At 73.2% G+C, this 56,562-nt stretch carries 52 protein-coding genes and 2 pseudogenes (2 of these 54 cut by a window edge); 22 read left to right on the top strand and 32 right to left on the bottom strand.

The window, feature by feature from the left end; translation table 11 throughout:
- From BN2279_RS06005 to BN2279_RS29775, 8 genes and pseudogenes are all read left to right on the top strand, one after another.
- Positions 1-389, top strand: partial view of an SMI1/KNR4 family protein gene (locus BN2279_RS06005; RefSeq protein WP_059007165.1) — the final stretch only. Its footprint begins 586 nt before the window's first position; only the last 389 of its 975 coding nucleotides appear in the window; its start codon lies off the left edge, out of view; the stop codon is at positions 387-389.
- A 511-nt stretch (positions 390-900) separates the two neighbouring features.
- Positions 901-2,331: pseudogene (locus BN2279_RS06000) on the top strand (SUKH-4 family immunity protein); the annotation flags it as partial.
- 123 nt (positions 2,332-2,454) lie between these two features.
- A complete protein-coding gene (locus BN2279_RS05995) occupies positions 2,455-3,348 on the top strand; it encodes a cellulose-binding protein (protein WP_159037083.1) in 894 nt (297 codons plus the stop codon).
- A gap of 73 nt (positions 3,349-3,421) precedes the next feature.
- Positions 3,422-4,885 carry a bifunctional UDP-N-acetylglucosamine diphosphorylase/glucosamine-1-phosphate N-acetyltransferase GlmU gene (glmU, locus tag BN2279_RS05990; RefSeq protein ID WP_079031884.1) on the top strand — a complete coding sequence of 488 codons (1,464 nt, stop codon included), beginning with the start codon at positions 3,422-3,424 and terminating at the stop codon, positions 4,883-4,885.
- Positions 4,886-4,954: 69 nt separating this feature from the next.
- Entirely contained in the window at positions 4,955-5,932 is a 978-nt protein-coding gene (locus BN2279_RS05985) for a ribose-phosphate diphosphokinase (protein ID WP_059007160.1), read from the top strand.
- Between the two features lie 215 nt (positions 5,933-6,147).
- Entirely contained in the window at positions 6,148-6,765 is a 618-nt protein-coding gene (locus BN2279_RS05980; protein ID WP_059007157.1) for a 50S ribosomal protein L25/general stress protein Ctc, read from the top strand.
- Positions 6,766-6,787: 22 nt separating this feature from the next.
- Positions 6,788-7,375: an aminoacyl-tRNA hydrolase gene (gene pth, locus BN2279_RS05975; RefSeq protein ID WP_199827640.1), complete on the top strand. Its 588-nt coding sequence runs from the start codon at positions 6,788-6,790 to the stop codon at positions 7,373-7,375.
- Positions 7,376-7,569: 194 nt separating this feature from the next.
- Positions 7,570-8,322 (top strand): LPXTG cell wall anchor domain-containing protein, encoded by a 753-nt coding sequence (locus BN2279_RS29775; RefSeq protein WP_059007155.1) that lies wholly within the window; start codon positions 7,570-7,572, stop codon positions 8,320-8,322.
- A 59-nt stretch (positions 8,323-8,381) separates the two neighbouring features.
- On the opposite strand, the gene BN2279_RS05965 is transcribed toward BN2279_RS29775, so the two are convergent.
- Positions 8,382-9,704, bottom strand: a complete 1,323-nt coding sequence (locus BN2279_RS05965; RefSeq protein ID WP_059007152.1) for an MFS transporter — start codon at positions 9,702-9,704, stop codon at positions 8,382-8,384.
- A gap of 43 nt (positions 9,705-9,747) precedes the next feature.
- On the opposite strand from BN2279_RS05965, the gene BN2279_RS05960 reads away from it, so the two are divergent.
- Both BN2279_RS05960 and BN2279_RS05955 read left to right on the top strand, forming a co-directional pair.
- A complete protein-coding gene (locus BN2279_RS05960; protein WP_079031904.1) occupies positions 9,748-10,764 on the top strand; it encodes a GlxA family transcriptional regulator in 1,017 nt (338 codons plus the stop codon).
- Positions 10,765-10,830: 66 nt separating this feature from the next.
- Positions 10,831-11,637: an MBL fold metallo-hydrolase gene (locus BN2279_RS05955; RefSeq protein ID WP_059007150.1), complete on the top strand. Its 807-nt coding sequence runs from the start codon at positions 10,831-10,833 to the stop codon at positions 11,635-11,637.
- A 22-nt stretch (positions 11,638-11,659) separates the two neighbouring features.
- Here BN2279_RS05955 and ppc read toward each other — a convergent pair whose 3' ends face one another.
- Positions 11,660-14,404, bottom strand: coding sequence for a phosphoenolpyruvate carboxylase (gene ppc / locus BN2279_RS05950; RefSeq protein ID WP_079031902.1), 2,745 nt, complete (start codon positions 14,402-14,404; stop codon positions 11,660-11,662).
- Between the two features lie 265 nt (positions 14,405-14,669).
- On the opposite strand from ppc, the gene BN2279_RS05945 reads away from it, so the two are divergent.
- Positions 14,670-15,734: an acyl-CoA desaturase gene (locus BN2279_RS05945; protein WP_059007147.1), complete on the top strand. Its 1,065-nt coding sequence runs from the start codon at positions 14,670-14,672 to the stop codon at positions 15,732-15,734.
- Positions 15,712-16,416 (top strand): TetR/AcrR family transcriptional regulator, encoded by a 705-nt coding sequence (locus BN2279_RS05940; RefSeq protein ID WP_059007145.1) that lies wholly within the window; start codon positions 15,712-15,714, stop codon positions 16,414-16,416. The genes BN2279_RS05945 and BN2279_RS05940 overlap by 23 nt, the downstream gene beginning before the upstream one ends.
- Positions 16,417-16,538: 122 nt before the next feature.
- Here BN2279_RS05940 and BN2279_RS05935 read toward each other — a convergent pair whose 3' ends face one another.
- Both BN2279_RS05935 and BN2279_RS05930 read right to left on the bottom strand, forming a co-directional pair.
- Positions 16,539-16,943 (bottom strand): rodlin, encoded by a 405-nt coding sequence (locus BN2279_RS05935; protein WP_059007143.1) that lies wholly within the window; start codon positions 16,941-16,943, stop codon positions 16,539-16,541.
- Between the two features lie 112 nt (positions 16,944-17,055).
- Complete coding sequence (locus tag BN2279_RS05930; RefSeq protein WP_059007141.1) at positions 17,056-17,910, bottom strand: trans-aconitate 2-methyltransferase; 855 nt, start codon at positions 17,908-17,910, stop codon at positions 17,056-17,058.
- Between the two features lie 103 nt (positions 17,911-18,013).
- Between BN2279_RS05930 and BN2279_RS05925 the strand changes: the two genes are divergently transcribed.
- A complete protein-coding gene (locus tag BN2279_RS05925; RefSeq protein WP_059007140.1) occupies positions 18,014-18,511 on the top strand; it encodes a MarR family winged helix-turn-helix transcriptional regulator in 498 nt (165 codons plus the stop codon).
- A 35-nt stretch (positions 18,512-18,546) separates the two neighbouring features.
- Here the strand turns inward: BN2279_RS05925 and BN2279_RS05920 are convergent, their stop codons facing one another.
- From BN2279_RS05920 to rsmI, 17 genes are all read right to left on the bottom strand, one after another.
- Positions 18,547-18,858 (bottom strand): SAV_915 family protein, encoded by a 312-nt coding sequence (locus tag BN2279_RS05920; RefSeq protein ID WP_059007138.1) that lies wholly within the window; start codon positions 18,856-18,858, stop codon positions 18,547-18,549.
- A 160-nt stretch (positions 18,859-19,018) separates the two neighbouring features.
- Positions 19,019-20,152: a methyltransferase domain-containing protein gene (locus BN2279_RS05915; protein WP_159037082.1), complete on the bottom strand. Its 1,134-nt coding sequence runs from the start codon at positions 20,150-20,152 to the stop codon at positions 19,019-19,021.
- 99 nt (positions 20,153-20,251) lie between these two features.
- A complete protein-coding gene (locus BN2279_RS05910) occupies positions 20,252-21,103 on the bottom strand; it encodes a helix-turn-helix domain-containing protein (protein ID WP_059007134.1) in 852 nt (283 codons plus the stop codon).
- A 25-nt stretch (positions 21,104-21,128) separates the two neighbouring features.
- Positions 21,129-21,653, bottom strand: coding sequence for a DUF6879 family protein (locus BN2279_RS05905; RefSeq protein ID WP_059007132.1), 525 nt, complete (start codon positions 21,651-21,653; stop codon positions 21,129-21,131).
- Complete coding sequence (locus BN2279_RS05900) at positions 21,625-21,867, bottom strand: hypothetical protein (protein WP_059007130.1); 243 nt, start codon at positions 21,865-21,867, stop codon at positions 21,625-21,627. The genes BN2279_RS05905 and BN2279_RS05900 overlap by 29 nt, the downstream gene beginning before the upstream one ends.
- Positions 21,868-21,967: 100 nt before the next feature.
- Positions 21,968-22,795: an SAM-dependent methyltransferase gene (locus BN2279_RS05895; RefSeq protein WP_059007128.1), complete on the bottom strand. Its 828-nt coding sequence runs from the start codon at positions 22,793-22,795 to the stop codon at positions 21,968-21,970.
- A gap of 123 nt (positions 22,796-22,918) precedes the next feature.
- Positions 22,919-23,581 (bottom strand): LuxR C-terminal-related transcriptional regulator, encoded by a 663-nt coding sequence (locus BN2279_RS05890; RefSeq protein WP_059007126.1) that lies wholly within the window; start codon positions 23,579-23,581, stop codon positions 22,919-22,921.
- 241 nt (positions 23,582-23,822) lie between these two features.
- Positions 23,823-24,971 carry a galactokinase gene (gene galK, locus BN2279_RS05885; protein WP_059007125.1) on the bottom strand — a complete coding sequence of 383 codons (1,149 nt, stop codon included), beginning with the start codon at positions 24,969-24,971 and terminating at the stop codon, positions 23,823-23,825.
- Positions 24,968-25,939 (bottom strand): UDP-glucose 4-epimerase GalE, encoded by a 972-nt coding sequence (gene galE, locus BN2279_RS05880; RefSeq protein WP_059007123.1) that lies wholly within the window; start codon positions 25,937-25,939, stop codon positions 24,968-24,970. Before galE ends, galK begins: the two co-directional genes overlap by 4 nt.
- Before the next feature lie 240 nt (positions 25,940-26,179).
- Positions 26,180-26,857: a response regulator transcription factor gene (locus tag BN2279_RS05875; protein WP_059007121.1), complete on the bottom strand. Its 678-nt coding sequence runs from the start codon at positions 26,855-26,857 to the stop codon at positions 26,180-26,182.
- 60 nt (positions 26,858-26,917) lie between these two features.
- Entirely contained in the window at positions 26,918-28,237 is a 1,320-nt protein-coding gene (locus BN2279_RS05870) for an outer membrane protein assembly factor BamB family protein (RefSeq protein ID WP_059007119.1), read from the bottom strand.
- 380 nt (positions 28,238-28,617) lie between these two features.
- Entirely contained in the window at positions 28,618-30,450 is a 1,833-nt protein-coding gene (locus BN2279_RS05865) for an ABC-F family ATP-binding cassette domain-containing protein (RefSeq protein ID WP_059007117.1), read from the bottom strand.
- Positions 30,443-31,384 carry a 4-(cytidine 5'-diphospho)-2-C-methyl-D-erythritol kinase gene (locus tag BN2279_RS05860; RefSeq protein ID WP_059007115.1) on the bottom strand — a complete coding sequence of 314 codons (942 nt, stop codon included), beginning with the start codon at positions 31,382-31,384 and terminating at the stop codon, positions 30,443-30,445. Before BN2279_RS05860 ends, BN2279_RS05865 begins: the two co-directional genes overlap by 8 nt.
- Before the next feature lie 30 nt (positions 31,385-31,414).
- The gene (gene rsmA, locus BN2279_RS05855) at positions 31,415-32,311 is read right to left on the bottom strand and encodes a 16S rRNA (adenine(1518)-N(6)/adenine(1519)-N(6))-dimethyltransferase RsmA (protein WP_059007112.1); all 897 of its coding nucleotides are present in this window, start codon (positions 32,309-32,311) and stop codon (positions 31,415-31,417) included.
- On the bottom strand, positions 32,308-33,156 hold the full coding sequence (locus BN2279_RS05850) for a TatD family hydrolase (protein ID WP_059007111.1): 849 nt from the start codon (positions 33,154-33,156) through the stop codon (positions 32,308-32,310). Before BN2279_RS05850 ends, rsmA begins: the two co-directional genes overlap by 4 nt.
- 117 nt (positions 33,157-33,273) lie before the next feature.
- Positions 33,274-33,561, bottom strand: coding sequence for a hypothetical protein (locus tag BN2279_RS05845; RefSeq protein WP_059007109.1), 288 nt, complete (start codon positions 33,559-33,561; stop codon positions 33,274-33,276).
- A gap of 24 nt (positions 33,562-33,585) precedes the next feature.
- Entirely contained in the window at positions 33,586-34,524 is a 939-nt protein-coding gene (gene rsmI, locus BN2279_RS05840) for a 16S rRNA (cytidine(1402)-2'-O)-methyltransferase (protein WP_159037081.1), read from the bottom strand.
- Positions 34,525-34,592: 68 nt separating this feature from the next.
- Between rsmI and BN2279_RS05835 the strand changes: the two genes are divergently transcribed.
- Positions 34,593-36,362, top strand: a complete 1,770-nt coding sequence (locus tag BN2279_RS05835) for a dolichyl-phosphate-mannose--protein mannosyltransferase (RefSeq protein WP_234347493.1) — start codon at positions 34,593-34,595, stop codon at positions 36,360-36,362.
- Here BN2279_RS05835 and BN2279_RS05830 read toward each other — a convergent pair whose 3' ends face one another.
- The 3 genes from BN2279_RS05830 to BN2279_RS30290 are packed head-to-tail and all read right to left on the bottom strand — an operon-like array spanning position 36,363 to position 37,976.
- Entirely contained in the window at positions 36,363-37,226 is an 864-nt protein-coding gene (locus BN2279_RS05830) for a helix-turn-helix domain-containing protein (protein ID WP_059007105.1), read from the bottom strand.
- A 5-nt stretch (positions 37,227-37,231) separates the two neighbouring features.
- Positions 37,232-37,750 (bottom strand): DUF6879 family protein, encoded by a 519-nt coding sequence (locus tag BN2279_RS05825; protein WP_059007103.1) that lies wholly within the window; start codon positions 37,748-37,750, stop codon positions 37,232-37,234.
- Positions 37,710-37,976 (bottom strand): hypothetical protein, encoded by a 267-nt coding sequence (locus BN2279_RS30290; protein ID WP_079031883.1) that lies wholly within the window; start codon positions 37,974-37,976, stop codon positions 37,710-37,712. Before BN2279_RS30290 ends, BN2279_RS05825 begins: the two co-directional genes overlap by 41 nt.
- Positions 37,977-38,369: 393 nt before the next feature.
- Here BN2279_RS30290 and BN2279_RS05820 point away from each other — a divergent pair, with 393 nt between their 5' ends.
- The 4 genes from BN2279_RS05820 to BN2279_RS05810 all read left to right on the top strand — a co-directional run bounded on the left by BN2279_RS05820 (position 38,370) and on the right by BN2279_RS05810 (position 41,670).
- Entirely contained in the window at positions 38,370-38,789 is a 420-nt protein-coding gene (locus tag BN2279_RS05820) for a hypothetical protein (protein ID WP_059007101.1), read from the top strand.
- A complete protein-coding gene (locus BN2279_RS29120; protein ID WP_159037080.1) occupies positions 38,786-38,950 on the top strand; it encodes a DUF6879 family protein in 165 nt (54 codons plus the stop codon). Before BN2279_RS05820 ends, BN2279_RS29120 begins: the two co-directional genes overlap by 4 nt.
- 160 nt (positions 38,951-39,110) lie before the next feature.
- The gene (locus BN2279_RS05815) at positions 39,111-40,682 is read left to right on the top strand and encodes a penicillin-binding transpeptidase domain-containing protein (RefSeq protein WP_234347491.1); all 1,572 of its coding nucleotides are present in this window, start codon (positions 39,111-39,113) and stop codon (positions 40,680-40,682) included.
- Between the two features lie 46 nt (positions 40,683-40,728).
- Positions 40,729-41,670 carry a ribose-phosphate diphosphokinase gene (locus BN2279_RS05810; RefSeq protein WP_059007097.1) on the top strand — a complete coding sequence of 314 codons (942 nt, stop codon included), beginning with the start codon at positions 40,729-40,731 and terminating at the stop codon, positions 41,668-41,670.
- Positions 41,671-41,690: 20 nt separating this feature from the next.
- Here BN2279_RS05810 and BN2279_RS05805 read toward each other — a convergent pair whose 3' ends face one another.
- From BN2279_RS05805 to BN2279_RS05785, 5 genes are all read right to left on the bottom strand, one after another.
- Entirely contained in the window at positions 41,691-42,413 is a 723-nt protein-coding gene (locus BN2279_RS05805; RefSeq protein ID WP_159037079.1) for a hypothetical protein, read from the bottom strand.
- A 74-nt stretch (positions 42,414-42,487) separates the two neighbouring features.
- Positions 42,488-43,255 (bottom strand): energy-coupling factor ABC transporter ATP-binding protein, encoded by a 768-nt coding sequence (locus tag BN2279_RS05800; RefSeq protein ID WP_059007093.1) that lies wholly within the window; start codon positions 43,253-43,255, stop codon positions 42,488-42,490.
- A complete protein-coding gene (cbiQ, locus tag BN2279_RS05795; protein ID WP_059007320.1) occupies positions 43,243-44,064 on the bottom strand; it encodes a cobalt ECF transporter T component CbiQ in 822 nt (273 codons plus the stop codon). The genes BN2279_RS05800 and cbiQ overlap by 13 nt, the downstream gene beginning before the upstream one ends.
- A 55-nt stretch (positions 44,065-44,119) precedes the next feature.
- The gene (locus tag BN2279_RS05790; protein ID WP_059007319.1) at positions 44,120-45,223 is read right to left on the bottom strand and encodes an energy-coupling factor ABC transporter permease; all 1,104 of its coding nucleotides are present in this window, start codon (positions 45,221-45,223) and stop codon (positions 44,120-44,122) included.
- Positions 45,224-45,468: 245 nt separating this feature from the next.
- The gene (locus BN2279_RS05785) at positions 45,469-47,727 is read right to left on the bottom strand and encodes an MMPL family transporter (protein ID WP_059007091.1); all 2,259 of its coding nucleotides are present in this window, start codon (positions 47,725-47,727) and stop codon (positions 45,469-45,471) included.
- Positions 47,728-47,916: 189 nt separating this feature from the next.
- On the opposite strand from BN2279_RS05785, the pseudogene BN2279_RS31695 reads away from it, so the two are divergent.
- The 4 genes and pseudogenes from BN2279_RS31695 (at position 47,917) to BN2279_RS05765 (ending at position 53,840) form a co-directional block, all read left to right on the top strand.
- A pseudogene (locus tag BN2279_RS31695) lies at positions 47,917-51,497 on the top strand (S41 family peptidase).
- Positions 51,498-51,608: 111 nt separating this feature from the next.
- Positions 51,609-51,785, top strand: a complete 177-nt coding sequence (locus BN2279_RS05775; protein WP_234347488.1) for a hypothetical protein — start codon at positions 51,609-51,611, stop codon at positions 51,783-51,785.
- Between the two features lie 141 nt (positions 51,786-51,926).
- The gene (locus BN2279_RS05770) at positions 51,927-52,436 is read left to right on the top strand and encodes a pyridoxamine 5'-phosphate oxidase family protein (protein ID WP_059007087.1); all 510 of its coding nucleotides are present in this window, start codon (positions 51,927-51,929) and stop codon (positions 52,434-52,436) included.
- A 36-nt stretch (positions 52,437-52,472) separates the two neighbouring features.
- A complete protein-coding gene (locus BN2279_RS05765; protein WP_059007085.1) occupies positions 52,473-53,840 on the top strand; it encodes a HEAT repeat domain-containing protein in 1,368 nt (455 codons plus the stop codon).
- Positions 53,841-53,876: 36 nt separating this feature from the next.
- Here the strand turns inward: BN2279_RS05765 and BN2279_RS05760 are convergent, their stop codons facing one another.
- The 3 genes in view from BN2279_RS05760 to BN2279_RS05750 are tightly spaced (each overlapping or abutting the next) and all read right to left on the bottom strand, a layout consistent with a single transcriptional unit that may run on beyond the window.
- Positions 53,877-54,764: an SDR family oxidoreductase gene (locus BN2279_RS05760; protein ID WP_059007083.1), complete on the bottom strand. Its 888-nt coding sequence runs from the start codon at positions 54,762-54,764 to the stop codon at positions 53,877-53,879.
- Positions 54,761-55,627 carry an alpha/beta fold hydrolase gene (locus BN2279_RS05755; RefSeq protein WP_059007080.1) on the bottom strand — a complete coding sequence of 289 codons (867 nt, stop codon included), beginning with the start codon at positions 55,625-55,627 and terminating at the stop codon, positions 54,761-54,763. Before BN2279_RS05755 ends, BN2279_RS05760 begins: the two co-directional genes overlap by 4 nt.
- Positions 55,620-56,562, bottom strand: the 3' portion of a protein-coding gene (locus tag BN2279_RS05750; RefSeq protein ID WP_059007077.1) for a flavin-containing monooxygenase. Its footprint extends 524 nt past the window's final position; the window shows 943 of its 1,467 coding nt (coding positions 525-1,467); its start codon lies off the right edge, out of view; the stop codon is at positions 55,620-55,622. Before BN2279_RS05750 ends, BN2279_RS05755 begins: the two co-directional genes overlap by 8 nt.

The following is a 56,562-nucleotide window of genomic DNA, read 5'->3' as shown; positions in this document are numbered from 1 at the left end:
CGCTCGACGCGGAGCTGGGGCTGCTGATCGACCAGCCGTTCTTCACGCTGCGCGAGGAGGCCGCGGTCGACGACGTGGTCTACATCAACAAGTGCCTGCGCGACCACCTGACCAAGGAGTACCTGGGGGTGGCGTTCACGCACGGCGGGATCCTCGCGGTGAAGGTCAAGGGCGACGACCTGGGCTCGGTCTGGCTGTGCCCGTACGACGACGCGCGGGACCGTGACGGTCTGGCGTTGCAGTACCGGGTCGATGAGCTGCTGCTGCCGTGCGGCGCGGACTTCGACGACTTCCTGCTGCGGCTGGCGGGGAACCCCCCGGAGCTGGAGACGGTGGCGAATCTGATGGTGGACGGCGGATTCGCGCGCGCCGTCCCGGTGGAGGGGTGAGCGCGATGGTGACGTTCGCACAGGCGCAGGAGCGCGCGGAGCGCTGGGTGAACGGCCCGGGGGCCGCGGGCGCGCGCCGGGAGGTCCGGGTGCGGGAGTTCGGCCTCGGCTTCGTGGCGTGGGCCGAGGACCCGGAGGACGGCCCGGTCGGCGGCGGCAAGCTGGTGATCGCCCGGGACAGCGGTGACACGACGCTGTGGCCGGCGCTGCCGGTCGGCGAGGTCATCCGCGCGTACGAGGAGGAGTACGGCTCCTCCCCCGCCGCGCCGCCCGCCGGGACCGGGGACCAGCGGGCGGCGCGGCGGGGGCGGGGCGGCGGGGGGGCGGGCGGGGGCGGCGGGCCTCGGCACGTCCTTGCCCGACCACGGGCTGTCCGCCGCCGTCGCCGGTGGCGGACAGCCCGTGGTCGGGCAAGGACGTGCCGCGGCCCGCGCCCGCCGCGAGCGGCGGCGGTTCGCCGTGGGCCGGCACCGACACCTCCGGCAGCGGCGCCGAGGCGGAGTCCGTGGCGCCCCCGGCGACGGTCTTCTCACCGCCCGTGGTGACGGACCGCGACGGGCCGTCGTCGGGTGCCTCGCCCGTCGGTGCCTCCGAGGCGCGGACCGCGATCATGCCGCAGGGCAGCGCCCTGCCGCCGACCGCCGTGCACGGCGCGGGACCGCCCGCCGCGCCCGCCGCTCCGGCCGCGCCCGCCGGAACGCCCGTGGGGCCGCCGCCGGTTCCGGGCGGTGCGGCCGATGTCGCCGCCGCCGACACGGCGAAGGCCGCCCCTCCGGTGCCGCCGCCCGGCGACGCCGCGGCGGGGAGTTACATCCCGACCCAGACCGTCGATCCCGAGTTCGTGAAGTCCCTGCGGGACCCGGGCCGTCCGGCCCCGCCGCCCGCGCCCGCCCCGGCGCCCGCGCCGCAGCCCGTGCCGGGCCCGCCGCCCGGCGGCCAGGGCTACGGGTACCCGCCGCCCGGGCAGCCGATGGTCGGCTCCGGCTACATGGCGGTGCTGCGCTACCGCGCCCCGGACGGCTCCGAGCAGCAGCTCATCCGCCGCTCCGCGCCCGGCATGCCGCATCCCGAGTGGCAGTTGCTGCACGAGCTGCACGGGATGAACGTGCCGCCGCAGCAGGTGCTGGAGCTGCACACCGAGCTCCAGTCGTGCGAACTGCCCGGCGGGTACTGCGCCCGCATGATCCGCGAGACGTGGCCGCAGGTGCGGATCACCCACACCGCCGCGTACGGGCGGGAGTTCGCGACCCGGCAGGCCGGGGTCAGGCACCTGGTGGAACACCAGGACGAGCTCCAGCAGTTCGCGGACGGCCCGGCCCGTTCCGCCCCGGTGCGCGTGCCGTTGCCGCAGGCGCAGCCCGCGCCCGCCGTGGGGCTCGACGTGATCGGCCAGGAGCTGGTGCACGCCTTCGGCCCGCAGGGCGTCTTCCGGTACACCCCGCAGGCCGTGTCGCGGCAGGGCGTGCCGGAGATCGTGGCGCAGACCCTGGTGTGGTCCGGAGTGCCGCTGGAGATCAACCCGTTCTTCTGGGCCCAGGCCCAACCGGGCCGCCCAGTGCCCACATTGGCCGAGCTGGCGCTGGAACGCGGCGTCCAGCCGGCGCCCGACGCGGGCTCCTATCTGGTGATGGGCACCGACTTCGGCCGCCACCTGTGCGTGCAGTACGGCACGGCGCACATCGTCGCCGTGCCGATGGAGGCCGCGCCGGGCGGGCAGCCGGTGCCGCCGCAGTTCGTCAACGCGTCCCTGCCGCAGTTCGCGCGCTGCATGGCGCTGCTGGGCCGGATGTGGCGGCTGCGGCTGGGTCTGAACCCGGAGCAGGCGGGCCGCTGGACGACGGACTTCCAGGCCCAGTTGGCGTCCCTGGACCCGGTCGCGGTGGCCGACCCGGAGAGCTGGTGGTCGGTGCTGCTCGAACAGATGTGGGACGGCCTGCTGTAGGGGCGGCGGGGCGGCAAATGCCGTCTTCCGTCGGTGAGTCGTGTCGGACTCCTCGCTTACGCCCGGTCCGCGTGGCCTGAGTCCGCCCGGAGCGGGGATCATTGGCGTATGACGGGCTTCGGCATGGCACGTGGTCGGGGCTACCGGCCCTCGCAGGTGGATCAGCGGCTCGCCGCGCTGGCCGCGGAGCGTGATCACGCGTGGCGGCGGTTGGCCCGGTTGAGCCTGCGGGTCGAGGAAATGACGCGGGAGGCCGACCGGTTGGCCGCCGCGCTGGCGGCGCTGCCGTCGCCGTCGTTCGACGTGCTCGGCGAGCGGGCGGGCGAGTTGCTCGCCGAGGTCGAGGCGGAGGCGGCCGGGCTGCGCGCCGCCGCCGAGAAGCACGCGGGCGAGCTGCTGGAGGCGGCCGAGCGGGCCGCCCGCGGGCCGCGGGACGACGCCCGGCAGGCGGCGGCCCGGCGGCGCGGCGAGGCCGACGCGGCGGCCGAGGCGGTGCTCACCGCGGCGGAGGCGTTCGCCGGTCAGGGGCTGGCCGACGCCCGGCGCCGTGCCGCGGACGTGCGCCGGGAGGCCGACGCGACGCTCGCGGAGGCGACGCGGCGCTGTGAGGCGCTGGTCGCCGACCAGACCAGGAAGCAGGCCGAGGCCGCCCGTGTCCTGCACGAGGAGCTGACGGCCCGGCAGGCGGAGACCGAGGCGCGGATGGCGGAGCTGACCGCCCGTGGCGATGCCGTGCTGGGGCGGGCCCAGCGGGGGCTGGCGGACGCTGAGGCGGAGGCGAAGGCCCGTGAGGAGGCGGCCGACGCGCGCCGCGCCGAGCTGCTCGCCGACGCGCGGGGGCGGCGGCAGCGGATCGAGCGGGAGACCGAGCGGATGCTCCAGGAGGTGGCGGAGGAGGCCGACCGGGTACGGGCCCACCTGGCGCACATCCGCTCCACGCTGGCCGCGCTGACCGGCCGCGCCCCGCGCCGGGCGTCCGGGGCCGAACCGCCCGCCGACGCGGCGGGACGCGGGTAGGGAGCGTCGGTATCCTCGGGAATCCCGTCTCCCAGGACCGATCAGGACCGACCGACCGAAGGACACGATCTTCGTGAGTTCCACGCGCCCGGCAGCCGTCATCGTTCTCGCAGCGGGTGAGGGGACCCGCATGAAGTCCGCGACCCCCAAGGTGCTCCACGAGATCTGCGGCCGTTCGCTGGTCGGCCATGTGGTGGCCGCCTGCCGCGCGCTGGAGCCGGACGAGCTGGTGGTCGTCGTGGGCCACGGCCGGGAGCGGGTCGCCGCGCATCTGGCCGACGCCGACCCCGGGGCGCGGATCGCCGTGCAGCACGAGCGGCGGGGCACCGCGCACGCCGTCAGGGCGGGGCTGGCGGAGCTGGCCGCGCACGGCGCCGACACCTCCGGCACGGTCCTGGTGACCTGCGGCGACATCCCGATGCAGCGGCCGGCGACGCTCCGGGCGCTGGCCGCCGCCCACGCCGGGCAGGGCAACGCGGTGACCGTGCTGACGATGGAGCTGCCCGACGCCACCGGGTACGGCCGGGTGCTGCGCGGCGCCGACGGCGCGGTGACCGCGATCGTGGAGCACCGGGACGCCTCGCCCGCGCAGCTCGCCGTGCGGGAGGTCAGCTCGGGCGTGTTCGCGTTCGACGGGCGGCTGCTGGCCGAGGCGCTGGAGCGCGTCGGCACCGACAACAGCCAGGGCGAGGAGTACCTGCCGGACGTGCTGGGCATCCTGCGCGACGCCGGGCACCGGGTCGGCGCCGAACGGGCCGCCGACCACGGCGAGCTGGCCGGGGTGAACAACCGCGTGCAGCTCGCCGTGGCCCGCCGGACCCTCAACGACCGCCTGCTGGAAGAGGCGATGCTCGCCGGGGTGACGATCGTGGACCCGGCCACCACGTGGCTGGACGTGACCGTGACGTACGAGCCGGACGCCGTCGTCCACCCGGGCACCCAGTTGCTGGGCACCACGCACCTGGCCGCCGGCGCCGAGGTCGGCCCGGGGTCCCGGCTGCGCGACACGTCCGTGGGCGAACGGGCCGTGGTGGTCCACACGGTCGCGGACAACGCCCGCATCGGCGCCGGGGCCAACGTCGGCCCGTACACCTATCTGCGCGGCGGAACGGTCCTGGGCACGGGCGCGAAGGCCGGGACTTTCGTGGAGATGAAGAACTCGGTGATCGGCGAGGGAACGAAGGTGCCGCACCTGTCGTATGTCGGTGACGCGACGATCGGTGACCACACGAACATCGGCGCCGCCAGCGTCTTCGTGAACTACGACGGCCAGGAGAAGCACCACACGACGATCGGCTCCCACTGCCGCACTGGATCGGACAATATGTTTGTGGCGCCGGTCACGGTCGGGGACGGGGTCTATACCGCCGCGGGTTCGGTCATCACGCAGGACGTACCGCCGGGATCACTCGCCGTAGCGCGTTCCCGCCAGCGGAACATCGAGGGGTGGGTCGCCCGCGAGCGCCCCGGATCGGCGGCGGCGCGGGCCGCCGACGCCGCCCTAGCTGCGGCGGAGCACAAGTCGGACGAGGACTGAGGGGGGCGTACCGTAGAGGTGCCCCATAGGGGTGAACGAGCGCTGTCGCGGAAGCCAAGGAGACGTACTGTGACCGGGATCAAGACGACCGGCGAGAAGAAGCTGATGCTCTTCTCCGGCCGCGCCCACCCCGAGTTGGCGAAGGAGGTCGCCGCGCAATTGGGCGTGGGGCTGGTCCCGACAAAGGCCCTCGACTTCGCCAACGGCGAGATCTATGTGCGCTTCCAGGAGTCGGTGCGCGGCGCCGACTGTTTTCTGATGCAGAGCCACACGGCGCCCATCAATAAATGGATCATGGAGCAGCTCATCATGCTGGACGCCCTGAAGCGGGCTTCGGCGCGGAGCATCTCCGTGATCATTCCCTTCTACGGTTATGCCCGGCAGGACAAGAAGCACCGCGGCCGGGAGCCGATTTCGGCCCGGCTGATGGCGGATCTGCTGAAGACCGCGGGCGCGGACCGGATCATCACGATGGATCTCCACGCGGACCAGGTGCAGGGGTATTTCGACGGCCCGGTGGACCACCTGTTCGCGCTGCCGGTGCTGACGAACTACATCGCCGGCCGGGTGGACCGGCAGAAGCTGACCGTGGTCTCGCCGGACGCGGGCCGGGTGCGGGTCGCGGACCGCTGGGCGGACCGGCTGGCGGCGCCGCTGGCGATCGTGCACAAGCGGCGCGACCCGGACGTCGCGAACCAGGTGACGGTGCACGAGGTCGTCGGCGATGTGCGCGGCCGGGTCTGCGTGCTGGTGGACGACATGATCGACACGGGCGGCACGATCTGCGCGGCGGCGGACGCGCTGTTCGCCAACGGCGCGGAGGACGTGATCGTGGCGGCGACCCACGGCGTGCTGTCCGGCCCGGCGGCGGACCGCCTGAAGAACTCGCAGGTGAGCGAGTTCATCTTCACCAACTCCCTGCCGACCCCGAGCGAGGTCGCGCTGGACAAGATCACGGTCCTGTCGATGGCCCCGACGATCGCCAGGGCGGTCCGTGAGGTCTTCGAGGACGGCTCGGTGACCAGCCTCTTCGAGGGCGACGCGTAGCCGTCCACCCCCCGCGCGGTCGCGGCCCCGGCCCCTGGCGGCCGGGGCCGCACGCGTGATTCGTCCCCTCCGCCCGTGACGGGTAGACTCGCCGCGTTGCTCGGCGAGGGAGGCCCGCAAGGGTCATCCGTTATCGACGCGCTCTTCGTGGAGGGCCCGCCCTGGGCCGGGTGACCGTTGTTCCGTTCCCACGGTTGACCTACGAGGAGTGCACCATGGCCGATGTGAAGCTGACCGCGGAGACCCGCACCGAGTTCGGCAAGGGCGCCGCCCGCCGGATCCGCGCGGCGGGCCGCGTCCCCGCCGTCATCTACGGGCACGGCACCGAGCCCGTGCACATCACGCTGCCGGGCCACGAGCTGATGCTCGCCCTGAAGGCGGCGAACGTCCTGATCACCCTCGACATCGAGGGCCGCCAGGAGCTGGTGATCCCCAAGGCCGTGCAGCGCGAGGCGATCCGCAACTTCCTGGTCCACATCGACCTGCTGATCGTCAAGCGCGGCGAGAAGGTCACCGTCGAGATCCCGATCCAGACCGAGGGCGAGCTGGCCCCGGGCGGCGGTGGTCTGCTGGAGCACGTGCTCAACGCGCTGCCGGTCGAGACCGAGGCCACCCACATCCCCGAGTCGGTCACCATCTCCGTCGAGGGCCTCCAGCCCGGCGACTCGGTGCTCGCCAAGGACGTGAAGCTGCCCAAGGGCACCTCGCTCGCCATCGACGGCGAGGACGTCGTCCTCCAGGTGCTCCAGCCGCAGGCCGAGGAGCCCGCCGCCGAGACCGTCGGCGCCGAGGGCGGGGAGCAGGGCGGCGAGGAGCAGTCCGCCGCCGAGTGACCCCGGGTACCGGTGGGAGAATGTGATCGTGGACGAACCCTGGCTGATCGTGGGGCTCGGCAACCCCGGGCCGCAGTACGCCGCCAACCGGCACAACGTGGGCTTCATGGTGGCCGATCTGCTCGCCGAGCGGATGGGCGGCGCCTTCAAGGCGCACAAGTCCCGTGCCGCCGTGCTGGAGGGCCGCCTCGGCGCGCCCGGCGCGGGCGGGCCGCGCGTGGTGGTGGCCAAGCCGCTGTCGTTCATGAACCTGTCGGGCGGTCCGGTCACGGCACTGAGCACCTTCTACCGGGTCCCCGTCTCCCGTCTGGTCGTCGTCCACGACGAGCTGGACATCGGCTACGGGGTGCTGAGGCTGAAGCGGGGCGGCGGTGACAACGGGCACAACGGCCTGAAGTCCCTGACCGCCTCGCTCGGCCGCGAGTACTACCGCGTCCGCTTCGGGGTCGGCCGTCCGCCGGGGCGGATGGACGTGGCGGCGTTCGTGCTGCGGGACTTCTCGGCGGCCGAGCGCAAGGAGCTGGACTTCTTCGTCGACCGCGCGGCGGACGCCGTCGAGGCGCTGGTGACGACGGGCCTGGAGAAGGCGCAGAGCACGTACAACGGCTGAACGGCGAAGGGCCGGGCGGACACGTCACGGGGACGTGAAACGGTCCACGACCGGATCGTTACCGGTGATCTTTGGGACATTCGGCGGCCAAGGGCGCCGAGGGGGGACAAGTCGTCCTTGTCATGCCCAGCTCTCCACAGAATGCTGGCCCGGCCCCCCGATGTTCATCACTTTTCCCCGGAGTTGAAAGCCCTATGCGCAAGCTGTCCATCCTGGGCGCGGTCGCCGCCGGCGCGGTGACGCTGATCGCGGGAGCCACGCCGGCTCTCGCCACGGAGCACGAGGTCGGGCTCCACCAGGACGAGCAACTGCCCATCGTCGCGGACGAAGCCGAGTTCTCGCAGGGCGAGGACTGCCCGCCGGTGGCGGCCGACCAGGACGGCTGGCACTTCGTACTGCCCGGCAACAGCACCGACTTCGTCGAGCTGCGTGTCACCTTCGAGCCCGGCGGCGAGGTGGTCGTCACCGACTTCGGCCCGCCGTCCGACAAGCACGCCTACGTGGCGTCCGCGCCGGGCGCCGCACTGGTCGCGGCCGAGGCCACCGTGCACGGCGACACGGTCGACTTCCGGCTGTCCCACACCTGCCCGGCGACCGAGACCGGCACCGCCACGACCGGCGGCGGCGAAGCGGCGGTGACCGGCGGCGGCGAGGCAGCGGTGACCGGCGGTGGCGAAGCGGCGGTGACCGGCGGCGGCGAAGCGGCGGTGACCGGCGGCGGCGAGGAAGCGGCCACGGGCGGCGACAGCGGCGGCGAGGAGAGCGGCGCGACCGCCGAAGGCACCTCGGGCGCCGAGCCGCAGGGCGAGACCGGTGAGGAGCCCGGTGGCGACCTGGCCGAGACCGGCTCGGGCATGCCGGTGATCGCGCTGTCCGCCGGGGCGGCGGCGCTGGTCCTGGCCGGCGGCTACCTGGCGCTGCGGCGCCGGAACGCGGCCCAGGGCTGACCCCGGGCCGTACGAACGCACACCCGGCCCCGGCGCGCACCCCGCGCCGGGGCCGGTCGTCACACGCGGGCCGGGACCCCGGGGGCCGTGGTGCGGCCGATCACCATCACCAGCACGGTCGCCACCGCGCACAGCGCGCCCGCCGACGTCCAGGCCAGGTCGTAGGAGCCGGTGGTGTCCCGGATCAGCCCGGCGCCGAACGCGACGAGCGCCGCGCCCAGTTGGTGCGAGGCCAGCACCCAGCCGAAGACCACCCCGGCGTCCTCCCCGAAGTGTTCGCGGCACAGCGCGATGGTCGGCGGCACGGTGGCGACCCAGTCGAGCCCGTAGAAGACGATGAACAGCACCATCGGCGGGTGCACGGCGTCCGCCCGCAGCACCGGCAGGCACAGCAGGGACGCGCCGCGCAGCGCGTAGTACACGGCCAGCAGCCGGCGCGCGTCGTACCGGTCGGTCAGCCAGCCCGAGCAGATGGTGCCGACCACGTCGAAGATCCCGATGACCGCGAGCAGGGAGGCGGCGACCGGGACCGGCATGCCGTGGTCGTGGGCGCCGGGCACGAAGTGGGTGGCGATCAGGCCGTTGGTGGAGGCGCCGCAGATCGCGAACGAGGCGGCCAGCAGCCAGAACACCCGCGTCCTGGCCGCGGCGGCCAGCGCGGCGAGCGTCCGCCGGGCCGCGCCGGGCGGCGCGGGCGGCGGGGAGACGTACTCCTCGCCCGCGCCGTACGGGCGCAGGCCCAGGGCCTCGGGCCGGTCGCGCAGCAGCCAGATCACCAGCGGCACCACGGCCAGCGCGGCGAACGCGACGGCCAGCGCGGCGACGCGCCAGCCCGGCCCCGCCGCGAGGAGACCGACCAGCGGCAGGAAGGCCAGGTTCCCGGCCGCGCCGCCCGCCGTGAGGATGCCGGTGACCAGGCCCCGGCGGGCCACGAACCAGCGCCCCGCGATCGTCGCCGCGAAGGCCAGCGCCATGGAGCCGGCGCCCAGACCGACGAGGACGCCCCAGCAGAGCACGAGTTGCCACTGCTCGGTCATGAAGACCGTCAGCCCGCTGCCCGCCGATATCAGCAGCAGCGCGCCCAGCACGACGCGGCGGATGCCGTACCGCTCCATCAGCGCGGTGGAGAACGGCGCGGTGAAGCCGTACAGCAGCAGGTTCACCGAGACGGCGAACGAGATGCCGCCGCGCGACCAGCCGAACTCCTCGTGCAGCGGGTCGATGAGCACCCCGGGCGTGGCCCGGAAACCGGCCGCGCCGATGAGGACGAGGAACGTGACCGCCGCCACCCACCAGGCGGGGTGCACACGCGGCGCGCGCCCGGGCGCGGCGGCGTCCGGGGACGAGGACGACGGGGTCCGGGAACGGATGGTCTGCGTCACCCGACGATCCTGCGATCCGGGCCCCGCGACGGCGAGTGGCCCGATGGCCATGATGTGCAAGGATCGGGCCATGAGCGCATCGCGTGTCTTCACCCGGCCGGGCCGTCACCGGGTCGCCGTGCTGGTCCGGCACGGCCTGCTCCCGATCGAACTGGGCATAGCGCACCGCATCATGGGCCGCGCCAAGGACGCGGACGGCCGCCCGCTGTACGAGGTGGTGACCTGCTCCCCGACCCCCGGCGTGGTCCGCACGGACGCGGACGTCACGATCAACGTGGCGCACGGCCCGGAGGCGCTGGCCGAGGCGGACACCGTGATCGTCCCGGCCGCCCACGAGACGGACGAGACGTACAGCGAGGGCCGGCTGCCGCCCGCGCTGGCCCGGGCCCTGGCCCGCATCCGGCCCGGCACGCGGATCGCGTCGATCGGCACGGGCGCCTTCGTGCTGGCCGCGGCCGGGATGCTGGACGGCCGCCGGGCCACCACGCACTGGGCCTCCTGCGACCACTTCAGGAGCCTGTACCCGCAGGTCCTGCTGGACGCGGACATCCTCTACACCGAGGACGGGAACGTGCTCACCTCCGCCGGTGTCGCCTCCGGCATCGACCTGTGCCTGCACATGGTCCGCTCCGACTTCGGCGCCGCCGTGGCCAATTCGGTGGCCCGCCGCACGGTCGTCCCGCCGCACCGGGACGGCGGGCAGGCGCAGTACGTCGAACGGCCCGTCCCCGCGCCGCGCGTGCGCTCCACGGGCCGGGCCCGTTCGTACGCGCTGGACCACCTCGACCGGCCGCTGACGCTGCGGGAGCTGGCGGCGCGGGAGGCGATGAGCGTGCGGACGTTCACCCGCCGGTTCCGGGAGGAGACCGGGCTGTCGCCGCAGCGCTGGATCGTGCTGCAACGGGTCGAGCGGGCGCGGCAGTTGCTGGAGGACAGCGACCTGCCCGTCGACCGGATCGCCCGCGAGGCGGGGTTCGGCACGGCCGCGTCGATGCGGCAGCACCTCCAGGCGGCGCTGGGCGTCTCCCCCACCGGGTACCGGCGGACGTTCCGCGCGTGACCGGATCGGTGGTGTCCCGGTGCCGTCCGGCATGCGGACGGCACCGGGCCGTGGTGTCCTGATGCCGTGCCCGCTCTGAGCTACTGCCTCCACACCGCGCCCGCCTCCGGCCTGCACAAGACGTCGGTGCTGGTCACCGGCGAACGCGAGGCGCTGCTGATCGACGGTCAGCTCACCCTGGCCGAGCAGCACCGCGTGCTGGCGGCGGTGCTGGACAGCGGGAAACGGCTGACCACGGTCTTCGTCAGCGCCGCCGACCCCGACTGCTGGTTCGGCCTCCAGGCCGTCCGCCAGGCGTTCCCCGGCGTGACGGTGGTGGCCACCGCCGCGACCGTCGAACGGATCAAGGACACGGGCGAGGCGCGCCTGGCGACCTGGCGGAACCTGGGCCGCAACCTGCCCACGGAACTCGTCATCCCCGACGTGCTGACCTCCGGCGTCCTGGAGTTCGAGGGCCGGGTGTTCGAGGTGCGCGGCGGCGACCCGGAGCTGGTGTGGCGCACGCAGTACCTGTGGCAGCCCGAGGACCGCGCCCTGCTGGGCGGCGCGCTGCTGTACGCGGGCGTCCACCCGTGGACGGCCGACACCGCCACCCCGGCCGAACGGGCCGCCTGGGACCGGGCGCTGGCCGGGGCGCGGCGGCTGGCGCCCCGGCTGGTGGTGCCGGGCCACCGCACCCCGGACACGCCGACCGACGCCTCGGCGATCACGTTCACCCGGGACTACCTGGCCGCGTTCGAGACGGCGGCGGCGCGCGCCGCGAACGGGGAGGCGCTCCGGGACGCCGTGCTCGCCTTCCGCCCGGGGCTGGCCGGAACACTGGCCCTGGAGCTGGGCGCCCGAGCGGCGACCGGCGAGATCGCCTGGTCCTGAACCGGCCCCGGCCGGGCCCGGCTCAGCCGGTGTTGCGCAGGCCCGCCGCCACGCCGTTGACGGTGAGCAGCAGGGCCCGGGTCAGGAGCTGGTCGGGCTCCTCGCCGCGGGCCGCGGCCTCCCGCTGGCGGTGCAGCAGCGTCACCTGGAGGTAGGAGATCGGGTCGAGGTAGGCGTCGCGGATGCGCAGCGTGCGCCGCAGCCCGGGGTGGGCCTCCAGCAGCTCGCTCTCGCCGGTGATGCGCAGCACCTCGGCGACGGTCAGCCGGTGTTCGGCCTCGATGGTGGCGAAGACGTGCCGCAGCTCCTGCGGGACGAGCGTCTCCACGTAGTGCCGGGCGACGCGCAGGTCGGTCTTGGCGAGCGTCATCTCGACGTTGGACAGGAAGTTGCGGAAGAAGTGCCACTGCCCGAACGCCTCGGCCAGCACGTCCTCCAGCCCCGCCTCGCGGGCCGCCTTCAGGCCGGAGCCGACGCCGAACCAGCCCGGCACGATCTGCCGGGACTGCGTCCAGCCGAAGACCCACGGGATGGCGCGCAGCCCGTCGAGTCCGGCGCCGCTGTCGGGGCGGCGCGAGGGGCGGGAGCCGAGGTGCAGCTCGGCGAGCTGGTCGACGGGCGTGGAGGCGAAGAAGTACGCCGGGAGGTCCGGGTCCTCGACGAGCCGCCGGTAGGCGGTGTGGGCGACCTGCGAGACGGTGTCCATCGCCGCGTCCCAGCGGGCCAGCGCCTCCTGCGACTGGCGGGGCGCGGTGTGCAGCGCGGACGCCTGGAGGGTGGCGGCGACCGTCAGCTCCAGGTTCTCCCTGGCCAGCGACGGCACCAGGTACTTGTCGGAGATGACCTCGCCCTGCTCGGTCACCTTGATCTCGCCCTCCAGCGTGCCCCACGGCTGGGCGAGGATCGCGTCGTGGGTGGGGCCGCCGCCCCGGCCGACGGTGCCGCCGCGGCCGTGGAACAGCCGCAGCCGCACGCCGTGCCGGTGCGCGACGTCGCGCAGCCGCCGTTGCGCGCGGTGGATCTCCCACTGGGAGGTGGTGATGCCGCCGAACTTGGAGGAGTCCGAGTAGCCGAGCATGACTTCCTGCACGTCGTCCCGGAGCGACACCAGCCGGCGGTAGGACGGGTCGGACAGCATGGCGTCCAGCAGCTCGTCCGCGATCCGCAGCTCGTCCGTCGTCTCCAGCAGCGGCACGATGCCGATCCTCGCCCAGCCCGCGTACAGGTCGATCAGTCCGGCCTCGCGGGCCAGCACGGCGGCGGCGAACACGTCGTCGGCGCCCTGGCACATGGAGATGATGTACGACTCGATGACCTCCGGCCCGAACGTGTCCAGCGCGCGGCGGACCGTCGTGAAGACGCCGAGCGTCCTGGCCCCTGCGGCGTCCAGCGGCGCCGGGGTCGGGGCCAGCGGGCGGCGCGACCGCAGCTCCTTGGCCAGCAGCTTGGTGCGGTACTCGCGCGGCATGTCCGCGTACCGCCAGGACTCCTCGCCGAGCCGGTCGAAGAGCTGACCCAGCGCGTGGTGGTGGGCGTCGGCGTGCTCGCGGACGTCCATGGTGGCGAGCTGGATGCCGAACGCGCTCAGCGTCCGCATCACGCGCTCGACCCCGCCGTCCGCGATCAGCTCGCCGCGGTTCTCCCGGAGGGAGGTCTGCACCATCAGCAGCTCCGCGAGCAGCTCGCCGGTGCCGAGGTAGTCGCGGCCGGGGACGTGCGGGGTGTCGTCCTTGAGCCGCGCCTTGGTGTTGAGGAGCTTCTGCCGGATGCAGGTGACCTTCATCCGGTACGGCTCCTCGGCGTTGAGCCGCTTGTACCGGGGGGTGATCTCGGGGAGCCGCTCCAGGTCCTGCCGGAGGGAGTCCAGCAGCTCCTGGCTGGCGCCGCAGTTGCGGATCGAGCCGGACAGCGCGCCGCGCAGCTCCTCGATGTGGCGGAGCGCGCCGTTGATGCCGTGCTCGTGCTGGAGGACCAGCACGTCCCAGGTGACGTCCGGGGTGACGTTGGGGTTGCCGTCGCGGTCGCCGCCGATCCAGGTGCCGAACGTGAGGGGCCGGCCGAGGGAGGGCAGCGGCGCCCCGGCACGTTCCAGCTCGGCGGCGAGGTCCTCCAGCACGTCCCCGACGGCGCCCGCGTGCAGCTCGTCCAGGTAGTACACCGCGTTCCTGGCCTCGTCGGCGGGCTCGGGGCGGGCCACGCGCAGTTCGTCGGTCTGCCAGATGAGGTCGATGTTCTCCGCCAGGCGCACGTCGGTGCGGCGCCGGTCGCCGCCGTGCTCCGCCTCGGGGTGGTCGAGCAGCTCGGCGATCTTGCGGAGCTTGGTGAGCACGGACCGGCGGGCCGCCTCCGTCGGGTGGGCGGTGAACACCGGCCGCACCCCGAGGTTGGCGACGGTTCGCCGTAGGTGGTCCGGGTCGGCGTCCTTCAGCATGTCCGCGGTGCGGGACAGTTCGCCGCCCTCGGCGGCGCGGCGCTCACGCAGCTCGCGTCCCCGGTGCACCTGCTCGGTGACGTTGGCGAGGTGGAAGTAGGTGGAGAAGGCGCGGACCAGCTTCGCCGCGGTCGCCAGGTCGGTGCGGCGCAGGAGGTCCGCCGCGGCCTCGCCGTCGGTGCGCGTCAGCGCCCTGACCCGCTCGACCAGCGCCAGCAGCTCGGGCCCGTCCTGACGGACCAGTGTCTCGCCGAGCAGGTCGCCGAGCCGGCGGATGTCGGCCCGCAGGGCGCTGCCGCTCTCGGACGCGCCGGGCGCGTCGGGCGCGTCGGGCATGTCGGGACTGGTCACGGCGTCGGAACTGGTCACGGTTGCGGCTCCTCGTGGCGGCTTACGGAGGAAGGTCGGGCGAGAGCGGACCGCGCTGTCCGGCAGGGCCATCGTAATGACGATTCCCCCACACTCCAGCTACAAAGCGGTCGCCCGGGGTAGACGGCATTGTGCCGACGGGGCGAACTGGGATACTTACGAAACCGTAGGTTACGGTCCCGTAGGTGGCCGAAACCCACACAGAACGCCCCCCTCACCCGAGGAACCACCCATGTCGTCCACTGACCACGATCTCGCGCCGTCGCCCAGACCCGGCGGAGGGTCCTCCGGCCGGCCGCTTCCTCCCGGCACGCTGGGCGGCGAGCACCGCCGCTCCCTGGAGCAGATCGCCCTTCTGCTGTTCATCGTCGTCCCCTTCCTCGCCCTGGTCGCCGCCGTGCCGCTGGCCTGGGGCTGGGGCGTGAGCTGGCTGGACCTCGGTCTGCTGGCGGCGTTCTACTTCATCGGCTGCCACGGCATCACCGTCGGTTTCCACCGGTACTTCACGCACGGCTCGTTCAAGGCCAAGCGCCCCTTGCGGATCGCCCTCGCCATCGCCGGTTCCCTGGCGGTGGAGGGGCCCGTCATCCGCTGGGTCGCCGACCACCGCAAGCACCACAAGCACTCGGACGCCGAGGGCGACCCGCATTCGCCGTGGCGCTACGGGGAGTCCGTGCCGGCCCTGCTGAAGGGCCTGTGGTGGGCCCACATGGCGTGGATGTTCGACACCGAGCGGACCCCGCAGTACCAGTACGTGCCCGACCTGCTGAAGGACCGCGACATCGTGCGGATCTCGCGGCAGTTCGCGCTGTGGACGGTGATCTCGCTCGCCGCCCCGGCGGTGATCGGCGGTCTGGTGACCTGGTCCTGGCAGGGCGCGGTCACCGCGTTCTTCTGGGGTTCCCTGGTCCGGGTGGCGCTGCTGCACCACGTCACCTGGTCGATCAACTCGATCTGCCACGCCACCGGCAAGCAGCCGTTCAGGTCGCGGGACCGGTCGGGCAACGTGTGGTGGCTGGCGGTCCTGTCGTGCGGCGAGTCCTGGCACAACCTGCACCACGCCGACCCGACGTGCGCCCGGCACGGGGTGGACCGGGGGCAGGTGGATTCCAGTGCCCGGCTGATCCGCTGGTTCGAGAAGGCGGGCTGGGCGTGGGACGTCCGCTGGCCCAAGCGGTCGCGTCTCGACGCCCGGCGCACGGCGCCCCCGGCGGGCGGGGCGGGGAGCCGGAGGGCCGGCCGGCGGGATAACCGGGGAGAAAACCGGAAAGAAAATGCCGTTGCCGACGCGGCATGATGTGGGCGTGGCGACCCAGAGCAGCGATGACAGGGAGAAGGAGAGGCCCGCCCGCCCGGCGCGGCGGGCCCGCCGGCGGATGACCGGCACGGAACGCCGGGAGCAGTTGCTGGACATCGGGCGCACGCTCTTCGCCGAGCGCGGCTTCGAGGGCACGTCGGTGGAGGAGATCGCCGCGAAGGCGGGGGTCTCCAAACCGGTGGTGTACGAGCATTTCGGCGGCAAGGAAGGGCTGTACGCGGTCGTCGTGGACCGGGAGATGAGCCGTCTGCTGTCCATGGTGACCGGCGCGCTGACGGCGGGGCACCCGCGGGAGTTGCTGGAGCAGGCGGCGTTCGCGCTGCTCGACTACATCGAGCAGTACACGGACGGTTTCCACATCCTGGTGCGGGACTCGCCGGTGGCGCAGGCCACGGGCACGTTCGCGTCGCTCATCGGGGACATCGCCACGCAGGTCGAGGACATCCTGGGGCACGAGTTCAAAAGCCGCGGGTACGACCCCAAACTGGCGCCGATATACGCGCAGGCGCTCGTCGGGATGGTGGCCCTGACGGGCCAGTGGTGGCTGAACGTGCGGCGCCCGAAGAAGGCGGAGGTCGCGTCGCATCTGGTGAATCTGGCGTGGCACGGCCTCCAGGGCCTGGAGCACCACCCGCGGCTGATCGGCCGCCGCAGGACCTGAGCACACGACACGGCTCCCCTTCCTGGACGGAAGGTCCGGGAAGGGGAGCCGTGCGTTGCGGAGCACCGGTCAGAAGGCCGAAGAACCCGGAGTCCGCGGGCCGGTCGCCGTCGTCGGGCGCCTCAGTGCTTGCTGACGCCGTTCTCCGAGAGCAGCGAGATGTCCGACAGGAGACGCGACAGCGGGTCGTCGCCGTCGACCTGGGTGGAGGCGTCGGAGCAGATCTGGTCCGGCTCGCTGTTGAGGACGTCGGCGATCGGGATGGCGATCACGTTGACGACGTTCTGGATCTCCTGGATGGGCAGGCAGAAGTCGTTGAACGACCCGTTGACCAGGGAGATGTTCGGGCTCATGTAGCCACCGGTGGTGGTGTTGCCGTACACCTGCTTCATGCCGTTGCCGTTCACCGTGGCGGCGCTGCCCGACTCGTCGTCGCCGCCGATCGCCATGGCAGGGGCCGCGGCGATGCCCGTCGCGCCGACGACCGAGGCCGCGACCGCGACCGTGGCAAGCGTCTTCTTGATCACTAGCTTGTCCTTCCGGGTTCTGGGATGCCCTGTGTCTGGAGCGCCCTGCACAACGCGCCTGGGGGGATTCGGTTGCCGCTGTTCACCCGAATCGCCCAATGCTGTTGCTCAATCAGCCGGTAGCACCGGGTTGCCCGGTTTGGGCGCCCCCCTCGCGCCGGGTCACGGCGAAGACGCGGCGGAACGGGAAGAGGGTGCCGTGCGGGCCGGGCGGGTAGGCCGTGGCCAGGGCGGCGCGGTAGTCGGCGAGGAACGCGTCGCGGGCCTCGGGGTCGGGCTCAAGGGCGGCGAGGACGGGCCGCAGGCCGGTGCCCTTGACCCAGTCCAGGACGGCGTCCTCGCCGCGCAGGACGTGCAGGTAGGTGGTCTCCCACACGTCGGGGGCGCCGCCGAGGGCGGCCAGGGCCTCGGCGTACGCCCGGGGCGTGAGCACCATGTCCGGGTGGCGCGGGACGCCACCGAGCCGGGCGCGCCAGCGCGGGCTCTCGCACAGGTCGCGCATCAGCGCGTGGCTGGGCGCCGCGAAGTTGCCCGGGACCTGGAAGGCGAACACCCCGCCGGGCGCGAGGCCGGCGATCCACTCGGGGAAACGGTCCGCGTGGCCGGGCACCCACTGGAGGGCGGCGTTGGACACGATCAGGTCGAACGGCTCGGCCGGCCGCCAGGTGGCGAGGTCGGCGGGGAGGAAGTCCAGGCGGCCACCGCCGGGGGTGGGTCCGGCGTGGGCGGCGGCCTCGGCGAGCATCTCCGGGGAGTTGTCGTATCCGGTGACGCGGGCGTCGGGCCAGCGCGCGGTGAGGGCGAGGCTGGGGCGTCCGGGACCGCAGCCGAGGTCGGCGACGCGGGGCGCGGCGGGCGCGGGCAGGGGCGGGACGCGGGCGAGGAGGTCGAGGAGCGGGCGGGCCCGGTGGCCGGCGTGCCGCTGGTACTGCGCGGGGTCCCACCGGGGCCGCGGTGCGTGTGCCATGCGGACGAGCCTGCCGATCCATATCTCTTGATGTCAAGAGACTTGAAGCCATGATGCTTTATGTCGTGAGACTTCATATCGACAGAACAATTAGACTGGTCCCATGGAGGACGAGGTGGACCGGCTGGTGGCGGCCTGGCGGCGCGAGCGCCCCGATCTCGACGTGGAACCGCTCGAAGTGCTCAGCCGCGTCAGCAGACTGGCCCGCCACCTGGACCGGGCGAGGCGCCTGGTCTTCTCCGAACACCACCTGGAGCCGTGGGAGTTCGACGTGCTCACCGCGCTGCGCCGCGCGGGCGACCCGTATCAGCTCTCCCCCGGCCAGCTCCTGACCCAGACCCTCGTCACCTCCGGCACCATGACCAACCGGATCGACCGGCTGGCCAAGCGCGGCCTGGTCGAGCGGCTGCCCGACCCCAGCGACCGGCGCGGTGTGCTGGTGCGGCTGACCGTCTCCGGCCAGCGTCACGCGGACGAGGCCCTGGCCGACCTGCTCGTCCAGGAACGCGCCCTGCTCGGCGACCTGTCCACGGAGCAGCGCCGCGATCTGGCGGCCCTGCTCCGCGCGTTGACCGCGCCGTTCGACAACACCCCGGTGTGACGCCCGGCCCTCGCGGGCCGGGCTCCGGGGCCCGGTCAGGGCACGGCCACCGGCGGGCGGGGGACGGGCCGTTCGGGGACGGCGGGTGCGGACGGCGCGGACCAGCGCGGGTCCACCATGACCCCGGCGGCGCCCAGCGGGGCGGTCAGGGCGCGCAGGGCGGGCTCCGAGAGGATGATCCACGCCTGGGCCGGGCCGAGAGCGGCGACGAGGCGGCGTCCGCTGGTGAAGCCGACGGCCGTGCGCACGCCCAGCGGGGTGCGGCAGAGGCGGGCGACGCTGCCCGCCGGGCCGGTCCGGACGGGGACGAGGAGGAGTCCGGTGGGGAGGGGGTCGCTGGGGTACATGACACACCTGCCTGGCGCCGTGCGAGAGGCCGGACGTCCGCCGGCCCGCTGGGCACGCTAGTGCGGGGAGCCGCGCGGTGCGGGCGGCGCTGACGGCTTCCTGACGGCGAAGCGGCGTTCGTTGACGCGGTCCGTACGGCGGGGCGCGAACGGCCGCCGGTCAGCCGCCGCCCGGTCCCGTGACGACCCGGTCGGGCGTGCGCAGCCAGATGTCCTGCTGGTCCTTGGTGACGGTGATCCCGAAGTCGAACAGGCGGGGTCGCCCGCGCGCCCGCCACCAGTCCAGGGCCCAGTCGACGTCGGCCAGCAGATCGCGTGGGCCGTGCCGGTAGGAGGCGCCGGGCGTCACCCGCGCCCAGGAGACCGTGTCGCCCTCGCCGTCCAGGAAGAACCAGTCGTCGTCGCCGCCCTGCCGGCAGTGCGCGACGCCGGGCAGCAGCACGCTCAGCGCGAACTCGCCGTGCGGGTCCACGTCGGACAGATCGACGGCCCGGCCGGCGAACCGTTCGGCCGCGCGGAAGGTCGCCGACCACACCCGGCGCGGGTCGATCCGGTTCACGCGCCCGCCGCGCACCGGAAGGAACGACTCCCCGCCGTGGAACCAGCCGCGCGCGGTGCCGTCCGCGCCGACCCGCATCCATATCAGCCCGCGGCCGTGGTAGTTGGGATACCAGGGGGTGACGATCTCGCCGCCGGGCCGGACCTGTTCCAGCCACGCGGGCGGGACGCGGCGGACGGCGGCGGTGGAGACCAGCCGGTCGTAGGGGGCGCCGTCCGGCCAGCCCAACTCCCCGTCGCCCCACACCACATGGGGTCGGTATCCGGAGTCCGCCAGCACCCGGACGGCCCGGCGCACCAGTGAGGCGTCGATCTCCACGCTGGTGACCTGGCCGGTCCCGACCCGCTCGCACAGCAGCGCCGCGTGGTAGCCGCTGCCGGTGCCCACCTCCAGGACCCGTTCGCCGGGCCGGGGTTCGAGCGAGGCCAGCATGTTCAGCAGGGCGGCGGGCGGGCTGATGACGCTGGTGGGCTCCTGGCCGGACGGGTCGAGCTGGGTGACGACCCCTTCCTCGGAGTACACCAGATCGGTCCACAGATCCGGGTTCTCCGTCCACCGGACCGGTGCCCAGCCGGGTCCGGCGGGGTTGCGGCGCCACACGGTCTCGGGCGCGAACAGGTGGCGGGGGACGCGTTCGAAGACGGCCTCCATCCACCCGGACTGGAAGTGCCCCCCGCGCGCCAGTGCCTCGGTCAGCCGCCGGCGCGGCGCTTCCATGTCGACGTCAACGCACACGTGCAACTCCGCGGGGGCCTCGCAACCTTGGTTCCACAGGAGGAAGGTAAGAACGGTCCGCGAGAACCGGCCACGATCTTGCACCGGTTTTCGCGCGAGTCAACCGAGTGAGGCCGCCGCCGCTCCGATGAGCGCCCTGGCCTCGGGCCCGTAGACCGCCAGCCGCGACATCTGGCTGAACGCCCGCTCGTACATGGCCATTTCGCTGGGCGCGGTGATGGTGACCTGAGCGGTGAGCAGCTCCACGAACGCCTGGCCCGAGTCGTAGAGGCTGAACGTCTCCAGCGTCCACAGCCGGCGGGGGCCCGCGCCGAAGGGGATCACGCCGAGCGAGACCGACGGCAGCGTCATCAGGCTGAGCAGGTGGCCGAGTTGGCCGGCCATCGTCTCGGCGTCACCGATCTGGTAGCGCAGCACGGCCTCCTCGACCAGCAGCGCGAAGTGCCGCCCGCCCTCGTGCACTATCCGCGACCGGGCGAGCCGGGCGTCGACGGCCTGCTCCACGTCGTCGGGGGCACCGTGGAACTGCGTTATCGAGCCGAGGAGCGCGGAGGCGTACTCCCGGGTCTGGAGCACGCCGGGCATCACCGTGGAGCAGTAGACGCGGAACTTGCGGGTCCGCTCGTACAGCGGCACGTACGACTCCTGGAGGCGGCGCAGTCCGGTGCGCTGGAGCCGCCGCCATTCCACGTACAGCGACTCGGCGTTGCGGGAGGCGGCGATGAGGTCGGGGATCTGCTCCGGGACGTCGCATGCCTCGCACCAGGCGCGAAGGTCCGCGTCGGAGGGGGGCGTTCGCGCGTTCTCGATGCGCGAGGTCTTGGCCTCGCTCCAGCCGCAGCGGACGGCCAGCCCGCGTCCGGTCAGCCCGGCGTCCAGGCGGAGGTCCCGCAGACGCGCGGCGACGGCCTCGCGCGCTGCCTGGGCGCTGGAGGACGGCGATACGGACATGCACTTTGCTCTCGGTGGTACGGCGTCAGACCTGATACTCCTGATGCGGGACAGCTCGCTCCCACACAGCGGCGAACGCTGCTGAGCACAGCTTCGCGACGGACGAGGTCTGATTCAACTCAGCGCCCGCTGAACCCCCCTTACCAGTGAAATAATTGAACATGACCGTGGTGTCGTCGAACAACCAGAAGTCGTTCCCCGGCAGGGCGAGATCCGACGCCTCGCGCCGCGGGAGCCACCGGACCTCTTCTCCCGCGGCGATGTTCTGGAACGTGCAGGCGTGTTCGTACCGGATGTAGTCCGTGACGGGTTCGGAGACGATGCGGGCCCGGCGGAATCTCACTCCCCGGGCCGCCGCATCCCTCACCCACGTGTGGAAGTCCGTCCACCACGACGCCGGATCCGCCGGATCGGGCCGGTGGCCGGCCTTCCACGCGGCGAAGGCCGCGTCCTCCTCCTCGATGCCGTAGACGTCTCTCATCTCCAGGTGGACGGCGGAACGACGGCAGTTCGCCAGAAGGTCAACGAACAGCCGATCGCTCTGCGACATCACACGCCTCCCTGATGGCCGGGACCATGCGGGCGGGAATACGGATCACCGCCTCGGTCTCGGGAAGCGGACCGAACTTGCCGCACTCCTCCTCGGTGCCCGGGTCGGCCTTCCAACCCTGGAGAACGAGATCGGCGTTGTGCTCGTCCACCAGCACGGTGGGGCACTGGGTTCCGTTGGTGGCCGGGTCCTTCGCGATGAACCGTAGTGCCATGACTGCCTCCCACGCTCCGCGGTTTGTGCCGGATCGCACGACCATACGCCCCCTTGTTTGTGCAGCGTCAAGAGGGCGACACGGTGCGTGACAAGGGCGGTCACGGCAGGGGTTTGCGCCCCACACCGCCGAACGCGTCGACGTGGGCAGGACCGTTGAAGGCCTCGAACTCCGGCCGCCAGTCGGGGAGTCGCACCACTCCCGGCTCGACGAGCTCCAGCCCCTCGAAAGCCGCCTCGATCTGCTCGGGGCTGCGCACGTAGTACGGCACGGCGCCGCTGGCGGTGTACTCCTCCTCGGCGGCGACCATCTGCTCGGTGGTGTTCGTCCCGTCGTAGTGGACGAGGAAGCTGCCGGGCGCCAGCGGCGCCAGCAGGCGCCGGATGAGCGACTTGGCGACCTCGAAGTCCTCGATGTGGCCCATGATGCCCATCAGGACGAGGGCGACCGGCTTGTCGAAGTCGAGGGTCGCGGCGGCGGCGTCGAGGATGGCGTCCGGGTCGCGCACGTCGGCGTCGATGTACGCGGTCGCGCCCTCGGGGGTGCTGGTCAGCAGGGCGCGGGCGTGGGCCAGCACCAGCGGGTCGTTGTCGACGTAGACGATCCGGCAGTCGGCGGCGGCGCGCTGGGCGACCTGGTGCGTGTTGTCGGCGGTGGGCAGGCCGGTGCCGATGTCGAGGAACTGCCGGATGCCTTCCTCCAGCACCAGATGGCGGATGGCGCGGGCGAGGAAGTGCCGGGAGGTCCGGGCGACGTCCACCAGCCCCGGCATGTGTTCCTTGATGTACTCGCCCACCTGGCGGTCGGGTTCGTAGTTGTCCTTGCCGCCCAGCAGATAGTTCCAGAACCGGGCGGAATGCGGGACGGACGTGTCGATCCTGTCGGGCACACGCGAAGTGCCGCTGTCTGCTGGCTGGTTGTCCGCCACTGTCTCGACTCCTGCCGACGTGCCTGCGATGCCTGCTCGTTGACAACTTATCCGGCGCACGGGCGTACGGCATATGCCCACCGGGGGTACGGGCGGGCCACGCGCGGGTGTCCGCGCGGGGTGTCACTCCGCCGGGGGGACCCCGGCGCGGCGGGCGAGGGCGACGGCGGCCAGGGTGGAGTGGACGCCGAGCTTCCCCAGGACGTTCTGCATGTGGGTGCGGACCGTGTGCGGGGACAGGTAGAGCCGCTCGGCGACCGCCTTGCGGCCGAGACCGGCCAGCATGCAGCGCAGGACCTCCAGCTCGCGGGGGGTCAACGACTCGACGAGACGCTCGTGTTCGCTGCGGTGGCGGCGGTCGCGGTGCAGTTCGCGGAGGACTCCGGTGAGCAGCGCGGGCGGGACGTGCGTCTCCTCGCGCAGCACGCCGCGGACGACCTGGAGGAGCCGGGCCAGGGAACTGTCCTTGGCGACCCAGCCGCTGGCGCCCGCGGTCAGCGCGAGAGCGGCCCGCACCGGATCGTCGCATGCCGCGAGCATGACAGCACGGAGGGCGGGCCGGCGCTCCCGGGCCGCGGTGAGCAGCGAACCGTCGCCCGGCGCGTCGCCGTCGAGACCGGCATCGAGCAACAGGACGTCGAACGGCGCCCGTTCGAGCTGGTGCAGAGCGGCGGGCGCGCTTCCGACAGCCATCGCGTCCACGTCCTGCTCCGCGGTGAGCGCGGTGGCCAGCGACTCGGCGAAGATCCGGTGCCCGTCCACCACGAGCACCCGAATTCGATCCACAGCGGCCCCTCGGTCGCCTCGGCAGCGGAAAGGCGGGCTCGGCGGGCACGACGCCGTCGCCCCGGCCCCGGGGTGCGTCCGCACGGCCGCCGCCGCACGGCACCGGTGCCGGTCCGTGGGCGCCGCACCCACCTGTCTCGCCCCCTGAAAGCGGCACCGGCCCCCACCGGTGCTTCTCCTCAGATTACGGGTGCCGGCGGGCGGCGGTAGCCCTTTCGCCGAAGTGCGCGTATCGAAGACGTCACACCGGGACGCGTTGCGCGCCGGACGAGGGGATCGCCTCGAAGATGCGCGGCGGGTGATGACCGGCCCGGTCGAAGGCCGCGCGGACGGCCCGCGCGGTGAACTCGGCCGCGCCCGCGTCCACCAGGGCGAGGGCCGAACCGCCGAAGCCGCCGCCCGTCATGCGGGCCCCGAGGGCACCGGCCCCGACCGACACCTCGACGGCCAGGTCGAGTTCGGGGCACGACACCCCGAAGTCGTCGCGGAGCGAGGCGTGTCCGGCGGACAGCAGCGGCCCGATGTCGCGGGCGCGCCCGGCGTCGAGCAGCGAAACGGCCCGCGCCACCCGGTCGTTCTCGGTGACCACGGGGCGGACGCGGCGGCGCAGGACGTCGTCGGGCAGGCGGGCCAGCGCGTCGTCCAGGTCCTCGGCGGCAACGTCGCGCAGCGCGGGCGCGCCCGGGGCCGCCGCGCCCGCCTCGCACTCGACGCGGCGCCGCGCGTAGGCGCCGTCGGCGTGGGCGTGCCGGACCCGGGTGTCGATCACCAGCAGCCGCAGCCCCTCCAGGGCCATGGCGAACGGGATCTGGCGCCGGCCGAGGTCGCGGGTGTCCAGGCGCATGACGTGGCCCGAGGTGCAGCAGGCGGACGCCATCTGGTCGAGGATGCCGCAGGGGACGCCGGTGAAGTCGTTCTCCGCCCGCGCGGCGGTGCGGGCCACGGCGACCGGGGTCAGGTCCAGGCCGAAGATGTCGTTCAGGGCGGTGGCGGTGACGACTTCGAGGGCGGCGGAGGACGACAGGCCCGCGCCGACGGGGACGTCGGACTCGTAGGAGATGTTCAGGCCGCCCAGTTCGTGGCCCGCCTCGCGCAGCGCCCACACCCCCCCCGCCGGGTACGCGGCCCAGCCGGTCACCGCGCCCGGGGCGAGGGCGTCGAGGTCGAGGTCCACCGGCCCGGCGCCGGGCAGGTCGCCGGAGAACCCGCCGGAGAACAGCCGCAGCCGGCGGTCGGCGCGGCGGGATACGGCGGCCTTGGTGGTGTGCGGCAGGGCCAGGGGCAGCGCGAGGCCGTCGTTGTAGTCGGTGTGCTCGCCGATCAGGTTGACCCGGCCGGGGGCCGACCAGTGGCCCTCAGGGGCGGCGCCGAACAGTCGCTCGTGGGTCATGGCCGCCTCTCCGTCCGCCGGGCGAACTCCCAGGCGTCACCGATGATGTCCGCCAGGTCCGGGCGGGCGGGGCGCCAGCCGAGGCGGGCACGGGCGCGGGCGGCGGACGCCACCAGGACGGCCGGGTCGCCCGGGCGGCGCTCGGCGGCGACCGCGGGGACGGGCCGGCCGGTGACGCGGCGGGCGGTGTCGATGACCTCGCGGACGGAGAAGCCGTTGCCGTTGCCGAGGTTGCAGATCAGGTGCTCGCCGGCGGTGGCCGCCGCCAGGGCCAGCAGGTGGGCGTTCGCGAGGTCGTCCACGTGGATGTAGTCGCGCACGCAGGTGCCGTCCGGCGTCGGGTAGTCGGTGCCGTAGATCGCGATCGACTCCCGGCGGCCGAGCGCCACTTGCAGGATGATCGGGATCAAGTGGCTTTCGGGGTCGTGCCGTTCGCCCAGTATCCCGCCGGCGTGGGCGCCCGCCACGTTGAAGTACCGCAGGGAGACGGCGGCCAGGCCGTGCGCGGCGCACTCGCCGCTCAGCATGTGGTCGACGGCGAGCTTGGTGGCGCCGTACGGGTTGCCCGGCGCGGCCGGGGCGTCCTCGGTGATCGGGACGGTGTCCGGCTCGCCGTAGACGGCGGCGGTGGAGGAGAAGACCAGGGTGCGCACGTCCGCCTCGCGCATGGCGCGGAGCAGTTCGACGGTGCCGCCGACGTTGTTCCGCCAGTACTTCTCGGGGTCGGCCACGGACTCGCCGACCTGCGAGAAGGCGGCGAAGTGCAGGACGCCGTCGAAGGAGCCGTCCAGCACCTTGCCCGCCTCCTGGACGCGGCCCTCGACGAAGTCGGCGCCCTCCGGGACCCCGGCGCGGAAGCCGGTGGACAGGTCGTCCAGCACCGTCACGTGGTGGCCCGCCGCCAGCAGGTGCGCCGCGACCGTGCCGCCGACGTAACCCGCGCCGCCCGTCACCAGGTACTTGCTCATCAGGTCGCCACCTTTCCCGGCCGGCCGGCCGCGGCCGTTCGGCAGTACGTCACTCACCGACGCGCCCCGGCCGGGCTCCGGACGGGCCGGGGGTGCCGGCGCGGTGGGCGGAGACCGGCGTGGCGGACGTCAGCGAGCTTAGTGGCGCCGGGACACGCGCGCGGGCGTTCCCGTGGAACAGAAGATCACGGGATCACCACATCACGGGGTGAAAGGCTCAGGGGCTCGGGGCCCCAGGGATCACAGGTCGCGGGAGGCGGCGAGGTGATCGAGGAGGCCGGTGCGGACGGCGAGGGCCGCGGCCTCCAGGCGCGAGGCCGTGCCGAGCTTGGTGAGCAGCCGCTGGACGTGGGTGCGGGCGGTGCTGGGCGCGACACCCAGGCCGGCGGCGATGCGCCGGGTGTCCTCGCCCTCGACGATGCGCACCAGCACGTCCGCCTCGCGGTCCGTCAGCAGCGCCGCCAGCCGCGCCCCCTCGGCCTGGTCCGCCGTGCGCGGGTGCAGCAGTTCGGCGAACGCGTCGCGCAGCAACTGCGGCGTCACCGCCGCCTCGCCCGCCTTCGCCTTCAGCATCGCGCGTTCCACGCCCTCGATGCGCTCGTCGTGCCGCACGTAGCCCCGCGCGCCCGCCGCGAACGCCGCCGCCACGCCCCGGGGGTTGGGCACCGGGCCGAGCACGACGACCGCCACCCGGGGGCACTCGTGGCGCAGCCGCCGCAACGGGTCGAGCGCGCCCGGCGCTTCGGGCTCCAGCGCGCCCAGCAGGCACACGTCGGGCTGCTTGCCGACCACCAGGTCCGCGCCCCGGCCGATCGGGGCCCCGGCCCCGAGGACCCGGTGCCCGCGCACCCGCAGGGCGGAGGCGAGCGCTTCCGCGACCAGCCTCCTGTCGTCGACGACCACGACCCGTACGCTCATACGTCTCCTACGCTCGCTTCGACCGCGCTCGCGGGCGCCGGCGTGGGGCCGGTCGTCCCGTCACCGGTAGACGAGGAGGGCGGGCTTGCTCTCGTCGTCGCCGTCGTAGAACGTCCGGTTGGCCAGCACCAGGGTGTTGTCGTGCCACATGGGCTGCTGATTATGGACCATGAAGCTGGACATGAGGGCGAACTCCTGGGCGCGGGCGGCCCGGTCGAGGGCCATGACGGGTGCGGCGCTCTCCGTTTCCGGGTCGATCGCGACGACCATGCCCTCCAGGGTGTCGCTCGCCGGCTGGTAGGCGAGGATCTTCCCGTCCTGCACGCCGAACGGCCAGATCTGGCCGCCGTTGATGGCCTCGACCTCGTACAGGGCCTGGCCGCGTGCCAGGTCGAACGCGGCGACCGCGTTGTCGCCGTAGGGGACGTTGGTCGGCAGGTAGAGGAACCCGTCGTGGACCACGCCCAGCCAGCAGTCGCCCAGGGTGTTGACCTCGCACGGGTCCAGGTAGCGGTCGATGTCGTAGTCCAAGTCGTGGGCTATCTCACGGTGTTGCTCGTCCACGACGAAGATGTGCGCGGCGCCGGGGTCGGTGATGTCCTCGCCGACGGTCGCGGTGACGACCAACGGGTCGACGGAGACGACGGAGTTGACGGACAGCTCCCCGTTCTCGTACGTCGCCGGGTACTCCCACTCCCACAGTTCCTCGCCCGCCTCGTCGGTGGCGCGGATGCTGCCGCCCTCCTCGCCCATCGAGCCGCAGGTGAGGTGGGAGATGAACATGTCGTCGACGACCATGTACTCGTTCTCGCGGCAGCGGTCGTTGGTGCGGGACTCCCAGAGCTTCTCCTCCCGGGAGACGCTGAAGCCCATGCCGCTGACGCCGGTGCCGATCGCCACGACATCGCCGAGGATGGCGGGGGTGGAGGACGAGGAGGTCGGCCACTGCGAGTCGAGGGGCATGCTCATGACCTCGGTGCCGTCGGTGATGTCGACCACGGTCAGCACCTCGCAGTCGCGGCCCTGGAGGAGGGCGACGCGGTTCTCGGAGGCGTTGGGCGAGACCAGGCAGTCGCCTTCGGAGGACTCGAAGGGAAAGGTCCAGTTCTCGCGGCCGGTCGCGAGGTCGTAGGAGACGATCGCGTCGGGCATGACGCGGACGAAGGCGTCGTCCACGAACCAGGCGCCCTTGGCGGTGTGGAGGATCTGTTCCACGGTGACCGGGGGCGAGGGCAGGTCCCAGGCGAGGGACGCCTGGATCGGCTCGGCGGGCAGCCCGTCCGGGGTGGGGGCCGGGTCCTGGGCCGCCGGCTCCCCGCCGTCGTCGCCGGTCAGCAGCCAGACGCCGCCGGCCGTCAGGAGCCTGTCTCTTAAACACATCCCCGAACCCACGAGACAGGCAGAAATATCGTATGCCGGCTTCTGCTTTGAAAAAAAAATAGATCTTGATAGAGCCTTTGCGGTTGGGATCCTCGAGCAGGCCGCGACAGAGATCGCGACCGGCCTCTTCCGCCGCCGCGGCCGAGGGGGAAAAGGGACCGGGGCCGGGGGGCCGCGCCGGGCAGGGTGGGGGCCCCGGAGCCGCCGCCGGGGGCGGCTGGTGCGGCGGCGGTGGAGGTGGCTGCGACATGTGGTGATCCCCCTGACCCGGTGCGGGTCGAACGTCGTACGAGCAACTCTTTCTACCATCGGACTTTCATGCCCCGGGCGTGGTGGAGCCGCGCGGAGCCGCCTGCCGCTGGGGCTTTGGCCGGGAACGGCTACTCGTCGTCCGAGAGTTCGAGCCAGCGGGTTTCCAGGTCGTCGCGCTGGGCGGCGAGTTCACGGAGCTGGGTGTCCAGGGCCGCGATACGTGCGAAGTCCGTGGCGTTCTCGGCCATGTCGGCGTGGAGGGCGGACTCCTTCTCGGCCAGCTTCTCCAACTGGCGCTCGATGCGCTGGATCTCCTTCTGCGCGGCGCGGGAGAGCCGGGACGGCTTCGCGGGCGCCGGAGGTGCCCCCGTCGCGGCGGGTGCCGCCGCCGTGCCGGCCGGCGGGCGGCGGGCGGCGCGGCGTTCCAGGTACTCGTCGATGCCGCGCGGCAGCATCCGCAGGTCGCCGTCGCCGAGCAGCGCGAACACCTGATCGGTGACGCGTTCCAGGAAGAACCGGTCGTGGCTGACGACCACCAGCGAGCCGGGCCAGCCGTCGAGGAGGTCCTCCAACTGGGTGAGCGTCTCGATGTCCAGGTCGTTGGTCGGCTCGTCCAGGAACAGCACGTTGGGCTCGTCCATCAGCAGCCGCAGGATCTGGAGCCGGCGCCGTTCGCCGCCGGACAGGTCGCCGACCGGGGTCCACTGGCGTTCCTTGCCGAAGCCGAACCGCTCGCAGAGCTGCGAGGCGGTCATCTCCCGGCCCTTGCCGAGGTCCACCCGGGCCCGCACCCGCTCCACCGCCTGGAGCACCCGCTCGGCCGGGTCCAGCTCGGCGACGTCCTGCGACAGATACGCCAGCCGCACCGTCTTGCCCACGGTCACCTTGCCGCCCGTGAGCAGCCCCGAGCCCTCGGGGTCGGCCAGGGCGCGCAGCAGCGTGGTCTTGCCCGCGCCGTTCACCCCGACCAGGCCGACGCGGTCGCCGGGCCCGAGCTGCCACGTCAGATGGGTGAGCAGCTCCCGGCCGCCCGAGCCGCCGACCCGCAGGGTGACGTCCTCCAGATCGAAGACGGTCCTGCCGAGCCGGGCGGACGCGAAGCGCGTCAGCTCGGCGTCGTCGCGCGGCGGCGGGACGTCCTCGATCAGGGCGTTGGCGGCCTCGATCCGGAACCGGGGCTTGCTGGTCCGCGCCGGGGCGCCGCGCCGCAGCCAGGCCAGCTCCTTGCGCATCAGGTTCTGCCGCCTGGCCTCCTCGCCGGCCGCGACGCGCTCCCGCTCGGCGCGGGCGAAGACGTAGTCGCTGTACCCGCCGTCGTAGGTGTGGACGGTGCCGCGCTGCACGTCCCACATGCGGGTGCAGACCTGGTCGAGGAACCACCGGTCGTGGGTGACCACCACCAGCGCGGAACGGCGTTCGCGCAGGTGGGCGGCGAGCCAGGCGATGCCCTCGACGTCGAGGTGGTTCGTCGGCTCGTCCAGGACGATCAGGTCCTGCTCGGCGATCAGCAGCTTGGCGAGCGCCACGCGCCGCCGTTCGCCGCCGGACAGGGGGCCGATGACGGTGTCCAGGCCGTCGGGGAAGCCGGGCAGGTCGAGGCCGCCGAAGAGGCCGGTGAGGACGGAACGCACTCGCGCGTCGCCGGCCCACTCGTGGGCGGCGAGGTCCCCGATGACCTCCTGGCGGACGGTGGCGGCCGGGTCGAGGGTGTCGGACTGGGTGAGGACGCCGCCGCGCAGGTCTCCCAGGTGGGTGACGCGGCCGTCGTCGGGCTCCTCCTGGCGGGCCAGGATGCGGACGAGCGTCGTCTTGCCGTCGCCGTTGCGCCCGACGACGCCGATGCGGTCGCCCTGGCCGACGCCGAGGGAGACGCCGTCGAGGATGGTCCTGGTGCCGTAGACCTTGCGGACGGACTCCAGGTTGACGAGGTTCTTGGCCGGTTTGACCGCGGCTTCAGGCATGGGACTCGCTCGTGGCGTCGAGCACCGTCGCGCCCGGGGCGGGCGCGGTGGTGGTGCGGGCGGCGCGGCAGGTGCCGCTGTCGGTCAGGGAACGGGCGATCCGGGCGGCGGCCCCGGCGTCGGCCGCGAGGAACGCGCATGTCGGCCCGGAGCCGGAGACCAGGCCGGCCAGCGCGCCGGCGGCGGTGCCCGCGGCCAGGGTGGCGGCGAGCGAGGGGCGCAGCGAAACGGCGGCGGGCTGGAGGTCGTTGGTGAGCGCGGCGGCGAGCGCGGGCGCGTCGCCGGTACGCAGGGCCGCCAGGAGCGCGGGGTCGGCCTCGGGCGCGGCGACGGGGGTGTCGCCGCGCAGGCGGTCGCACGCGCGGTAGACCTCGGGGGTGGACAGGCCGCCGTCCGCGAGGGCGAACCCCCAGTGGAACGGCCCCCCGACGGCCAGTTCGGTCAGCTTCTCGCCCCTGCCCCGGCCCAGGGCGGCGCCGCCGACCAGGCTGAACGGCACGTCGGAGCCCAGCTCGGCGCACAGGTCGAGGAGTTGGGCGCGGGGGGTGGCCGTTCCCCAGAGGGTGTCGCAGGCGAGGAGGGCTCCGGCGGCGTCCGCGCTGCCGCCCGCCATGCCGCCCGCGACGGGGATGTCCTTGACGATGTCGAGCCGTACGGCGGGGGCCAGTCCGTGGTGGGCGGCGAGGATTTCGGCGGCGCGGACGGCGAGGTTGGCGCGGTCCAGCGGGACGTGCTCGCTGCCGGGGCCGGCGCAGGTGACGGTGATCCCGGGCACCGAGGGGTCGGTGGGGGTCGCCGTGACGTGGTCGTAAAGGCCCACGGCGAGGAAGACGTTGGCCAGGTCGTGGAAGCCGTCCGGCCGGAGCGGGCCGACGGCGAGCTGGACGTTGACCTTGGCGGGGACGCGGACCGGGACGGGAGTGGTGGCGGGCATGCGCTCAATCTCGGGAGGCGGGCGGGAAGTTCACGGGCGGTTCTCGGCGAGGCGGGCGAAGTCCTCGACGGACAGGGCCTCGCCGCGGGCGCCGGACGGGACGCCGGCCGCCGCGCAGGCGGCCTCGGCGGCGGCCGGGGAGCCGGCCCACGGGGCGAGCGCGGAGCGCAGCGTCTTGCGGCGCTGCGCGAACGCCGCGTCGACCACCGCGAAGACCTCCGCGCGGCTGGCCGTGGTGCGCGGCGGGTCGCGGCGGGTGAGGGCGACGAGGCCGGAGTCGACGTTGGGCGCGGGCCAGAACACGGTTCTGCCGATGGCCCCGGCGCGACGGGCCTCCGCGTACCAGGCCGTCTTGACGGACGGCACCCCGTACACCTTGGAGCCGGGGGCGGCGGCGAGCCGGTCCGCGACCTCGGACTGCACCATCACCAGGGCCCGTTCGAGGCTGGGGAAGGTGGCGAGCATGTGGAGGAGGACGGGAACGGCCACGTTGTAGGGGAGGTTGGCGACGAGGGCGCCGGGGGGCGGCCCCGGCAGCTCGGTGACGCGCATGGCGTCCTGGTGCACCAGGGAGAACCGGTCGGCGCGGTCCGGCAGCCGGGCGGCGACCGTGGCGGGCAGGGCGGCGGCCAGCACGTCGTCGATCTCGACGGCGGTGACGTGCCCGGCCGCGTCGAGGAGCGCGAGGGTCAGCGAGCCGAGGCCGGGGCCGACCTCGACCACCACGTCGTCCGGGCCGACACCGGCGGCGCGGACGATGCGGCGGACGGTGTTGGCGTCGATCACGAAGTTCTGCCCGCGCTGCTTGGTCGGGCGCAGGCCGAGGGCGGCTGCCAGCTCGCGCACGTCGGCCGGCCCGAGCAGGGCGTCCGTCCCGGCGGTCCGGCTCGGGCCGTCCGTCCCGGTCGCGCCGTCGGCCCCGGTCATCCGAAGGCCCGGACGGTGTTGGCGGCGAGGTGGCGGGACATGTCCTCCTCGGTCATCCCCTTGACGGCGGCCATGGCCCGCACGGTCACCGGGATGAGGTAGGGCGCGTTGGGCCGGCCGCGGAAGGGCGTGGGGGTGAGGAACGGGGCGTCGGTCTCCACCAGGAGCAGCTCCGGCGGCGCGGCGGCCAGCGCGTCGCGCAGGGGCTGGGCGCTGCCGAAGGTGACGTTGCCGGCGAAGGACATGAACCACCCCTCGGCGGCGCAGATCCCGGCCATCGCGGCGTCGCCGGAGTAGCAGTGGAACACGGTCCGCCGGGGGGCGCCCTCCTCGCGGAGGATGCGCAGGACGTCGTCGTGGGCGTCGCGGTCGTGGATGACGAGCGTCTTGTCCAGCTCCTTGGCGAGCGCGATGTGGCGGCGGAAGCTGTGCTGCTGGGCGGCGGTGCCCTCGGGGCCGGTGCGGAAGTAGTCGAGGCCGGTCTCGCCCAGCGCCCTGACCTGGTGGAGGCGGGCCAGCCCGGCGATCTCCGCCAGCGCGGCGTCGAGGGCGCCGGGGCCGTCCTCCCGGTCGATGCGCGCCGCCTCGTTGGGGTGCAGGGCGACGGCGGCCCACACCGCCTCGTGCTCGGCGGCGATCTTGGCGGCCCACCGGGCGCGTTCCACGTCGCAGCCGATCTGCACGACGCGCGTGACGCCGACGGCGGCGGCCCGGGCGAGGGCCTCCTCGACGGTGGTGTCCTGCATGTCGAGATGCGTGTGCGAATCGGTGACGGGCACGGCGAGCGGCTCGGGCGGCGGTGGCGGCACGTGCTGCTCGGCCCTGGACTTGGCGGACTTGGGCATGCCGTCGATCCTACGGCCGCCGCCCCGGCCGCTCCGGGCGCCGGTCCCGGCTCAGGCGGGGGGCGGTCCCGGCTCAGGCGGGCGGCGGTCCCGGCTCAGGCGGGCGGCGGTCCCGGCTCAGGCGGGCGGCGGGAACGTCCGGGCGCCCGGCCAGGAGGCGGCGCGCCGGGCGGCGGCGACCAGGTCGGGGCGCACGACACGGACGCGGTGGCCGCCGCAGTTGCGGCAGACGGGGTGGGTCAGCGGGGACGGGACCTGCCTGCCGTCCTCGTGGTAGCTCACGAACGGGCGGCCGTGCGGGTCGGCGCGGTGCTCGATCCGGTACGTCTGTTCCCATCCGTGTCCGCAGCTCAGACAGGCGAAGCCATACGTCTCGCGAACGGTCTCCCCGGCGTTCTCCGTCATCGCACCGCTCCCGTTTCGTCCGGTTCACTCGATTCGTCCGGATCTGACCTTTCCATGGTAATCAGCCTGGCCGATGATCACTCCGGACGGCCGCTCCGGGCCGCCACCACGGCGTCGAAGACCTCCCGCTTGGGCCGCCCGGCCGCCCGCGCGACCTCCGCGATGGCCTCCTTGCGATGCTGCCCCGCCGCCTCGCGCTCCGCGACCAGCCGGGCCAGCCCGGCGGCGTCCGGCGCCCCCGCCACCCCCGCCGACGGCTCGGCGCCCGCGACGACCACCGTGATCTCGCCGCGCAAGGCGGGGGAGGGGGCGGGTCTGCCCTGTCCCGTGGCCAGGGAGATTGTTAAAAGGCCCCCCCCCCCTCCCCCCCTCCACCTTTTCGCCCACCCCCCGCCCCCCCCCCGCCCGCCGGTCCGGGCCGAACGCCTCCGCCATCGCGGCCAGCGTCGCCGCCAGCCGGTGCGGCGACTCGAAATACACCAGCGTCCGCCGCTCCCCCGCCGCCTCGCGCAGCCGCGCCGCCCGCTCCCCCGCCTTGCGCGGCGGGAACCCCTCGAAGCAGAACCGGTCCACCGGCAGCCCCGACAGCGCCAGCGCCGTCAGCCCCGCGGACGGCCCCGGAACCGCCGTCACCCGCACCCCGCGCTCCACCGCCGCCGCCACCAGCCGGTACCCCGGGTCGGACACCGACGGCATGCCCGCGTCCGTCACCAGCAGCACCCGCGCCCCGCCCGCCAGCTCATCGGCCAGCTCCGGGGTGCGCGCGGCCTCGTTCCCCTCGAAGTACGACACGACCCGGCCGCCCACCCGCACGCCCAGCCCCTGCGCCAGCCGCCGCAGCCGCCGCGTGTCCTCGGCGGCGACGACGTCCGCCGTCGCCAGCTCCTCGCCCAGGCGGGGCGGGGCGTCCGCCAGGTCCCCGATCGGGGTGCCGGCCAGTACGAGCGTGCCTGTCCCAGTCATGCCGCCCATCCTCGCGGATCGCCGAACCTCATCGGGAACCCGCGCCCCGGATGCCAAGATGGCCGGTGATGACCAGCAGCCAGACCGTGACGACCGGCGACCCCGGGAACAGTGGGGACGCCGGGGACACCGGCGACACCGGCGGGACCGCCGCGTCGCCGCGACAGGAACACGCCGCCTCTCCCGCCTGGGAGCTGCGGCTGCGTCGCTTCGGGTACGCGCCGAGCCGTCCGGGCGGGGTGCGCGAGCGGCTCGTCCCGCCCTACCCGGAGCCGGGTGCCCGGATCTGGGCGTACTTCGGGTTCGCGCCGGCGGCGGCCGCCCGGCTGGCCCGCTGGGGCGGCTGGGGCGGCCCGCTGCTGGTCGCCTGCTTCGCCGGGCTGCTGCGCTTCGTCAACCTCGGCTCGCCGAACGCCGTGATATTCGACGAGACGTACTACGCCAAGGACGCCTGGTCGCTGCTGAAGCGCGGCTACGAGACCGAGTGGCCGGACGACGCCAACGACCGCATCATCGCGGGCGACATCCCGTTCAGCGACACCGCGTCGTACGTGGTGCACCCGCCAGGCGGCAAGTGGGTCATCGCGCTGGGCGAGTGGATGTTCGGGCTGAACCCGTTCGGCTGGCGCTTCATGGTCGCGCTGCTCGGCACGCTGTCGGTGCTGATGCTCTGCCGGATCGGGCGCCGGCTGTTCCGCTCCACGGTCCTGGGCTGCCTCGCCGGGCTGCTGATGGCGGTGGACGGGCTGCACTTCGTGATGAGCCGGACGGCGCTGCTGGATCTGGTGCTGATGTTCTGGCTGCTGGCCGCGTTCGGCTGCCTGCTCGTCGACCGCGACGCGACGCGCGCCCGGCTCGCGGCGGCGCTGCCGGAGGGCACCGACGGGCTGCTCCGTTCGGACGTGACGGTCGGGGAACGGCTCGGCCTCGGCCTGCGCCCCGGGCGGATCGCCGCCGGGGTCTGCCTGGGCCTGGGCTGCTCGACGAAGTGGAACGCGCTGTACGTGCTGGCCGCGTTCGGCATCCTGACCGTCCTGTGGGACGCCGCCGCCCGCCGCACGGCGGGCGCCCCCCGCGCCTTCCTGACGACGCTGCGGCGGGACGCGCTGCCGGCGTTCGTGTCGATGGTGCCGGTCGCGTTCGTCACGTATCTCGCCACGTGGACCGGCTGGTTCATGACGTCGGACGGGTACTACCGCCAGTGGGCCGCGCAGTCGACGGAGGACGACGGCTACACCTGGCTGCCCGCGCCGCTGCGCGGGCTGCTGCACTACACGACGGAGGTCTACCAGTTCCACGTCGGCCTGACGTCGGAGCACAACTACGAGTCGAACCCGTGGAGCTGGCTCGTCGCGGGCCGCCCGGTCACGTACTTCTACCACTCCCGCGACCCCGGCGAGGACGGCTGCGACTACGCCAGCGGCTGCGCCCGCGAAGTCCTCGCCCTGGGCACGCCGTTGCTGTGGTGGTCGGCCTGCTTCGCGCTGGCCTACGCGCTGTACCGCTGGCTGTTCCGCCGCGACTGGCGCGCGGGCGCCATCCTGTGCGCGGTGGCGGCGGGTTACCTGCCCTGGTTCATGTACCAGGAGCGGACGATCTTCTACTTCTACGCGGTGATCCTCGTCCCGTTCCTGTGCCTGGCCCTGACCATGATGCTCGGCGCCCTCCTCGGGCCCCCCGGCTGCCGGGAGCAGCGCCGCGTCGTCGGCATCGTCGCGGTGGGCGTGCTGGTGCTGCTGATCGCGTGGAACTTCATCTACTTCTACCCGATCTACACCGGCCAGACGATCCCCCTGGACGGCTGGCGCGCCCGCATGTGGCTGGGGACCTGGGTGTAGTCACTCGGCGGTGGTGAGCCTCTCGATGGCCCCGACGATGAGGGCACGGGCTTGCGCGCCGTGGACGGCGAGGGGGGAGAGTTCTTCGAAGGCCCGGAGGTAGAGGGCGACTTCGGTGGGAGCGGTGACGTTGACGGCGGCGGAGAGCAGTTCGATGTCGACCTGCCGTTGATCGAAGATCGTGAACGCCTCCAGGGGCCACATGACGCCGCGGCGGTCGGCGGCGGCGGGGATGACACCGAGCGAGACGGACGGCAGCGACATGACGGCGAGCAACTGCCCGAGCTGGCCCGCCATGACGCCCACGTCTCCGATGCGGTAGTGGAGGACCGTTTCCTCCACGAGCACGGCGAATCGGTGATCGCCCTCCCGGATCACGCTGGACCGCTGCACGCGCGCCTGCGCCGCTTCGGCGGCGTCGTTGGGGATGCGGCGGAAGCCGGCGATGGTCTCCAGCAGGGCCGTGGCGTAGGCGGTGGTCTGGAAGATGCCGGGGATCACGTGCGAGCAGTACACGTGGAACTGGCGGGTGCGCTGATAGAGGCTGACGCGAGACTCCTGCATATGACGGAGCCCGGCCCGTTCCAGTCGCCGCCACTCGACATACATGGTGTTGACCTGGCGGTTGGCGGCGATGAGGTCCGCCGCACGGGGCGCCGCGTCGCAGGCCGCGCACCACGCGCGGATGTCGGCATCAGTGGGGGACGTCTTGGCATTCTCGATCCGCGACGACTTCGATTCGCTCCAGCCGCATCTACGGGCCAGTTCCCTCCCCGTGATCTCGGCGTCCAGGCGTAGCTCTCGCAGACGTTCCGCGAGAGCTACGCGTGCTTTTTGCGCACCGGACAGAGAGGAAGCGGGCACGACGACTAGCGGATCTCGTACTCCTCGTGCGGGATCGCCCGGCCCCAGACCTGCTCGAAGGCAGTAGTGCAGTGGGTGATCAGCCCCTGGTCGCCGGTGAAGTCGTAGCCGACGAAGTCGCCGTTGCCGGCGAAGTGATGGATGCGCGCCGCTTGGTCGTCGAACACCCAGAAGTCATTGCCCGGCAGATTGAGGTCGGTGGCGTTCCGGCGCGGCAGCCAGCGAACCTGCTCACCGGCGCGCACGTTCGCCGTGGTGACGTAGTGCTCCCACCGGATGTACGAGCTCACCGGCTCGGAAATCACTCGGGCGCGCCGCACCTCGACACCCCGGGCCACCGCATCGGCGATCGTCTCGTGGAAGGGATGCCACCAGGAGTCGCGATCGTCCCAGTCGACGCGATGCCCCTCCTGCCAGCGCTCGAACTCTTCATTGCTGTAGTAGACGTCGCGCATCTCCAGGTGGAGGGCATGGGTCTTGCAGTCAGCCAGCAGTTCGGCGAACGTCGGCTCGCTCGATTGCATCGCATGCCTCCCTCAGGATCGGCACCATGCGGGCAGGGATACGGACGATGGTCTCACCCTCCGGCACAGGCCCGACGGCCGGACTGATGGCCTCGCAGGCTGCTTGAGTCTCAGCGTCAGCGTTCCATCCCTGGATGAGGAGTTCCCCGGCGCCCGTGTCCGTCCACACGGTAACGCAATTCTCGTGGTTCGTGTTGGGGTCGATCCCAGCGAACTCTAAGGACATACGGTCTCCCGGTCTTGTCGCTTGCGGTTGCTGCCACAAGCTTTCTACCTGGGACTTCTTGCCGTCAAGGGCGCACTGGGACATCAAGACGCATGCAAGCACCTGCAAGCTCTGCGACCCGCGCACCTATCTCTTCGTAGCTTCGGGAACACGGAGCGACACGAGTCAGTGACCCGTTCCGGGCGGATGGATTGGCTCTCCCCTGCCCGGAACGGGTCGTGCACCACGGGCGCGGGACGGACCCGTGCCTGCCTCGGCACACCAAGGAGACGCCAGTGCACCTCATCCCGCCTTGGGTTCCGGGCGCCGACCCCGGGGACGACGAGCCGACCGAGAGCGGTCAGTCCGGCGGCTGCGGAGGCGGCGACGGCTGCGGGCGCCGGTAAGGGCGACATGAACACTCCGGCTCACTTCCACGCCTACCGCTGGCAGGGCGAACGCCGGACGCTCGACAGGGAGGCCGACCGACGGCCGGCCTCCCCCGCGTTCGCCGGCAATCCGTGTACGCCCATGACCATCTGCCACTGGCTGCTGCGTCCGGCGCGGGCCATCGCGCACACCTTCCACAACGCCGAGGAGGCAACCGACTGGTTCTGCCATGAACTGCGCCGTGCCGCTCCCGACTTCGCCGCCGATCAGGAACGTCAACCCGAACGGCTCGACGCCAAGGCCGACTACATCGAACGAACGCTCGCCCTGGGCGGTGACACCCACGCCGGCTGGTACCTGCGCGGCACGGCGTTCCTCACCCTCGACATCATCGGCTGCACCGCCAATCGCACCGATCCGGCGCTTCCTTGCCCACTGCGGTGAGCCCATGGAACGCCGAGGCGGGCGAGGACATGATGATGAAGTGCGCCATCGAGCAGGAGGGCGTCAGGCTCGGCGTCGAGCTGGTCGAGGGCCCCACCGAAGTGCTGCGGGCCTGCCGGACCCGTGAACACGTCTGGCACCGAGCCGTGCCCACGGCATAGCACCAGCGTGAGGCGGATGGTCGTACCGGGTAGGCTGCGCTGATCGGTGGGGTCTTTACTTAGGGGCAGGGCGAGCATGGGGAACGGGCAGCGGGTCGCGGTCGTGTCGGGGGTCTGTGTGGCCGTCGTCTCGGCCGTCGGGTTCGGGGCGTACGCTCTCATGGGGAGTGCCGACGCCGACGGCCGGACGGGGAACGTGGCCGCGACCGTCGGTGAGCCGTCGGGGCAGGAGGAGACCGGGGCCACGACCGGGCCGCCGAGCGCGGAGGAAGTGGCCGCCACGGCCGGGGAGTTCCTCGACGCCTGGGCCGCCGGTGACACGGCCGCCGCGGCGGCTCTCACCGACCGGCCCGACGAGGCCGAGGCGGCGCTCGGCGCGCTGACGGCCGACGCCGGGTTCGAGGAGCTGACGCTGGTGGCCGGGACGCCGACCGGGGAGGACGTGCCGTTCTCCGTCACCGCCGCCGTCGCCCACGAGGGCGAACAGGGCGAGCTGGCATACGACTCGGCGCTCACCGTCGTCCGGGACACCGAGTCCGGGAAGGCGGTCGTGGCCTGGGCACCGACCGTCATCCACCCCGAACTCACCGAGGGGCGCAGCCTGGTGACCGGGCCGGTCAGCGAGGTGCCGCCGGTCGAGATGCTGGACCGCCACGGGGACGTGATCGCGGCGGACGAGTTCCCCTCGCTCACGCCGATACTGTCCCAGCTCGCGGAGCGGTACGGCGAGCAGGCCGGCGGCAGCGCCGGCGCCGAGACGCGGATCGTGGACGCGGAGGGGGAGACCGTCACCTCCCTGCTGGAGATCGCCGAGCCCGCGGCGGGTCAGGTGCCGACCACCATCGACCCGGTGATCCAGCGGGCCGCCGAGGAGGCCGTCGCGGACAGCGGCCGGGCCTCCCTGGTCGCGATCGACGTCGGCACCGGCGCGATCCAGGCCGTCGCCAACAACCCGGCGGACGGCTTCAACGGTGCCCTGGAAGGCAGTTGGGCGCCCGGCTCCACGTTCAAGGTCGTGACCTCGTCGCTGCTCATCGACCGGGGGCTGGCCTCCGCCGACGCGCCGCACCCGTGTCCCAAGTACTTCGAGTACGGCGGCTGGCGTTTCCAGAACGACGACGAGTTCGAGATCAGCGGCGGCACCTTCGCCGACAGCTTCGCCCGGTCCTGCAACACCGCCTTCATCAGCCAGGCGCCGGAGTTGAGCGACTCCGACCTCGGCGACCAGGCCCGTGACGTGTTCGGGCTCGGCCTCGACTGGCAGGTCGGCGTGACGACGCTGGACGGCGCGGTGCCCACGCAGTCCGACGCGCAGATGGCCGCCTCGCTCATCGGCCAGGGCGGGGTGCGGATGAACCCGCTGACCATGGCGTCCGTTTCCGCGACCGTGCGGAACGGCGCCTTCCAGCAGCCGTATCTGGTGCCGCCGGAGTTCGACGGACGGCAGTTGGCGCAGGCGCCGGACAGCCTGTCGGCCGGTACCGCGCAGCAGTTGCGGGAGCTGATGAACCGGACCGCCCGCAACGGGACCGCCGCCGAGGCGATGGCCGGGCTGGAGGGCGACGTCGGCGCCAAGACCGGGTCGGCCGAGGTGGACGGGCAGGAGAAGCCGAACGCCTGGTTCACCGCGTACCGCGACGACCTGGCGGTCGCGGCCGTGGTGCCGAACTCCGGGCACGGCGGCGAGTTCGCCGGTCCTGTGGTGGCGGACGTGCTCCGGGCGGGCTCCTGAACGCCCAGTAGGGTAGTGGTCCGGGCCAACGAGGAGGTACCGGACCGTGCGCGAGATCGCCGTTTTCAGTGGCAGCGCCCATCCCCAACTGGCCGCGGAAGTCTGCTCACACCTCGGTGTGCCGCTGCTGCCGACCCGTGTCGACCGTTTCGCCAACGACTGTCTCCAGGTGCAGCTCCAGGCCAACTGCCGGGAGCGGGACGTGTATCTCATCCAGCCGCTGGTCCGCCCGGTGCAGGAACACCTGGTGGAGCTGCTGTTGATGCTGGACGCCGCGCGTGGCGCGTCGGCGGCGCGGACGACGGTGGTCATGCCGCACTACTCGTACGCCCGTTCCGACAAGAAGGACGCGCCGCGGATCTCGATCGGCGGGCGGCTGATCGCCGATCTGATGGTGACGGCGGGCGCGAGCCGGGTGCTCGCCATGACGCTGCACTCGCCGCAGGTGCACGGCTTCTTCAGCGTCCCGGTGGATCACCTGCACGCGCTGCGGGAGCTGGCCACGCACTTCCGGGGCCAGGACCTGGGCAACACGGTGGTGGTCTCCCCCGATCTGGGCAACGCCAAGGAGGCCGCGGCGTTCGCGCGGATGCTGGGGGTGCCGGTGGCGGCGGGCGCCAAGCAGCGGTTCAGCGACGACCGGGTGCGGATCAGTTCGGTCATCGGCGAGGTCGCCGGGCGTGACGTGATCGTGCTGGACGACGAGATCGCCAAGGGCAGCACCGTGATCGAACTGCTCCAGCGCCTGCGGGAGTTCGGCGTCGGATCGGTCCGGATCGCCTGCACGCACGGCCTGTTCTCGAACGGCGCGCTCAAGCGGCTCAGCGAGGAGCCCGGTGTGGAGGAGATCGTGTGCACCAACACGGTCCCCATCCCGGACGAGGAGCGCACCGGGAAGCTGCGGGTGCTGTCCATCGCCCCGGCCCTGGCCGAGGCGATGCGGCGCATCCACAACGGCCAGTCCGTCAGCGCCCTGTTCGACCAGTAACGGCGCCGACACCCCCGCGGTCAGGGGCAGAAGCCGCTCACCCGCGTCGGTTCGCCGATGGTCAGGGCACGTTCGGAGGTGAGGCCGGACCAGTCGAACGTCGCGCCCGAGGCGTGCACGTCGATGCCGGTGACGGCCGAGTCCCCCCAGGCGTGGGCGAACGCGCCACGCGCCGTCAGCTCCCGGCAGGTGCCGGCGGCGGTCTCGAAGACGACGGCGGAGCGGCCGACGGCGATGTCCATGTCGCCGTCCGCCTGGCTCGGCTCCAGGAGGAACGCGACGCCGTACGGGCCCACTTCGGCGGCGTCCTCCCGGCTGGTGTTGGGGAACCGGGTCGTGGTGCCGCTGTAGTGGACGACCTGGAGGATCGGCGTCACCGGGACGTTGAACCAGGTGGCGACCGACTGGGTGCCCGGCATCGGATAGCCGGGCACCTCGTGCCACTCCCACTCGGTGATCGCGACCCAGCGCTCCCGGCCGTTGACCGTGCCGATCACGTGGACCTCCGGCGGCGACACGGAGACGCCGTCGGCGGCGGGGACCAGCGGGTCGCTGACCATGATCAGGCAGCCGAGCCCGCGCAGCGTCTCGTCGGTGCTCAGCGTGTCGGCGACCGGGTACGCGAGCGGGGCCACGTCCGCCGAACAGTCGCCGTCGACGCCGGCCCGCGCGGGCGGGCCCATCGAGGCGACGAGGGCCAGCACGGCCACGAGGCACAGAGCCGCCGATGATCTGCGTCGCACCGCCGCCTCCAGAAGTCCGCTCCCCCGGCCCCCCGCCGGGATGGCGTCGCATACTAGCAGGCCGCCGGACGGCGTCAGCGACGCGCCGCCGAGGGGTCGAACCCGAACGGCAGCTCAAGCCGGTGCCGCCCCAACAGCTCGGCATCGGCGAGAAGTTCGCCTGTGGGGCCGTCTGCGGCGAGAACGCCGTCGCTGAGGATCACCGAACGCGGGCACAACTCCAGCGCGTACGGCAGGTCGTGGGTGACCATGAGCACCGTCAGATCCAACGACAGCAGGATGTCGGCGAGTTCGCGACGGGCGGCCGGATCGAGGTTGGCCGAGGGCTCGTCGAGGACCAGGATCTGCGGGTCCATGGCGAGCACGGTGGCGACGGCGACCCGGCGCCGCTGGCCGAACGACAGGTGGTGCGGCGGCCGGTCGGCGTGGGCGGCCATGCCGACGCGTTCCAGCGCGCGGGTCACACACGCCTCCAGCTCAGCGCCGCGCAGCCCCGCGTTGGCCGGGCCGAACGCCACGTCCTCCCGGACGGTGGGCATGAAGAGCTGATCGTCGGGGTCCTGGAAGACGATCCCGACGCGGCGGCGGATCTCCGCCATGGTGTCCTTGCCGACCGGCAGCCCGCCGACGCGGACAGTGCCCGCCCCGGCGGTGAGAATGCCGTTGAGGTGCAGCACCAGGGTCGTCTTGCCCGCGCCGTTGGGGCCGAGGAGCGCCACGCGTTCACCGCGCCGAACGGTGAGGTCGACGCCGAACAGCGCCTGGTGGCCGTCCGGGTAGGCGTAGGCGAGACCGGACACATCGAGAACGGGGGCGTCGGCGGCGGGAGTCACAGGGCCCATCCCAGCACACAGACCACCAGCGCGGTCAGCGGGAGTGCCGCGGCGCGCGCCCACTGGGCGCGGTCCGCCGTCAGCGGATCGACGGTGGGCAGGCTGCCGTCGTAGCCCCGGCTGAGCATGGCGAGATGGACGCGTTCGCCGCGCTCGTAGCAGCGGATGAACAGCGCGCCCGCCGTCCTGGCGAGCACCCCCCAGTGCCGGACGCCGCGCGCGGTGAAGCCGCGGGACGCCCGGGCGACGCGCATCCGGCGCAGCTCGTCGGCGATCACGTCGGCGTAGCGGAGCATGAACGTGGCGATCTGCACCAGGAGGGAGGGCAGGCGCAGGCGCTCCAGGCCGAGCAGAATCTCGCGCAGCCCGGTGGTGGCGGCCAGCAGGACGGAGGCGGCGACGCCGAGGGTGCCCTTGGCCAGGATGTTCCAGGCGCCCCACAGGCCGGACTCGCTGAGGGAGAGCCCGAGCCAGGTGACGCGGGGGCCTTCGGCGAGGAACGGCAGCAGCAACGCGAAGGTGACAAAGGGCAGTTCGATGAGCATGCGCCGCAGCACCACACCGGGACCGAGCCGCGCGGTGGCGGTGACGGCGGCGAGCAGCGCCGCGTACACGCCGAACGCCCAGACGGCCTCGCGGGGCGTGGCGACGACGACGAGGACGAAGCCGAGGACGGCGACGAGCTTGCAGTGCGCGGGCAGCGTGTGCACCGGGGAGTCGCCCGGGCGGTACAGTCCGCGGGCTCCGGCGTGGGCGTGCCCGGCGGCCGGGCGGCGGCGGGGCGCGGGAAGGACGACGCGCGGGCGCGGCCCGTTCACGGCATCGGTCACAGCGGCGGCATCGGTCACAGCGGCATCGGCGGCGGGCACCCGGTCAGACCTTCTCCGGCTCGGCCCGGACCGTCCCGGTCGCGCGCTCCGGGCCCGGGCAGGGGGCCGTGGCGCGGCGGCGGACGGCGACGAAGACGCCGGAGCCGACGGCGAGGGTGAGGGCGGCACCGGCCGCGCCGGCCAGGCCGACCGACAACCGCTCGTTGTCGACATCCTTGACGCCGTAGGCGGCGAGGGGCGAGTCGGCGAGGCCGTGCTCCTCGGCCTCCTCGGCGATGCCCTCCTCGGTGGCGACGCGTTCCAGCCCGTCCGGGTCGGCGGAGGCGTAAAAGCTGACGAACGCCGCGCAGACCAGCGTCACCGCGACACCGGTCAGCCACAGCGGGCGCAGCGCGCGCGCCGGGCGCGCGGCACCCACGGCCGCGGGCCCCGCGGCGGGAGCGGGAACGGAGGCGGGGGCGGGCACGGTGGCGCCGCCGCGGATCTCCAGGGCGGGACGGGTCAGGCCGGCCGCGGCGCGCACCAGATCGGGGCGGACGGCGAGCACGGCGCCGACGGTGGCGGTGGTGATCGCGGCCTCGCCGAGGCCGATCAGCAGATGGACGCCGGTCATCGCGGCGAAGACCCGGCCGAGCGACACGTCGGCCGTGCCGCCGATCGCGTACAGGCCGGTGAACGCGATGGCGGAGCACGGCACCGACAGGAAGGCGGCCGTGAAGGTGGCGACGCCGACCGTGCGCCGGCCGCGCGGCAGCACGCGGACCAGGCCGTGGAAGACGAGGTGCGCGACGACGACGGTGACCACGCCCATGAGCGTGATGTTGGTGCCGAGCGCGGTGAGGCCGCCGTCGGCGAAGAGCAGCGCCTGGGTCAGCAGCACGACGGACAGGCAGAGCACGGCGGTGAACGGTCCCACCAGGACGGCGGCGAGGGCGCCGCCCAGCAGGTGGCCGCTGGTCCCGGCGCCGACCGGGAAGTTGAGCATCTGGACCGCGAAGACGAAGGCGGCGACGAGCCCGGCCAGGGGCGCCGTGCGCTCCTCCAGTTCGCGCCTCGCCCCGCGCAGCGAGACGGCGACCGCGGCGGCGGCCACGGCGCCGGTGGCCACCGAGACCGGTGCGTCGAGAAATCCGTCGGGAACGTGCATGGCGGTCTCGCTCTCCGTGGCACGGATCGGGCTCCTGGCGCGGCGGGGCCGCCGGGCGGCCACCGCTCCTTGATAATAAAGCCCTGTTGCGAACGCCTTGCAAGAGCATCCGTCACACATTTGATGATGAGATGAAGGGCAGGGGGCGCACCGGGAGAAGAAACGACTCGGCCCGGCACCGGGACGCCACGGGGGCTCCGGTGCCGGGCTTCGTCATCACGCCACCCGGCCGGCTCCGCGGCCGGTCAGCTCACGGAAGCGGGCTCCCGGTCGGAGCGCTTCCTCAGCGCGTCGCGGCCCTTGCCGTTCGCCGTGAGGTACTTCTCCAGCGAGTCGCCCTCGTCGTCGACATTCGGCAGGATCCGGTCCAGCCACTTCGGCAGCCACCAGACGCGCTCGCCGATCAGGCCCATCACGGCCGGGACGATCGTCATGCGGACCACGAAGGCGTCGAGCAGAACGGCCACGGCCAGACCGAAGCCGATCATCTTCACCATCGAGTCGTCCGTCGGGATCGCGAAGCCCGCGAAGACGCTGATCATGATGATCGCGGCGGCGGTGACCACCCGGGCGTTCAGGTTGAAGCCCGTCATCACCGACTGGTGCGCGTCCTCGCCGTGGACGTGCGCCTCCCGCATGCGGGTCACGAGGAAGACCTCGTAGTCCATCGCGAGACCGAAGATCACACCGACCATGAAGATCGGCATCATGCTCATGATCGGGCCGGTCTCCTCGACCCCGATCAGCTCCGCGCCCCAGCCCCACTGGAAGACCGCCACCACCGCGCCGAGCGCGGCCAGGACGGACAGCAGGAAGCCGAGGGCGGCCTTCAGCGGGACCACGATCGAACGGAAGACCAGGATCAGCAGGATGAACGCCAGGCCGACCACCAGGGCCAGGTACGGCACCAGCGCGTCGGTCATCACCTGCGAGAAGTCGATGTTGATCGCGGCGGCGCCGGTGACCAGGATGTCCGTCCCGGTCTCCGACTCCAGCGACGGCACGACGTCGTCGCGCAGGTGGTGGACCAGATCGGCGGTGTCGTGGTCGGACGGGCCGGTGGACGGGAAGACGAGCAGCGTCGCCATGGTGTTGTCGCTGTTGAACATGGCGGGGGCCGTGGCCACGATGCCGTCGGTGCCGTCCAGCTCGGCCGACACGGCGTCGGCGGCGCTGACCAGGTCGGTGCCGTCGGCGGCTTCGAGCGACAGCATCAGCGGACCGTTGAAGCCCGGGCCGAAGCCCTCGCTGAGCAGGTCGTACGCCTTGCGCTGCGTGGACTCCTCGGGCTGCGTGCCGTCGTCCGGCAGGCCCAGCTCCATGCCGGCGACCGGCGCGGCGAGCACGCCGAGGCCGATGACGGCGGCCACCAGCACCAGTCCGGGACGGCGCAGTATCCCGCGGGCGTAGCGGGTGCCCACGTTCTCCTTGCCGTTCTTGGACAGGCTGGCCGGGACGCCGGTCTCCGGGTTCTGCTTGCGGACCCGGCGGCCGAAGATGCGCTTGCCGGTGATGGCCAGCGCGGCCGGGACCAGGGTCAGCGCGATCAGGACGGCCAGGGCCACGGTCGCCGCGGCGGCCAGGCCCATCTTGGTCAGCAGCGGCACGTTGACGATGGCCAGACCGCCCAGGGCGATGACCACGGTCAGGCCGGCGAAGACGACGGCCGAACCGGCGGTGCCCACGGCGCGGCCGGCGGCCTCGTCGCGGTCGTGGCCCTCGATCAGCTCCGCCCGGTACCGGGACACGATGAACAGCGCGTAGTCGATACCGACCGCCAGGCCGATCATGCTGGCCAGGATGCCGGTGGTCTCCGTCAGGTCGAACACCGTGCTCAGCGCGGTGATGCCGAGCGTACCGGCGGAGACGCCGATCATGGCCGTGATCACCGGCAGTCCGGCGGCGATCAGCGAGCCGAAGGTGATGAAGAGGACCACCAGGGCGACACCCAGACCGATCATCTCGGCGGCGCTGCCCATCTCCTCCTCGCCGAGGGCCACCTGGCCGCCGGCCTCGACGGTCAGGCCCGCCTCGCGGCCGGTGTCGAGCGCGGCCATGAGCTGCTCGTGCATCTCGTCGGTGATGTCACCGAAGCCCGCGTCGTAGTCCACCGTCGTGTAGGCGATGGTCCGGTCCTCGCTGACATTGGCGTTGCCGTCGGCGAACGGGTCGACGACGCCGACCACCTTGTCGCCTCGCTCCAGCTCGGCGAGAACATCACGGACGGCCTGCGAGTACTCCGTGCCGGTGATGTCCTGCCCCTCGGGGGCCTGGAAGACGACGGTGGACTCGAGTGCGTCCGCGTTCGCCTCGGGGAACTCTTCCTCCATGAGGTCGAGCGCCTCTTGCGACTCGGTGCCGGGCAGTGCGAAGTCCTCCGCTACCGCCCCGCTGGACGAGGCCGCGCCGGCGCCGATGCCGAAGAGCAGCGCCACCCACAGCAGCACCACCCACCAGCGGCGCCTGAAGCACAGGCGGCCGAGTTTGTACAGAAACGTAGCCACGGGGCAGGTTCTCCTGTCCGGGTGTCGTGGATCAACAAAAACCGAAGAGCGGATCAGGGGTGTCAGCTCATGCCACGAGACGCGCCACCAGCGCGGCAGGGTGAGCGCGAACGCTCGAATGTGACCCAGATCACACGTGCTGTCCCTTTGTGACTTGCCGGGGATATCGCCGAGCCGAAGCATGGAACCGTGAGCGACGAATCCACCTCATCCGCCGTCCCCTCGACCCAATCCCAGGAGTGTGACGGATATCTGCGCTTCCCGCATCTTCATGGTGAACTGCTGTGTTTTGTCGCCGAGGACGACCTCTGGCTGGCGCCGTTGCCCGCCGCCGGCCAGGACGTCCGCCGGGCCTGGCGGCTCACCGCCGATCGTACGCGGGTCGGTCCGCCGCGCTTCTCGCCGGACGGGCGGCACATCGCGTTCACGAGCTGGCGGACGCTGGATCCGGAGATCCATCTGGCCCCGGTGGACGGCGGGCCGGTCCGCCAGCTCAGCCACTGGGGCTCCTACGACACCCGGGTGCGCGGCTGGACGCCCGACGACGGCTCGGGCGAGTGCCGCATCCTCGCCGTGGGATCGCACCACCAGCCGTTCTCGCACTTCACGTGGGCGTACACCGTGCCGCTGGACGGGGGACCCGGCGAGCAGCTCCCGTGGGGACCGGTGGCCGACATCGCGGTCAACGGTCACGGCTCCGAACGGCGCACCCTGCTGCTGACCGGGAAGGCGCCGCACGAACCGGCCGACTGGAAGCGGTACCGCGGCGGCGCGATGGGCAAGCTGTGGCTGCACGGGCGGCGGCTGCTGCCCGACCTGAACGGCCACCTCGACAGCCCGATGTTCGTCGGCGACCGGATCGCCTTCCTCTCCGACCACGAGGGCGTGGGGAATCTCTACTCCTGCCGCCCGGACGGCTCGGAGCTGTGGCGCCACAGCGACCACGACGCCTTCTACGCCCGCCACGCGGCCACGGACGGCCGGCGGGTGGTCTACCAGTGCGGCGGCGACCTGTGGCTCGCCGAGGACCTCGGGCCCGGCTCCGTCCCCCGGCGGCTGAACGTGCGGCTCGGCGGGCCGCGCACCGGCCGCCGCCCGTACCAGGTGCGGACCTCGGGCAACATCGACGCGCTCGCCGTGGACGCCACGGGCCGCGCCAGCGCGCTCAGCGTGCGCGGCGCGCTGTACTGGCTCACGCACCGGGACGGCCCGGCGCGCGTCCTGGCGGCCACGCCGGGGGTGCGGGTGCGGCTGCCGGAGATGCTCGGGGACACCGGGCGGATCGCGTACGTGACGGACGCGGCGGGCGAGGACACGATCGAGATCGCCTACCTGCCCCGGGCCGGCGGCGATCCGGCCCCGCGCCGGCTGGGGCTTCTCATCCGACCCGCCGGCGCCGGCCCAGCAAACCCGGGCGGCTCGCGTACGGGACGGACGCGGCGGGCGAGGACACGATCGAGGTCGCCTCCCGGCCGCGGGCCGGCGGCGATCCGGCCCCGCGCCGGCTGGGGCCGGAGCCGGGGGCGCTGGGGCGGGTGCGGGAGCTGGCGGCGTCGCCGGACGGCCGGACGCTGGCGGTGGCCACGCACGACGGGCGGCTGCTGGTGATCGGCGTGCCGGACGCCGAGGAGACGGCGACGGCGGAGACCGGGAAGGCAGCGGAGGAACCGGCGGAGGACACGGAGGCGGCGGAACCGGCGGCGGCCGAGGAGCCGGCCGGGGCGCCCGTGCCGGAGCCCGGGGAGGTCCGCGAGCTGGCCCGGTCGGTGAACGGGCCGGTGCGGGACATGGCGTTCTCGCCCGACTCGGCGTGGCTGACCTGGGCCCATCCGGGCATCGGGCGTTCCCTGAGCCAGATCAGGATCGCGCGCCTGACGGCCGGCGAGCCGCGGATCCTCGACGTCACGGACGGCCGGTTCGAGGACGAGGAGCCGGTGTTCACGCGGGACGGCCGGTATCTGGCGTTCCTGTCGTGGCGTGGCTTCGACCCGGTGTACGACGTGCACACCGGCGATCTGTCGTTCCCGCTGGGCTGCCGCCCGTATCTCGTGCCGCTCTCCTCCGCGACCCGCTCGCCGTTCGCCATCACGCCCGAGGGGCGGCCGGCGGCGGGCGGTCTCGACCCGGCCGACACCGTGGCCGACGCGGCGGGCGGCGAGGAGGGCGCGGTGCGGGTGGAGGCGGAGGGGCTGAGCAGCCGGGTGACGCCGTTCCCGGTGGCGGCCTCGAAGTACTCCTCGCTCCAACCGGTTGCCGGTGGCGGCCTGGTGTGGCTGCGGTGGCCCATCTCCGGTGCGCTGGGCGAGACGTTCGTCAATCCGGACGACACCTCGGGGAAGCCGACGCTGGAGCACTTCGACCTGGCGAAGGCGAAGCGGACCGAACTGACCGACGACGTGGACTGGTTCGCGCCCAGCGGTGACGGGACCCGGCTGGTGGTGTGCGAGGACGAGAGCCTGCGGGCGGTGCCGGCCGGGGAGAGCGGGGACAGCGATTCGACGGTCCCCGTGGACCTGCGGCGGATCGTGCACGTGGCGGACCCGGCGGCCGAGTGGCGGCAGGCGTTCGACGAGGCGGGCCGGATCGTCCGGGACCACTTCTGGGAGCCGGGGATGTGCGGCGTGGACTGGCCCGGCGTGCTGGACCAGTACCGGCCGCTGGTCGAACGGGTCGCCAGCCCCGACGAGTTCGCCGATCTGCTGTGGGAGACGCTGGGCGAACTCGGCACGTCGCACGCCTACGTGTACTCCGCGCGCCGGGACGAGGGACCGCCGCACTACCAGCGGGCGCAGGGTCTGCTGGGCGTCAACTTCACCCGCACGAAGGACCGTTCGTGGCGGGTGGCGCGTGTGCTGCCGGGTGACTCCTCGGACACCAAGGCGCGTTCCCCGCTGGCGGGCAGCGGAGTCCGCGAGGGCGCGGTGCTGACGCACGTCGGCGGGCGGCCCGTCGATCCGGTCGCCGGGCCGTGGCCGCTGCTGGCGGGCACCGGCGGGACGAGCGTGGAGCTGACGTTCGCGGAGGAGGGCGGGCGGCGGCGCCGGATCGCGGTGGTACCGCTCGTGGACGACCGGCCGTTGCGCTACCAGGACTGGGTCGCCAGGCGGCGCGAGGTGGTGCGGGAGCTGAGCGAGGGCCGGTGCGGCTATGTGCACATCCCCGACATGGGCGGTTCGGGCTGGGCGCAGTTCAACCGGGACCTGCGGCGGGAGTTCGCGCGGGAGGCGCTGATCGTGGATGTGCGCGGCAACGCGGGCGGGCACATCAGCGAGCTGGTGATCGAGAAGCTGACCCGCACGGTGATGGGCTGGGACCTCACCCGGAACGCGCAGCCCGTCAGTTACACGTCGAACGCGCCGCGCGGGCCGGTCGTGGCGGTGGCCGACGAGGCGACCTCGTCCGACGGGGACATGATCACGGCGGCGTTCCGGGTGCTGGGCCTCGGGCCGGTCGTCGGCTGCCGCACGTGGGGCGGGGTGGTGGGCATCACGGGCAACCACCGGCTGGTGGACGGCTCGCGCATCACCGTTCCGATGAACGCGGCGTGGTTCGACGCGTACGGGTGGGACGTGGAGAACCACGGGGTGGCGCCGGACATCGAGGCGCTGCGCTCGCCCGTGGACTGGGCGGAGGGCCGGCCCGCGGTGCTGGCCACGGCGGTGCGGGTGGCCGTGGACCTGCTGGAGAAGCATCCGGCGTCCTCGCCGCCCGGTTACCGGGACATCCCGGACCGGTCCCGCCCGCCGCTCCCGCCGCGCGGGACCCACTAGCACACGATGCCGGAAATGCCCGGAATGCACGATATGCCGGGCCGTGTCACGCTGGTGACGGCCCACGCGGCCCACGAGTCTCACCCGTCACGAGCAGGAGTGCACATGGGCATGGCAGACCAGTTCAGGGAGAAGGCGCAGGAGCTCCAGGAGCGCGCCAGGGAAGCCATGAACGGCAAGGGCGACCAGAAGGAGAGAGGGCAGAGCCGCGACGACATGAAGCAGCGGGGCAAGGAGGCCGGCCGCAAGGCCATGGACCGGGCCAAGCAGCGCCGCCGGAACGACTAGCGGCCAGTGCGGCAAGGGGCGTGCCCGAACGCGGGCGCGCCCCTTTCGCGTCGCGCGCCACCGCCGGACCGATGAGTTTCCCGGCACCCGCCGGTCTGCCCTGTCGTGCGTCAGAGAACTCAGCGACGAGGAGGAGCCGGCATGGCCACCAGCGAACCGGTCACGGACGTGGACGAGCGGTACGGCGATCCGGGGGCCGAGGCGGTGCCCTGGGCGGAGGCGGTCGAGCGGCTGACGGCGGCGGAGGTGTTCTGGCTCTCCAGCGTCCTGCCCGACGGCAGCCCGCACGTGACGCCCCTGCTGTCCGTCTGGGTGGACGGCGCGCCGCACTTCACGACGGGCGCCGACGAGCGGAAGGCGCGGAACCTGGCGACGAACCCACGGGTCGCGCTGACCACCGGCACCGCCGCCCTCGGGCACGGTCTGGACATCGTGGTGCGCGGCAGCGCGCGGCGGGTGACGGACGACGCGGAGCTGGCCGCCGTCGCGCGGGCGTATGTCGACAAGTACGGCGACGACTGGACGTTCACCGCGCGGGACGGCGCCCTGCACCACGCCGAGGGGGGCGCGGCCCTGGCCTTCCGGATCGAGCCCGAAACGGGGTTCGGGTTCCGGAAAGGGCCTTACTGCCAGACGCGTTGGCGTTTCTGAACCCGGTGTCAGCAGGGGTCGTTATGCTGCCCAGGCATGGAGAGCCGGCGACTGCTGGGGTTGATCACCGAGGCGGCCAGTGAGGATGCCTTGGTCAGGGAGATGGCGCGCGGCGAGCTGATCGCCCTGCGTGCCGCGGCGGTGGGCCCGCTGCTCGACGCGCTGTGGGACGACGAGGCACCCGTCGCCTGGTCGGAGGCCGCCTGGCTGCTGCGCAAGATCGGGCTGCCCGCCCTCGGTCCGCTGGCGGACGCCATCGCCGCCGCCCCGACGCCGACCGCCCTGCGGCGTGCCCGGTGGGCGTTCACCGGCCTGGACGTGCCGGGCCTCGGGGTCTACGCGTCGGCGCTGAAGCATCCCGATCCACAGGTCCGGCAGAGCGCCGCGTATGTCTTCCAGGGCCGTGGCCGGGACGCGCTGTCCGAGGCGCACCTGCTGCTGCCCCTGCTGGCCGATCCGGTGCCGGAGGTCAGGGAGGGCGCGGTGTGGGCGCTGCGCGAGGTCGGCACCGGCGTGGTGCCGCTGCTGCGCGGGGTGCGGCGCGGCCTCTGGCCGGGGTACGCGCGGGCGCGCGCCGGCGCGCTGGAGGTGCTGGCGGCGGTGGGCGGCCCGGAGGCGCTGGACGAGCGGGACCGGGCGGCGCTGCGGCGGCTGATCAGCGTCAAGGCGCGCGACGAGATCCCCGAGCCGATGCACACGTGCGGGTCGTGGTTCGCGGTGCCGACCACCGACCAGGAGGCCGTGCTCGACGCGTTCGGGCTGTCCGGGGCGGTGCCGGTGACCATGCGGCTGGGCGCCTCGGCGTGGTGCCACGACCTGCACGCGGGGAACGGGCCGCGCGCCCGGCACGGGACCTGTTCGCGGGTCTATGTCAGCCCGGCGCTGGACGGGTGGACGCTGGTGTTCGGCACCCCGTCCGGGGACGCGCACGCGGACGACGGGCGGTCGCGGGGGGCGCGGGTGCGCAGCCGCTGCGCGGCGCTCAGCCGGCGCTTCGGCGCGGCGCACTGGTACGGCATGCGGTGCGGCGACGACTGGACGGCGTGGTGTCTCGGGGAGGGCGGCGAGGTCGTCCGGTTCTACGACGTGGCCGAGCCGGAGAGCGAGGTGGGCGGCGAGCACCCGGCGGAGGCCCGGTGCGTGCCGCACTACCGGAGCGGCTTCCCGCGCCGCGCGCTGGAGGATCTCGACGCGGCGGACGCGGAGGCGTTCCTGGCGTGCTTCGAGGAGATCGGGCGGGAGTTGTGGCTGCCGGGGCAGCGGACCGCCGTGGAGGTGGCCGGGCAGGCGTCGGTCGATCCGGCGTCGATCGGGCCGCAGACGCGCGTGACCGGCCGGGCGGTGCTGGCGCTCACCGCGTGCGGCAGGGAGCACGGGCATCCGCGCGGGGCGCTCTGCGTGTGAGGCCCCGCGCGGTCCGCCGCGACCGGTCGCCGGTCGCTAGCTACCGGTCTTCTCCCTTTCGGCCGCCGCGCCGCCCTGGCCCACCAGGCCGCGGCGGGTCAGCTCCGAGAAGCGGGGCACGAGGCGGCGGATCTCGCGCTGCCCGAGGTACCCGCCGATGACGGACGGCAGATAGCCGCGGATGGGCACCACGGCGCGCACCCAGGACTGGGCGTAGATGTGGACCGCGCGGCGCTCGATGCCCGCGACGAGCCGGTCGACGGCCGGCTCCAGCGGGTAGGTGCGGTTCGCCGGCCAGGGCAGCCGCTTGCGCATGTCCCGCATCACCGGGTCCTCGTCCGCGCCGCGCACCATGTCGGTGTCGGTCCAGGTGAGGTACGCGACGCCGACCCGCACGCCGAACGGCCCGACCTCCGGCCGCAGCGCGTGGGCGAACGCCTCGACGCCCGACTTGGACGCGCAGTAGGCGCTCATCATCGGCGACGGCGTCAGGGCGGCGAAGGACGCGACCTGGAGGAAGTACCCCCGGCTGTCCTTCAGCGCGGGCAGGAACGCGCGGCAGGTGACGGCCGAGCCGACGAGGTTGACCTCGATGACGCGCCGCCACGTGGCGTCGTCGGAGTCGGCGAACGGGCCGCCCGTCGCGACGCCCGCGTTGGCGACCACGATGTCCACCGTGCCGAAGCGCGCGGCGACCTCGGCCGCGACCTGGGCCATCGCCTCGGCGTCGGTGACGTCGGCGTGCCAGTACGCGGACTCGCCGGTCAGCGACTCGCTGACGGCCTTCAGCTCGGTCGGCTCCAGGCCGATCAGCGCGACCTTGGCACCGCGGGCGGACAGCTTCCTGGCCAGCGAGGCGCCGATGCCCCGGGCGGCGCCGGTGACGACGGCCACCTGCCCGACGAGACTTCTCCGGTTGCTCACAGGTTCTCCTTCGCCAGGCCGCGGATGATCTCGGTGACCTTGTCCGGGGCTTCGATCGGGGTCATGTGTCCTATGCCGGGCAGCTCGGCGAACTCGTTGAGCTTCGGCAGCCGGCTCGCCATCCGGTGGGCGTGGACGATCGGGGTGAGCCGGTCGGCGGTGCCGTGGACGATGGTCACGGGGATGTCGAGCCGCGCCAGGTTGTCGGATATGTTCAGCTCGTACAGCACCCCGCCCCACTCGGCGCGCGGCTTGCGCGGCGCGGCGGCGACCATGCGGGCCACCTCCGTGCGCTGCTCGGCGGTGGCGCCCCGGCCCATGGTGATGTAGCGGATGACGGCCTTGGATATCGGCGTCACGGGCCCGTAGGTCACCTTGGTGGTGAGGAACACGCGGCTGCCCTGCTTGCGCAGACTGCCCGGCCGCAGCGGCAGCGCGGTCGACTCACCGGCCAGCCGGTCGGTGCCGGTGCTGCACAGCACGGCGGCGACGACCCGGTCGCGGAACGCGGGCCGGTCGGCCGCCGCCACTATGGTCATCGCGCCCATGGAGTGGCCGGCTATGAGAACGCGCTGCCCCGGCTTCAGCGTGGCGTCCAGGACGGCCAGCAGGTCGTCGGTGAGCGCCTCGGTGCCGTGGGCGCCCGGGGTGGCGGGCGTGCGGCCGTGGCCGCGCTGGTCGTAGAGCACCACGCGGTAGTCCGGGACGAGTTGCCGCATCACCGGGTACCAGAAGGTCCGGTTGCAGGTCCAGCCGTGGGCGAGCACCACGGTGGGCGCTTCCTCCGGGCCGAAGATCTCGGTGTGGAGCCGCGCGCCGCCCGTGGAGGGGACGATCAGCTCGGTGGCGGTCGATTCAGGCATGGCGCAGCACCTCGTATTCGTTGAGCTCGACGTTCTGGGTGACGCGGCGGAACTCGGCGGTGGTACCGGGCCATACGGTGCTGTTGCGGCCGTTGGCGTCCAGGTACCAGCTATCGCAGCCGCCGGTGTTCCAGACCGAACGGCTGAGCCGGCGCTGCATCCTGGTGTCCCAGGCGCTGACGGCCTCGGGGCGGGCGGCCAGGGCCGCGCGGCCGGGTTCGCCGAAGGAGTCCAGCTTGGTCATGTAGTCGGCCAGGTAGTTGAGCTGGGCCTCGATGATCAGGATCATCGAGCTGTTGCCCAGGCCCGTGTTGGGGCCGATGATCGTCAGGAAGTTGGGGAAGCCGGCGGTGGTCGTGCCGCGCAGGCCGGCCACGCCGTCCTGCCACTCCTCGGCGAGGGTGGTGCCGCGCATGCCCTTGACCCGGCTGGCGATCGGTATGTCCGTGACGTGGAAGCCGGTGCCGAAGATGATCACGTCGGCCTCGGTCTCCCGGCCGTCGGCGGACACCAGCGTGGAGCCGCGCACCTCGCGCAGCCCGGAGTCGATGACGTCCACGTGCGGCCTGGCGAGCGCCGGGTACCAGTCGTTGGACAGCAGGATCCGCTTGCAGCCGATCCGGTAGTCCGGGGTGAGCTTCCGCCGCAGCGCGGGGTCCTTGATGGCCCGGCGCATGTTGGCCTTGGCGATCACCTCGACCGCGCGCATCAGATCGGGCCGCCTGGCGAACGCGGTGACCTGCAACTCGCGGATGGCCCAGAGCAGTCCGCGGCGTCCGGCCCGGGTGGCCGGCACCTTGTCGTGCAGCCACTTCTCGGCGCCGGTGATCTTCCGGTCGGCCCGGGGCAGGACCCAGGGCGCGGTGCGCTGGAAGACGGTGAGGTGCTGGACCTCCTTGGCGATCGCCGGCACGAACTGGATCGCCGAGGCGCCG

It is taken from the genome of Streptomyces specialis, assembly GCF_001493375.1.
GTDB lineage: Bacteria > Actinomycetota > Actinomycetes > Streptomycetales > Streptomycetaceae > Streptomyces > Streptomyces specialis.
This window is presented reverse-complemented; position numbering and strand designations above follow the sequence as displayed.

Bases quoted from the DNA above. Each gene is read 5' to 3' on its own strand.
- BN2279_RS05995 (WP_159037083.1), top strand. From the start codon at position 2,455: ATGGCACGTGGTCGGGGCTACCGGCCCTCGCAGGTGGATCAGCGGCTC.
- BN2279_RS05980 (WP_059007157.1), top strand. From the start codon at position 6,148: ATGGCCGATGTGAAGCTGACCGCGGAGACCCGCACCGAGTTCGGCAAG.
- BN2279_RS29775 (WP_059007155.1), top strand. From the start codon at position 7,570: ATGCGCAAGCTGTCCATCCTGGGCGCGGTCGCCGCCGGCGCGGTGACG.
- BN2279_RS05960 (WP_079031904.1), top strand. From the start codon at position 9,748: ATGGCCATGATGTGCAAGGATCGGGCCATGAGCGCATCGCGTGTCTTC.
- ppc (WP_079031902.1), bottom strand. From the start codon at position 14,404: ATGCCCGACGCGCCCGACGCGCCCGGCGCGTCCGAGAGCGGCAGCGCC.
- BN2279_RS05945 (WP_059007147.1), top strand. From the start codon at position 14,670: ATGTCGTCCACTGACCACGATCTCGCGCCGTCGCCCAGACCCGGCGGA.
- BN2279_RS05940 (WP_059007145.1), top strand. From the start codon at position 15,712: ATGCCGTTGCCGACGCGGCATGATGTGGGCGTGGCGACCCAGAGCAGC.
- BN2279_RS05930 (WP_059007141.1), bottom strand. From the start codon at position 17,910: ATGGCACACGCACCGCGGCCCCGGTGGGACCCCGCGCAGTACCAGCGG.
- BN2279_RS05925 (WP_059007140.1), top strand. From the start codon at position 18,014: ATGGAGGACGAGGTGGACCGGCTGGTGGCGGCCTGGCGGCGCGAGCGC.
- BN2279_RS05920 (WP_059007138.1), bottom strand. From the start codon at position 18,858: ATGTACCCCAGCGACCCCCTCCCCACCGGACTCCTCCTCGTCCCCGTC.
- BN2279_RS05910 (WP_059007134.1), bottom strand. From the start codon at position 21,103: ATGTCCGTATCGCCGTCCTCCAGCGCCCAGGCAGCGCGCGAGGCCGTC.
- BN2279_RS05905 (WP_059007132.1), bottom strand. From the start codon at position 21,653: ATGTCGCAGAGCGATCGGCTGTTCGTTGACCTTCTGGCGAACTGCCGT.
- BN2279_RS05900 (WP_059007130.1), bottom strand. From the start codon at position 21,867: ATGGCACTACGGTTCATCGCGAAGGACCCGGCCACCAACGGAACCCAG.
- galK (WP_059007125.1), bottom strand. From the start codon at position 24,971: ATGACCCACGAGCGACTGTTCGGCGCCGCCCCTGAGGGCCACTGGTCG.
- galE (WP_059007123.1), bottom strand. From the start codon at position 25,939: ATGAGCAAGTACCTGGTGACGGGCGGCGCGGGTTACGTCGGCGGCACG.
- BN2279_RS05875 (WP_059007121.1), bottom strand. From the start codon at position 26,857: ATGAGCGTACGGGTCGTGGTCGTCGACGACAGGAGGCTGGTCGCGGAA.
- BN2279_RS05870 (WP_059007119.1), bottom strand. From the start codon at position 28,237: ATGTGTTTAAGAGACAGGCTCCTGACGGCCGGCGGCGTCTGGCTGCTG.
- BN2279_RS05865 (WP_059007117.1), bottom strand. From the start codon at position 30,450: ATGCCTGAAGCCGCGGTCAAACCGGCCAAGAACCTCGTCAACCTGGAG.
- BN2279_RS05860 (WP_059007115.1), bottom strand. From the start codon at position 31,384: ATGCCCGCCACCACTCCCGTCCCGGTCCGCGTCCCCGCCAAGGTCAAC.
- rsmA (WP_059007112.1), bottom strand. From the start codon at position 32,311: ATGACCGGGGCCGACGGCGCGACCGGGACGGACGGCCCGAGCCGGACC.
- BN2279_RS05850 (WP_059007111.1), bottom strand. From the start codon at position 33,156: ATGCCCAAGTCCGCCAAGTCCAGGGCCGAGCAGCACGTGCCGCCACCG.
- BN2279_RS05845 (WP_059007109.1), bottom strand. From the start codon at position 33,561: ATGACGGAGAACGCCGGGGAGACCGTTCGCGAGACGTATGGCTTCGCC.
- rsmI (WP_159037081.1), bottom strand. From the start codon at position 34,524: ATGACTGGGACAGGCACGCTCGTACTGGCCGGCACCCCGATCGGGGAC.
- BN2279_RS05835 (WP_234347493.1), top strand. From the start codon at position 34,593: ATGACCAGCAGCCAGACCGTGACGACCGGCGACCCCGGGAACAGTGGG.
- BN2279_RS05825 (WP_059007103.1), bottom strand. From the start codon at position 37,750: ATGCAATCGAGCGAGCCGACGTTCGCCGAACTGCTGGCTGACTGCAAG.
- BN2279_RS30290 (WP_079031883.1), bottom strand. From the start codon at position 37,976: ATGTCCTTAGAGTTCGCTGGGATCGACCCCAACACGAACCACGAGAAT.
- BN2279_RS05820 (WP_059007101.1), top strand. From the start codon at position 38,370: ATGAACACTCCGGCTCACTTCCACGCCTACCGCTGGCAGGGCGAACGC.
- BN2279_RS05815 (WP_234347491.1), top strand. From the start codon at position 39,111: ATGGGGAGTGCCGACGCCGACGGCCGGACGGGGAACGTGGCCGCGACC.
- BN2279_RS05800 (WP_059007093.1), bottom strand. From the start codon at position 43,255: ATGGGCCCTGTGACTCCCGCCGCCGACGCCCCCGTTCTCGATGTGTCC.
- BN2279_RS05790 (WP_059007319.1), bottom strand. From the start codon at position 45,223: ATGCACGTTCCCGACGGATTTCTCGACGCACCGGTCTCGGTGGCCACC.
- BN2279_RS05775 (WP_234347488.1), top strand. From the start codon at position 51,609: ATGGCAGACCAGTTCAGGGAGAAGGCGCAGGAGCTCCAGGAGCGCGCC.
- BN2279_RS05770 (WP_059007087.1), top strand. From the start codon at position 51,927: ATGGCCACCAGCGAACCGGTCACGGACGTGGACGAGCGGTACGGCGAT.
- BN2279_RS05765 (WP_059007085.1), top strand. From the start codon at position 52,473: ATGGAGAGCCGGCGACTGCTGGGGTTGATCACCGAGGCGGCCAGTGAG.
- BN2279_RS05755 (WP_059007080.1), bottom strand. From the start codon at position 55,627: ATGCCTGAATCGACCGCCACCGAGCTGATCGTCCCCTCCACGGGCGGC.